The sequence below is a fragment of the Providencia sp. PROV141 genome, assembly GCF_028481645.1.
GTDB classification, from domain to species: Bacteria; Pseudomonadota; Gammaproteobacteria; order Enterobacterales; family Enterobacteriaceae; genus Providencia; species Providencia rettgeri.
The window spans coordinates 1-57,671 of the sequence record NZ_JAMPPR010000034.1 but is presented as its reverse complement, the minus strand read 5'-3'; the positions used below and the strand labels follow the sequence as shown (position 1 = coordinate 57,671).

Annotated in this window: 54 protein-coding genes and 1 pseudogene (1 of these 55 running past the window's edge); 21 read left to right on the top strand and 34 right to left on the bottom strand. The window is 40.1% G+C overall.

What is annotated here, in order from left to right; all coding sequences use genetic code 11:
- The 8 genes from PSF09_RS19235 to PSF09_RS19200 form a co-directional block, all read left to right on the top strand.
- Positions 1 to 497: the end of a c-type cytochrome gene (locus PSF09_RS19235; protein WP_272666478.1), read on the top strand. It extends 739 nt beyond the left edge of the window; only the last 497 of its 1,236 coding nucleotides appear in the window; its start codon lies off the left edge, out of view; the stop codon is at positions 495 to 497.
- Between the two features lie 426 nt (positions 498 to 923).
- Complete coding sequence (locus PSF09_RS19230; RefSeq protein ID WP_272684355.1) at positions 924 to 3,842, top strand: xanthine dehydrogenase family protein molybdopterin-binding subunit; 2,919 nt, start codon at positions 924 to 926, stop codon at positions 3,840 to 3,842.
- Entirely contained in the window at positions 3,839 to 4,405 is a 567-nt protein-coding gene (locus PSF09_RS19225) for a (2Fe-2S)-binding protein (protein ID WP_004260707.1), read from the top strand. The genes PSF09_RS19230 and PSF09_RS19225 overlap by 4 nt, the downstream gene beginning before the upstream one ends.
- Positions 4,406 to 4,416: 11 nt before the next feature.
- Complete coding sequence (locus PSF09_RS19220) at positions 4,417 to 5,736, top strand: cytochrome c (RefSeq protein ID WP_272684354.1); 1,320 nt, start codon at positions 4,417 to 4,419, stop codon at positions 5,734 to 5,736.
- A gap of 381 nt (positions 5,737 to 6,117) precedes the next feature.
- Positions 6,118 to 6,591, top strand: coding sequence for a (2Fe-2S)-binding protein (locus tag PSF09_RS19215; protein WP_272684353.1), 474 nt, complete (start codon positions 6,118 to 6,120; stop codon positions 6,589 to 6,591).
- Entirely contained in the window at positions 6,588 to 8,864 is a 2,277-nt protein-coding gene (locus tag PSF09_RS19210; protein WP_272684352.1) for a xanthine dehydrogenase family protein molybdopterin-binding subunit, read from the top strand. Before PSF09_RS19215 ends, PSF09_RS19210 begins: the two co-directional genes overlap by 4 nt.
- A complete protein-coding gene (locus PSF09_RS19205; protein ID WP_272684351.1) occupies positions 8,857 to 10,155 on the top strand; it encodes a c-type cytochrome in 1,299 nt (432 codons plus the stop codon). The genes PSF09_RS19210 and PSF09_RS19205 overlap by 8 nt, the downstream gene beginning before the upstream one ends.
- A gap of 496 nt (positions 10,156 to 10,651) precedes the next feature.
- Positions 10,652 to 11,269: a Fic/DOC family protein gene (locus tag PSF09_RS19200; protein WP_272684350.1), complete on the top strand. Its 618-nt coding sequence runs from the start codon at positions 10,652 to 10,654 to the stop codon at positions 11,267 to 11,269.
- On the opposite strand, the gene PSF09_RS19195 is transcribed toward PSF09_RS19200, so the two are convergent.
- Entirely contained in the window at positions 11,266 to 11,430 is a 165-nt protein-coding gene (locus tag PSF09_RS19195; RefSeq protein WP_272684349.1) for a hypothetical protein, read from the bottom strand. The genes PSF09_RS19200 and PSF09_RS19195 overlap by 4 nt on opposite strands.
- 92 nt (positions 11,431 to 11,522) lie before the next feature.
- On the opposite strand from PSF09_RS19195, the pseudogene PSF09_RS19190 reads away from it, so the two are divergent.
- Positions 11,523 to 11,627 (top strand): annotated as a pseudogene (locus PSF09_RS19190) (integrase); the annotation flags it as partial.
- Positions 11,628 to 11,668: 41 nt separating this feature from the next.
- Here the strand turns inward: PSF09_RS19190 and PSF09_RS19185 are convergent.
- From PSF09_RS19185 to PSF09_RS19165, 5 genes are all read right to left on the bottom strand, one after another.
- The gene (locus tag PSF09_RS19185) at positions 11,669 to 12,337 is read right to left on the bottom strand and encodes a DUF2290 domain-containing protein (protein WP_272684348.1); all 669 of its coding nucleotides are present in this window, start codon (positions 12,335 to 12,337) and stop codon (positions 11,669 to 11,671) included.
- A 14-nt stretch (positions 12,338 to 12,351) separates the two neighbouring features.
- Positions 12,352 to 14,505, bottom strand: a complete 2,154-nt coding sequence (locus PSF09_RS19180; protein WP_272684347.1) for a DEAD/DEAH box helicase — start codon at positions 14,503 to 14,505, stop codon at positions 12,352 to 12,354.
- A gap of 249 nt (positions 14,506 to 14,754) precedes the next feature.
- Entirely contained in the window at positions 14,755 to 16,266 is a 1,512-nt protein-coding gene (locus tag PSF09_RS19175; RefSeq protein ID WP_272684346.1) for a hypothetical protein, read from the bottom strand.
- Positions 16,267 to 16,637: 371 nt separating this feature from the next.
- Positions 16,638 to 17,744, bottom strand: coding sequence for a hypothetical protein (locus tag PSF09_RS19170; RefSeq protein WP_272684345.1), 1,107 nt, complete (start codon positions 17,742 to 17,744; stop codon positions 16,638 to 16,640).
- Positions 17,745 to 17,812: 68 nt separating this feature from the next.
- Positions 17,813 to 18,025 carry a helix-turn-helix transcriptional regulator gene (locus PSF09_RS19165; RefSeq protein ID WP_272684344.1) on the bottom strand — a complete coding sequence of 71 codons (213 nt, stop codon included), beginning with the start codon at positions 18,023 to 18,025 and terminating at the stop codon, positions 17,813 to 17,815.
- Positions 18,026 to 18,280: 255 nt separating this feature from the next.
- On the opposite strand from PSF09_RS19165, the gene PSF09_RS19160 reads away from it, so the two are divergent.
- On the top strand, positions 18,281 to 18,877 hold the full coding sequence (locus PSF09_RS19160) for a hypothetical protein (protein WP_272684343.1): 597 nt from the start codon (positions 18,281 to 18,283) through the stop codon (positions 18,875 to 18,877).
- Between the two features lie 5 nt (positions 18,878 to 18,882).
- Here PSF09_RS19160 and PSF09_RS19155 read toward each other — a convergent pair whose 3' ends face one another.
- From PSF09_RS19155 to PSF09_RS19135, 5 genes are all read right to left on the bottom strand, one after another.
- Positions 18,883 to 19,404 (bottom strand): hypothetical protein, encoded by a 522-nt coding sequence (locus PSF09_RS19155; protein ID WP_272684342.1) that lies wholly within the window; start codon positions 19,402 to 19,404, stop codon positions 18,883 to 18,885.
- 69 nt (positions 19,405 to 19,473) lie between these two features.
- Positions 19,474 to 19,908 carry a DUF2787 family protein gene (locus PSF09_RS19150; RefSeq protein ID WP_061064080.1) on the bottom strand — a complete coding sequence of 145 codons (435 nt, stop codon included), beginning with the start codon at positions 19,906 to 19,908 and terminating at the stop codon, positions 19,474 to 19,476.
- Positions 19,909 to 20,188: 280 nt separating this feature from the next.
- Entirely contained in the window at positions 20,189 to 20,506 is a 318-nt protein-coding gene (locus tag PSF09_RS19145) for a hypothetical protein (protein ID WP_146063747.1), read from the bottom strand.
- 9 nt (positions 20,507 to 20,515) lie between these two features.
- Entirely contained in the window at positions 20,516 to 20,857 is a 342-nt protein-coding gene (locus PSF09_RS19140; protein ID WP_061064082.1) for a hypothetical protein, read from the bottom strand.
- 107 nt (positions 20,858 to 20,964) lie between these two features.
- Entirely contained in the window at positions 20,965 to 21,240 is a 276-nt protein-coding gene (locus PSF09_RS19135) for a helix-turn-helix domain-containing protein (RefSeq protein ID WP_001967176.1), read from the bottom strand.
- 119 nt (positions 21,241 to 21,359) lie between these two features.
- Between PSF09_RS19135 and PSF09_RS19130 the strand changes: the two genes are divergently transcribed.
- The 5 genes from PSF09_RS19130 to kwaB all read left to right on the top strand — a co-directional run bounded on the left by PSF09_RS19130 (position 21,360) and on the right by kwaB (position 24,937).
- The gene (locus PSF09_RS19130; RefSeq protein WP_272684341.1) at positions 21,360 to 21,794 is read left to right on the top strand and encodes a hypothetical protein; all 435 of its coding nucleotides are present in this window, start codon (positions 21,360 to 21,362) and stop codon (positions 21,792 to 21,794) included.
- Between the two features lie 60 nt (positions 21,795 to 21,854).
- The gene (locus tag PSF09_RS19125) at positions 21,855 to 22,652 is read left to right on the top strand and encodes a DNA translocase FtsK (protein ID WP_272684340.1); all 798 of its coding nucleotides are present in this window, start codon (positions 21,855 to 21,857) and stop codon (positions 22,650 to 22,652) included.
- Between the two features lie 63 nt (positions 22,653 to 22,715).
- Positions 22,716 to 23,126: a hypothetical protein gene (locus PSF09_RS19120; RefSeq protein ID WP_272684339.1), complete on the top strand. Its 411-nt coding sequence runs from the start codon at positions 22,716 to 22,718 to the stop codon at positions 23,124 to 23,126.
- A 279-nt stretch (positions 23,127 to 23,405) separates the two neighbouring features.
- The gene (gene kwaA, locus PSF09_RS19115) at positions 23,406 to 23,993 is read left to right on the top strand and encodes an anti-phage protein KwaA (protein ID WP_336298954.1); all 588 of its coding nucleotides are present in this window, start codon (positions 23,406 to 23,408) and stop codon (positions 23,991 to 23,993) included.
- Positions 23,990 to 24,937, top strand: a complete 948-nt coding sequence (kwaB, locus tag PSF09_RS19110) for an anti-phage protein KwaB (RefSeq protein ID WP_048608184.1) — start codon at positions 23,990 to 23,992, stop codon at positions 24,935 to 24,937. Before kwaA ends, kwaB begins: the two co-directional genes overlap by 4 nt.
- A gap of 323 nt (positions 24,938 to 25,260) precedes the next feature.
- On the opposite strand, the gene PSF09_RS19105 is transcribed toward kwaB, so the two are convergent.
- Positions 25,261 to 26,997, bottom strand: a complete 1,737-nt coding sequence (locus PSF09_RS19105; RefSeq protein WP_272684338.1) for a hypothetical protein — start codon at positions 26,995 to 26,997, stop codon at positions 25,261 to 25,263.
- 209 nt (positions 26,998 to 27,206) lie between these two features.
- Between PSF09_RS19105 and PSF09_RS19100 the strand changes: the two genes are divergently transcribed.
- Positions 27,207 to 27,521, top strand: a complete 315-nt coding sequence (locus PSF09_RS19100; protein ID WP_048608188.1) for a hypothetical protein — start codon at positions 27,207 to 27,209, stop codon at positions 27,519 to 27,521.
- A gap of 69 nt (positions 27,522 to 27,590) precedes the next feature.
- Here PSF09_RS19100 and PSF09_RS19095 read toward each other — a convergent pair whose 3' ends face one another.
- A complete protein-coding gene (locus PSF09_RS19095) occupies positions 27,591 to 28,883 on the bottom strand; it encodes a tyrosine-type recombinase/integrase (protein WP_272684337.1) in 1,293 nt (430 codons plus the stop codon).
- Between the two features lie 230 nt (positions 28,884 to 29,113).
- Here PSF09_RS19095 and mutS point away from each other — a divergent pair, with 230 nt between their 5' ends.
- Together mutS and miaE are read left to right on the top strand one after the other, a co-directional pair.
- Positions 29,114 to 31,681: a DNA mismatch repair protein MutS gene (gene mutS / locus PSF09_RS19090; protein ID WP_272684336.1), complete on the top strand. Its 2,568-nt coding sequence runs from the start codon at positions 29,114 to 29,116 to the stop codon at positions 31,679 to 31,681.
- A 1-nt stretch (position 31,682) separates the two neighbouring features.
- The gene (miaE, locus tag PSF09_RS19085) at positions 31,683 to 32,447 is read left to right on the top strand and encodes a tRNA isopentenyl-2-thiomethyl-A-37 hydroxylase MiaE (protein ID WP_272684335.1); all 765 of its coding nucleotides are present in this window, start codon (positions 31,683 to 31,685) and stop codon (positions 32,445 to 32,447) included.
- Positions 32,448 to 32,526: 79 nt separating this feature from the next.
- Here miaE and rpoS read toward each other — a convergent pair whose 3' ends face one another.
- From rpoS to cysJ, 15 genes are all read right to left on the bottom strand, one after another.
- The gene (gene rpoS, locus PSF09_RS19080) at positions 32,527 to 33,513 is read right to left on the bottom strand and encodes an RNA polymerase sigma factor RpoS (protein WP_102140104.1); all 987 of its coding nucleotides are present in this window, start codon (positions 33,511 to 33,513) and stop codon (positions 32,527 to 32,529) included.
- A 54-nt stretch (positions 33,514 to 33,567) separates the two neighbouring features.
- On the bottom strand, positions 33,568 to 34,638 hold the full coding sequence (nlpD, locus tag PSF09_RS19075) for a murein hydrolase activator NlpD (RefSeq protein WP_272684334.1): 1,071 nt from the start codon (positions 34,636 to 34,638) through the stop codon (positions 33,568 to 33,570).
- Between the two features lie 307 nt (positions 34,639 to 34,945).
- Positions 34,946 to 35,572, bottom strand: a complete 627-nt coding sequence (locus tag PSF09_RS19070; protein WP_004913875.1) for a protein-L-isoaspartate(D-aspartate) O-methyltransferase — start codon at positions 35,570 to 35,572, stop codon at positions 34,946 to 34,948.
- Complete coding sequence (surE, locus tag PSF09_RS19065; RefSeq protein WP_004260729.1) at positions 35,569 to 36,330, bottom strand: 5'/3'-nucleotidase SurE; 762 nt, start codon at positions 36,328 to 36,330, stop codon at positions 35,569 to 35,571. The genes PSF09_RS19070 and surE overlap by 4 nt, the downstream gene beginning before the upstream one ends.
- On the bottom strand, positions 36,308 to 37,366 hold the full coding sequence (gene truD, locus PSF09_RS19060) for a tRNA pseudouridine(13) synthase TruD (protein ID WP_272684333.1): 1,059 nt from the start codon (positions 37,364 to 37,366) through the stop codon (positions 36,308 to 36,310). Before truD ends, surE begins: the two co-directional genes overlap by 23 nt.
- Positions 37,332 to 37,844, bottom strand: coding sequence for a 2-C-methyl-D-erythritol 2,4-cyclodiphosphate synthase (gene ispF / locus PSF09_RS19055; protein ID WP_004260732.1), 513 nt, complete (start codon positions 37,842 to 37,844; stop codon positions 37,332 to 37,334). Before ispF ends, truD begins: the two co-directional genes overlap by 35 nt.
- A 9-nt stretch (positions 37,845 to 37,853) precedes the next feature.
- Positions 37,854 to 38,591: a 2-C-methyl-D-erythritol 4-phosphate cytidylyltransferase gene (gene ispD / locus PSF09_RS19050; protein ID WP_272666470.1), complete on the bottom strand. Its 738-nt coding sequence runs from the start codon at positions 38,589 to 38,591 to the stop codon at positions 37,854 to 37,856.
- Positions 38,592 to 38,658: 67 nt separating this feature from the next.
- A complete protein-coding gene (gene ftsB, locus PSF09_RS19045; RefSeq protein ID WP_004260736.1) occupies positions 38,659 to 38,946 on the bottom strand; it encodes a cell division protein FtsB in 288 nt (95 codons plus the stop codon).
- Between the two features lie 160 nt (positions 38,947 to 39,106).
- On the bottom strand, positions 39,107 to 39,715 hold the full coding sequence (gene cysC / locus PSF09_RS19040; protein WP_272684332.1) for an adenylyl-sulfate kinase: 609 nt from the start codon (positions 39,713 to 39,715) through the stop codon (positions 39,107 to 39,109).
- 5 nt (positions 39,716 to 39,720) lie between these two features.
- Entirely contained in the window at positions 39,721 to 41,163 is a 1,443-nt protein-coding gene (gene cysN, locus PSF09_RS19035; RefSeq protein WP_272666468.1) for a sulfate adenylyltransferase subunit CysN, read from the bottom strand.
- A gap of 36 nt (positions 41,164 to 41,199) precedes the next feature.
- Complete coding sequence (gene cysD / locus PSF09_RS19030; protein ID WP_004913887.1) at positions 41,200 to 42,108, bottom strand: sulfate adenylyltransferase subunit CysD; 909 nt, start codon at positions 42,106 to 42,108, stop codon at positions 41,200 to 41,202.
- Between the two features lie 13 nt (positions 42,109 to 42,121).
- Positions 42,122 to 43,534 (bottom strand): siroheme synthase CysG, encoded by a 1,413-nt coding sequence (gene cysG / locus PSF09_RS19025; protein ID WP_272666467.1) that lies wholly within the window; start codon positions 43,532 to 43,534, stop codon positions 42,122 to 42,124.
- Positions 43,535 to 44,030: 496 nt separating this feature from the next.
- On the bottom strand, positions 44,031 to 44,765 hold the full coding sequence (gene cysH, locus PSF09_RS19020) for a phosphoadenosine phosphosulfate reductase (protein WP_272666466.1): 735 nt from the start codon (positions 44,763 to 44,765) through the stop codon (positions 44,031 to 44,033).
- The gene (cysI, locus tag PSF09_RS19015) at positions 44,762 to 46,495 is read right to left on the bottom strand and encodes an assimilatory sulfite reductase (NADPH) hemoprotein subunit (protein ID WP_272684331.1); all 1,734 of its coding nucleotides are present in this window, start codon (positions 46,493 to 46,495) and stop codon (positions 44,762 to 44,764) included. Before cysI ends, cysH begins: the two co-directional genes overlap by 4 nt.
- On the bottom strand, positions 46,495 to 48,300 hold the full coding sequence (gene cysJ / locus PSF09_RS19010) for an NADPH-dependent assimilatory sulfite reductase flavoprotein subunit (RefSeq protein ID WP_272684330.1): 1,806 nt from the start codon (positions 48,298 to 48,300) through the stop codon (positions 46,495 to 46,497). The genes cysI and cysJ overlap by 1 nt, the downstream gene beginning before the upstream one ends.
- 344 nt (positions 48,301 to 48,644) lie before the next feature.
- Here cysJ and queD point away from each other — a divergent pair, with 344 nt between their 5' ends.
- Entirely contained in the window at positions 48,645 to 49,010 is a 366-nt protein-coding gene (queD, locus tag PSF09_RS19005) for a 6-carboxytetrahydropterin synthase QueD (protein WP_004913900.1), read from the top strand.
- 350 nt (positions 49,011 to 49,360) lie between these two features.
- Positions 49,361 to 49,978 (top strand): YagU family protein, encoded by a 618-nt coding sequence (locus PSF09_RS19000; protein WP_272684329.1) that lies wholly within the window; start codon positions 49,361 to 49,363, stop codon positions 49,976 to 49,978.
- A 64-nt stretch (positions 49,979 to 50,042) separates the two neighbouring features.
- Here PSF09_RS19000 and queE read toward each other — a convergent pair whose 3' ends face one another.
- Positions 50,043 to 50,714 (bottom strand): 7-carboxy-7-deazaguanine synthase QueE, encoded by a 672-nt coding sequence (gene queE / locus PSF09_RS18995; RefSeq protein ID WP_210836777.1) that lies wholly within the window; start codon positions 50,712 to 50,714, stop codon positions 50,043 to 50,045.
- 178 nt (positions 50,715 to 50,892) lie between these two features.
- Between queE and PSF09_RS18990 the strand changes: the two genes are divergently transcribed.
- Positions 50,893 to 52,260 carry an amino acid permease gene (locus tag PSF09_RS18990; protein WP_272666462.1) on the top strand — a complete coding sequence of 456 codons (1,368 nt, stop codon included), beginning with the start codon at positions 50,893 to 50,895 and terminating at the stop codon, positions 52,258 to 52,260.
- A gap of 64 nt (positions 52,261 to 52,324) precedes the next feature.
- On the opposite strand, the gene megL is transcribed toward PSF09_RS18990, so the two are convergent.
- The 5 genes from megL to PSF09_RS18965 all read right to left on the bottom strand — a co-directional run bounded on the left by megL (position 52,325) and on the right by PSF09_RS18965 (position 56,785).
- Complete coding sequence (gene megL, locus PSF09_RS18985) at positions 52,325 to 53,527, bottom strand: methionine gamma-lyase (protein ID WP_272666461.1); 1,203 nt, start codon at positions 53,525 to 53,527, stop codon at positions 52,325 to 52,327.
- A 15-nt stretch (positions 53,528 to 53,542) separates the two neighbouring features.
- On the bottom strand, positions 53,543 to 53,935 hold the full coding sequence (locus tag PSF09_RS18980) for a hypothetical protein (protein WP_272684328.1): 393 nt from the start codon (positions 53,933 to 53,935) through the stop codon (positions 53,543 to 53,545).
- Positions 53,936 to 53,948: 13 nt separating this feature from the next.
- A complete protein-coding gene (locus PSF09_RS18975; RefSeq protein WP_272684327.1) occupies positions 53,949 to 55,136 on the bottom strand; it encodes an NAD(P)/FAD-dependent oxidoreductase in 1,188 nt (395 codons plus the stop codon).
- 215 nt (positions 55,137 to 55,351) lie between these two features.
- Positions 55,352 to 55,933 carry a DUF1287 domain-containing protein gene (locus PSF09_RS18970; protein WP_272684326.1) on the bottom strand — a complete coding sequence of 194 codons (582 nt, stop codon included), beginning with the start codon at positions 55,931 to 55,933 and terminating at the stop codon, positions 55,352 to 55,354.
- A gap of 60 nt (positions 55,934 to 55,993) precedes the next feature.
- Positions 55,994 to 56,785, bottom strand: a complete 792-nt coding sequence (locus PSF09_RS18965; protein ID WP_004913919.1) for an endonuclease/exonuclease/phosphatase family protein — start codon at positions 56,783 to 56,785, stop codon at positions 55,994 to 55,996.
- Positions 56,786 to 57,671: the final 886 nt, after the last annotated feature.

The window sequence follows — 57,671 nt, the reverse complement described above, 5'->3', positions numbered from 1 at the left end:
ATTTACAGCAGTTTTTCATGACTGGGCTCGCTCCGCAAGGTTCCGCCTACAGTGATATGCACCCTGTAATTTATCTGAGTTCACAACATTTAACCCCAGAGGATAATAGCGCTATAGCCACCTATTTAATGGGCGATAATCCACCAGCAACTTCGCCATTAAGAATGGGGGAAGGTAACGCTCAAGGACGCCAAATTTATTTAGAAACCTGCTCAGGTTGCCACTCCTATGATGGCAGCGGTAAACCGAATGTGGCGGTGGCAATGAAAGGAAATTCGACATTGCGTGATGCGGATAGCACTAACCTAATTAATGCGATTTTAGATGGTTTGCCTGAACAACCATTCCCTAATAACCAAAACATGCAAAGTATGCCAGGGTTTGCCAATAAGCTAAATGACCAACAAATTAGCGACTTAGTGAACTTCCTTCGCGTTCAATGGGGAGGACAGCCTGCAGATGTCACCCCGGAGCAGATTAAATCTTTGCGTCAATAATGACGAAAAATGAGCTATCTGGCTTGTTAATATTTAACGAGCCAGATAGTTCTCTAGTTAATATCTATATAATAATATGCTTTATATAATAAAATACATATTGATTTAATTATTCATTAATAAGAACTACTATCATTTAAATAAATTATATTCGAATAAACCTCAGTTATTTTATTCAATACTGTCATATTAAGATGACTCCAACAGTATTATTCACTTTCTTGTCTAAATCCCTTTACTCGTTCTTGATATATCATTACAGATACCCATACTATTTATGTAACTTACTGAGCTATCTGATATTAGTCATCGAATTGTGAGCCAATTTAATCGAAATAAAACAATCTTATAGTGCATGGCTAAAAAGTATTATTTATCTCCATTGTTCATAATAAAAACCCTAAAAATATAATCAGGGAGCACAACATGTCGGGACATATTTCTAGACGCAATTTTATCAAATTAGGCACTATTGCGGGCATTGCAGTGATGGTCGGCAAACTCCCTTTTGCGATAGCAATGGAGCTCGATTCTGACTCTCCATCAACTGATTGGATTGGTCAAAATGGTAAAGCACGTTTTCGCTGGGATGGCGTTGAAAAGGTCACTGGCCGTAAAAATTTTGCTCGTGATTACCGCGCTAAAGACATCCCTGGCTGGCCTAAAAAACAAAGCTATGCCTTTATGTTAAAAGCAACAGAGGCAGATAAAACCTTTGAAGGCATTGATATTTCAATGTTAGGTCCAAATTTACAGCCTGATAAAGTTGTTTTACAAGAAGACCTTATCCGTGATGGCTTGAATATTCCTCAAGACACCAGCATGGGGAAAGGTTTCTATGGCACCAATATTTTAGTGCCTCTAGGGGATACCCCGCCGATTATTGGCCACCCGGTTGCTATCTTGATTTATCATGATTTCGATAAATACAGTGCGGCGCAGCGGATGTTACGCTTTGCGACAAATACCGTAAAATACGGAACGGTGACAGGGCCAAAACCGCCCGCTAACTACGGTGCCGCGCGATATGTGCGTATTGGTGGCGACACCCCGCTTTCGCCTTCTATATTTTCCCCTTATCAAGATTCAGGTATTAAAGGCGGGTTCGATGGCAATACGCCTATTTGGCCACCTTATGACCCCAAACACGCCATTTCTATTCCACCAGTGATCCGTAAAGATCGTGGTGGTGGTTTTATTCAAGCCCTTCATCAGGCAGAAAAAAGCCCTGATAAACAAGAAAAAGCGATGAATTACGCACGGCAAATTGAGCAAGAAATCGCAGCTGCTCGCCAGAATCCCGATAAGTTTGTGATTGAGCGCCATGGTTTTTCACAATCCATTGACCCTTGTGCGATGGAGCCAGATAACTGTAATACTTGGTATGACGCACAAACCAAAACGCTGCATATCTTAACAGCAACGCAATCTCCTGCTGGTGTGGTCAATGCCGCGGCTGAGCTATCTAAACATAACAAACATTTTTCCGTCGAGAACATTGTGCTATTAACTGGTTCGACCGTCGGTTATGGCTCAAAAGACTATTCGGTTTTTCCTTTCTATTCCATGGTCGCCAGTTTCTATGCTGATGGCTTGCCTGTTCGCATAGCAAATGACCGCTATGAACAATTCCAAATGGGGATGAAACGTCACTCCATTGAGATGGATGTCACCATTATTGGTGATAAAAAAACGGGTAAATTTGATGTATTAAAAGGCACTTATAACTGTAATGGTGGAGGTCGTGAGAACCTCTCCGTGGCCGTATCGCACGTTGCGGTACGTGGTGCCCAATCTATTTATTATTTCCCTAAATCTGACCTTACCGCTCTTGCCATGGCCACTCCGGCTGTCGAAGCGGGCTCAATGCGTGGCTTTGGTTCCTTGCAATCAATGGCAGTCACTGAATTGATGGTCGATGAAATCGCTCACAACCTCAATATAGACCCGATTGAACTGCGCCGCCGTAATGCCATTTTAGAAGGCTACCCAAATACACAAGGTGGTGTAATAGCCGGTGACCCACGCAATGTCGAAATGCTAAATCTTGCGGAAAAACACCCGATTTGGGTCGATCGTGAGAAAAACAAAGTCGATTATGAAGCGAAAAACCCCGGTAAGCTATATGGTGTTGGCTTTGCGCAAGTACAGCAAGTTTATGGGTCTAGTGGTGTCCCAACGATTCTTTCTCTTGAGTTTGATATCAATGGCAAGCTAACCATGCGCCATTGTATGCAAGAAATTGGTACTGGTGGTACAACCGCACAGCAAGTGATGGTGTGGCAAGCGCTCAGCAAAGCCCCTGATGTGGTTGAGTTTGGGGTAACTGAATTTGCAGAACTGCCACTCAAAACCAGTTGGGCAGATCAGAAAAAACAAGACGAGCTGTCCAAAACTGATCCCTATTGGACACCTGCGCTGATCCCTGACATGAGTTCATCGAGTGGTGTTTATTATATTGGGTTTGGTACACGCCAAGCTGGCCATTTCTTATTGGAAAATACCCTATGGCCTGCGGCCAAAAGCATTTGGAGCGAAGGCCCTGGTGGCGGTGCTTTCAACGGCTTAAATGTTGAATTCGCAGACATTCGTGTCGGGCCAGATGGTATTGGTGGCGGCGGAATGAAGCCCATTCCTTTTGACATTTTAGCCAAAAGAGCCCATGAGATGGGGCTCATCACCGGGGTTGCTGTTCACGGCTATTCAAGCTGGCAGTGGGCTCGCGCAGAGTTCGATATCCCGACAGTGGGTTTGAAGAATCTCCCTCTCGATGCAATATCCGTTCGTTATGGCGAGGGTGCGCCACAAGAACTGAAAAAACAAATGACCACTGGCGGTTACCATTTTATTAAACGTAAAATTGCCTATTATCCACCAACACAACGCGCAAAAGCAGATCCAACAACGGTCACACCCGCTTCTTGCCTCGTTGAACTCAACGTCAACACCATGACGGGGGAGGTCGATGTCATGCGCCATCATATGATTATGGACCCCGGTACGATGATTGTCCCTGAATTGGTTTCAGGCCAAATTCAAGGGGGTACCGCCATGGGTATTGGCCACGCATTGATGGAAGAATTGCCACTGTATGAAGATGGGCCAGGTAACGGAACATGGAACTTTAATCGCTATGTTCTGCCACGTGCAAAAGATGTTGCGGTTTGGCAGCAAACCATTGATTACTTACCTCCACTATCAGAAACTTCACCACCAAAAGGCATGGCTGAACTGGGGATGATCCCAATCTTACCTGCGACGAGTAACGCATTAACCCATGCGACAGGCAAGCGTTTCTATGAATTCCCTATTACGGTAGATAAAATTAAAAAGGCACTCTCATGAAAATCAACAATGCCGTTCCGATTATTGAGCGCAAGCCACTAACACTGACTATTAACGGCCAAAAAATTGGTCCTATTGATGTCCCTGTTGGGATGCCAATGATTGAGTTTCTACATGAATACCTTGACCTCACCGGCACTCACTTTGGTTGCGGCCAAGGCATTTGCCATGCTTGTACCATTATGGAAATTCAGCCTGATGGTACAACGGTTGAAAGCCGCACTTGTATCTTTGGCGCTCATTATTTCAACAATAAAAATATTGTTACCATCGAAGGGCAAGCCAAACTGGATGAACAAGGCAAAGTCGTTGAATTAACGCCAATTCAACAAGCTTTCATTGAAAACTTTTCATTCCAGTGCGGCTATTGTGCCCCCGGTTTCGTCACGGGTGCGACAGTATTTCTTGATAAACTGAAGAAAAATCCAGTGAAGCGAGACCAACTCGAACATGCGATTGAAGAAGCTCTCAATGAGCATATTTGCCGTTGTACAGGTTATGTACGCTATTATGAAGCTGTGAGGAAAGTCGCTCTCGACACTCCTGGCTGCGTGATCGACTAGGGAGAAATATCATGGCTAAATCCAGCTCTCTACGTAAAAGCATTTATATTATTATCTTATTATTTATCGTATTAATGCTTGCGATCCTATTTGGTGCTTTTCGTACTTCCAGTATCGGCCCTAATTTAGATAAACCGCTGACTTCAGAAGAAGTCGCCAAATTACTACCAAGGGGACAAGAACTAGCAACCGCTGGGGATTGCTTTGGTTGCCACTCATTACCTGAAGGGCCATTGGCTGCGGGTGGGCGTGCTATCGGAACCCCTTTCGGCACCATTTACTCCACAAATATAACGCCTGATAAGCAATTTGGTATCGGTAACTATACCCGTGCTGATTTCCATCGTGCTTTGAAAGACGGTATTGGCAAAGAAAGAGGTAATCTCTACCCTGCCATGCCGTTTGTATTTACCCATATGACGACATCGGATGATATTGATGCCCTGTATGCTTATGTGATGTCACTTCCGCCAATTAATGTGCCAAACAAAGAAAATACTGGTGTATTTGTCCTACCCGTTCGCCCATTTATGAACTTCTGGACTTTGCTCAATTTCCCTAAACAAAATGCGCCCCATGACCCACAACGTTCTGCCGAGTGGAACCGAGGTGCATATATTGTCGAAGGTCTAGCGCACTGCGGTGCTTGTCACTCACCACGTAACTTAATGATGGGCGTCGAGTTTTCACGGTCACTTCAAGGGGGTGAAGAAGCCGGCTTAGCGATCCCTGATATCACGGCCGAAGCGCTTTCCAAACATGGGTACGATACCGCCTCTTTGAGCCAATTTTTACTTACAGGTAATGCCCCGCAAGGCTCTGCATTTGCAGATATGAGCACAGTAACTCATTTTTCGACTAGTCAGATGAAAAAAAGCGATGTTGATGACATGGCGATTTATTTAATGACGGATAAACAAGGAAAAATACTCGGCGCTAAAGCTCCGCCTGCTCCATTGCCAGAGGCAAACGCACCAGAAGTGGGTGATGTCAGTCAAATCATGGAAACTGGCCGCTTAATGTATATGTCTACCTGTGCAGGCTGCCACGGTATCACCGGAGAAGGCGTGCCAAATGGCATTCCAGCGTTAAAGGGTAACGCCATCTTAGCGATGGACAGCCCTGAAACCTTTATCAGTGTAGTGTTAACCGGTATTCCAACCACCACTTTCCCGAATGGGCAACGTATGTATGCGATGCCAAGTTTTGCCGATGATTTAACGCCACAAGAAATGGCAGATTTAATATCGTGGGCGCGCGCCGAATGGGGGGGACAAGGTAAACCTGTCACCGCCGAACAAGTTGAGAAACTGAAAAAAGCGGCGCAGTAATCATTCGTCGCTTCCCTTCAAATAACTTATTTATTGAAGGGAAGCGACATGATTATTTTCATTAATACATTCAAGTGAAATATATCAACGCACCTCGCATTAAATAAGAATTTCAAATTCAAAATACCCGCTTATTTCTATTAAAAGAAAACCAATTTATAAACTGGTTTTCCTCTCACATCACCTGACTCAAACACTCACGCAAATCATGAGTATTTTTCAATATTAACCTTCATTAATAAGTACTTACTAAATACCTAACAAAAATTTCCCTTAGCACATACAGTCACAATTTAAATTAATAACCTATGTTATAGTTAACATACAAATAATAACATCAAATTATCATTTATTGTGATTGGCAATGTGAAAGGAAAATATATGCAACTAAATATCAATGGAAGATGGATTGAATTAAGCAATATTTCTCCATCAACACCACTTCTTTACGTATTACGTAATGATTTAAAGCTCAATGGCCCCAAATATGGCTGCGGTTTAGGCGAGTGTGGCGCTTGTAGTGTACTTATTGATGGTAAAGTCGTTCGCTCGTGCTCAACACCGGTATCAACAGTAGAAAATAGAAAAATTACCACGCTAGAAGGCATTAGTGATACCGAGACACTCCATCCTGTGCAACAAGGATTTATTGATGAGCAAGCAGCACAATGTGGTTATTGTACGAATGGCATGATAATGACATTGGTTGCTCTGTTTAAACGTAACCCTAATGCAAGTGAAGAAGAGATAAAAAAAGAACTCGCTTTTAATTTATGCCGTTGTGGAACTCATGTAGAAATATTAAAAGCCGCTAAAAAAGCTAAAATGATCATCGCACAAGGTGGTAAAGCATGAGTATTTTAGATATCACTCGACGCCGTTTACTGCAAGCTGGTGGGCTCATCGTTGTCAGTAACATGTTGCCTTCTATTTCATTTGCAGCAGAAAAAATACCAAACAAAAATGCGGCTATTCCTCTGAATTATGTCGATAGTTTTATTGCTCTTGCCGCTGATGGTTCGGTAACTGCATTTAATGGTCACGTGGATTTAGGTACAGGAATTCGTACCTCACTTGCACAAATTGTCGCTGATGAAATTGGTGTCTCTTTTGAATCAGTGACGATGATACTCGGAGACCCGCAAAGCACACCAGATCAAGGGCCGACTATCGCCAGTGCGACCATTCAGGTCACGTCTATCCCCTTACGCCATGCTGCTGCTCAAGTTCGCATGCAACTAACATCTCTTGCTGCAAAAGCGTTAAATGTGCCAATAGAAGCCGTTCGAGCAGAGCATGGATATGTTTTTGTCACCACCCAACCTGAACGCCGTTTGAGTTATGCGCAATTGGTAAAAGGACAAGATCTCCATTTTAAATTAGATGAAAACGTAACCTTAAAACCTGTTTCTGAGGCTATTTATGTCGGAAAGCCGATTCAACGCGTAGATATTCGTGCAAAAGTAACAGGTGAGTTGACTTGGGTACATGATATGCGAGTACCTGATATGTTACATGGAAGAGTTATTCGACCCCCTTATGCAGGTGCAGACAGTAGCGCACCACTTGGAAATAGTTTGCTTTCGATTGATGAAAGTTCAATTGCTCACCTAAAAGGCATTGTAAAAATTGTACGCATCAATGACTTTGTTGGTGTCGTTGCAGAACGTGAAGAACAAGCGATAGACGCTATGCGTCAGTTAAAAATTCAGTGGAAAGAATGGCAAGGATTACCCGATTTAACCCTCGATAAGCTTCATGACACTCTTGATGGATTACCCAGCCAAGATAGGGTATTGCGAGATGATGAAGGTGTTGACAGCGCCTTAGCCAATTTACATAAAACCGTAAATGCAGACTATGTTTGGCCATACCATTTACACGCATCAATTGGACCATCTTGCGCTATCGCAGATGTCCGCGACGATAAAGTCGATGTCTGGTCAGGCACACAAAACCCTCATGACCTGCGAAAAGATTTAGCACTACAACTCGATAGAGACCTATATCAAATACATATTCATCGCATGGAAGCATCAGGGTGCTATGGGCGTAACTGTGCTGATGATGTAGCTGCCGATGCCGTTTTACTGTCTCAAGCGACGGGACGCCCCGTGCGAGTGCAATTAATGCGAGAACAAGAAGCGGGCTGGGAGCCAAAAGGCACAGGACAATTGATTAAAATTCGAGGGGGAATTGATCAAAATAATGATGTCAGCGCTTACGAACTCAGCACGCGTTATCCATCAAATAATGCCGCTACCTTATCGTTGATTTTAACTGGGAAAAAAGAAAATAAACCGGATGTTCAACAGATGGGAGACCGCACGGCTATCCCTCAGTATCAATACCCACATATGCGTGTTATTGCTAAAGATACCGCGCCTGTTGTTAGGGCATCTTGGATGCGTGGAGTTTCAGCGCTCCCAAATGTATTTGCCCATGAATCTTGGATTGATGAAGTTGCTTATTTAGCACAGCAAGACCCTATAGCATACCGCTTGAAATATTTAGATGATCCTCGAGCTATCGCTTTAATTAGTGCCGTAAAAAAACAGGCGAATTGGGTTGATGGGCCGATGCATCAAAAACCATCCCCTATAACCGAAGAAATTGTGAGTGGTCGAGGGTTTGCCTGGGCGCGTTATTTCCACAGTAAATTTCCGGGGTTTGGTGCCGCATGGGCAGCTTGGGTTTGTGACTTAACCGTCAATCGTCGAACAGGGCAAGTGCTTATCAAAAAAGTCTATGTCGCCCATGACTGTGGCCAAATGGTTAACCCTGATGGTGTTAAACACCAAGTCCATGGAAACATTATTCAATCCTGTAGCCGAGTATTAAAAGAGTTTGCCACCTTTGATAAATCAGGCACAACCTCCCTTGAATGGGGCGGATACCCTATTCTACGTTTCGATGAGTTACCTGAAATTGACATTCAATTAATGGAATATCCCAATGAACCCCCTATGGGAGCGGGTGAATCGGCATCGGTGCCAAGCGCTGCCGCGGTAGCAAATGCGCTATTTGATGCATTAGGTGTACGTATGCGGGAAGTTCCATTTACCCCTGAACGTATTCTACGAGCAGTAGATATGGCAGCCAAGAACCAAGGAGTGGCTCATGAGTAAGGCAAAAAAACTATTTGGCTACAGTGCGCTTGCTATCGTTATTGTTGCGGTAGGAGGGCTTGCACTGAGTTGGCAATCTGCCATTGAGCCATTACATACTAGTTCGACACAAAGTTTCACTGACGCTCAAATTGCCCGTGGTGAAAAATTAGCGGCACTAGGTGATTGTGCCGTTTGCCATACACGGCCTGGCGGTGAGACAAATACCGGGGGTTTTGCGATGGAAATCCCCTTCGGCACGATTTACACCACAAATATAACACCTGATATAGAAACAGGGATTGGTAGCTGGTCATATGAGGCATTTGAACGGGCTATGCGTTATGGTGTTGATCGTGAAGGGAATTATTTGTACCCTGCTTTCCCTTACACGGCTTTTACTCATACTTCCAATGATGATTTATATGACCTCTATGCATGGTTAATGAGCCAAAAACCCGTTCGTTATCAACCCCCAAAGACATCTTTAAACTTTCCCTTTAATATTCGCCAAGGAATTTGGGCATGGAATCAGCTGTATTTATCCGCCGGGCCAATAGAACCAGACAGTTCACAAACTGATGAATGGAACCGAGGTGCATACCTTACCGAAGGGCTCGGCCATTGCAGCGCTTGCCACTCCCCACGTGATATTTTATTTGGTGAAAAAGGCGGAGATAGCCACTTGATGGGTGGAGATGCTGAAGGATGGAGTGCACCAGCGCTGCGAGGTGACCAAGCCTCACCTGTTGCTTGGAGCCATCAGGATATGGCAGAGTTTTTGCGTACAGGATTCTCAGCTAACCATGGTGTCGCAGCAGGCCCGATGGCACCAGTTATCAGAGAAGGAACCTCTCAACTAACCGAAGAAGATAGACAAGCTATTGCAACCTATTTGACTTCTGACGTTGATCATCCGCAGGTCACATCGCAAGCCGTAACAATCGTACAGCAAACGGAAGATAAAATTGAACCACTCTCTTCTGAAGGGGCAAGGTTGTATTCAGGGGCTTGTATGGCATGCCACGCTCAAACGAAAGGTGCACAAATATCAGGTGTTCGGCCTGCATTAGCCTTAAATACAAATCTTTATGCAGATACCCCTGATAATGCCATTCGCGTTGTATTAAATGGAATCGAGTATGAGGCAACAGAAGGGCTCGGTAGCATGCCTGCTTTTCGTCATAATTTAAGTGATCAGCAAATAGCAATACTCTTAAATTACCTAAGAACAACGTTTACCGACAAGTCACCATGGCCTGATTTGGAACAACAAGTCAGCCAGCTACGTGCGGAAACAGCCGCTAAATAACCCGCTCATCTTTAGCGCAAATAACGGTCATATCTATGTACCGTTATTTGTGTTACTTATTTCTAGATGAAAAAAACACACTCTCTACTCAACAATATTTCAGACAATTAATGACCAAACACGCATTGCCCCTGTGATAATCACGTCATACTATAGAGAATTGCATGGCTAACACGTTTGCCTACTCTCATTTGTTGCGATTTGTGGTATTTTAGTCTCTGAAAATAATCATCAAACACACTCACAGAATTTAGTTAACTCAATACGTTAGAACAGACAATACTATGACTGATAAGCAAAGCTTCGAATCTCACACACCAATGATGCATGGGTGTGTTATCATTGAAATATAACGATATTTATTAATTTTTTAGAAAAACCTATAATTCAACCTATACTTAATTAATCCGTTGATTTATAGGTAGTTATTATTTTTTTGATGTTTTTAGCATTATAACGTACAAAATTTATACCCACACCACAAGAACACGCTTATATGAATAAATACGATGTGTTTAACAGCGAAGGAAAATTTGCTGATGGCTCTGATGAAGAAGTGCTAGTTAACAAGCTAGGGCTTTCAAACGTTGATGATATCAATGATGCTGAGCTTGTCCTGTTAGAAAAACTGTATCAAACCATTTTTGAAGAACAATTTCCAACAGAACAAATCACCGTATCACTTATTCAGCGCTGGCACCACCAATGGCTAGGGAATGTTTACGAGTGGGCAGGCCAATTACGTACAGTGAATATTAGCAAGGGTGGTTTTATGTTTGCCCCTGCGGGTCGTGTTGCAAAGTTACTTGCTCAATTTGAAAAAGAGTTTCTAGCAAAGTACACGCCTTGCACCAATATGAGCCGAGAACAAGCCATAGAAGCTATAGCAACAGTGCATGTGGAATTAATTCTGATACATCCATTTAGGGAAGGAAATGGGCGCTTATCGCGCTTACTCGCTGATGTGATGGCGGTACAAGCTGGCTTCCAGCCGTTAGACTATGAAAGTTGGACTCAACGCCCTGAACAGTATATTGCAGCAATCCACGCAGGGTTAAACCTTAACTATGAACCCATGAAATATTGGGTTAACGAAGCCTTAAAAGAAAGCTAAATCGCCAGTTTCAAGTGTCCAAACTTCTCACGCTTAGCCTTCATCTCTTCTTCAAGACGACGAGACTCCTGCCCTGTTTCAATCGCCGTGGAGGTTGCTACCGATCGAATCAGTTGAGTGCGAGTTGGTCTTATTACTTGAATTAATTCATTCTTTTTCATGGTAGTCTCAGATCAAACAGGTGATAGTGTATTTTATCATCATTGTTTTATATGGCAACATAGATCACACACCGTACAAACAATGTATTACCTATATTCATACATCTGAGCATTTGGATGAAAGACGGTTGATGGAACAGTGGTGGGCTAATTATCTTGCCAGTAATTGCAATAAATATATTGCTCCATATAATTAAAGCTATGATAAATTCATGATCATAGCTTTAATTATTAATCTTTATGGTCTTATTCTAATGTGTATTCTATCCATTTCTTTTTGACTTGCGCAGTGCTCAAATCTAGAGAAACTTAGATTTATATTCTTTGATTGATCTATTAATGCTGTATTATAAAAGGATCTCAGTATGAATTCTAAGAACAGTGAAGGAGTTATTGGAGAGCAAACTGGTATTCTACAGTTCTTATATTGTCCAAGTGTCAAATGACTTTTGGGATGGGTCAGTTCTTTGTATATGTCATCCCTGCAATCATAATCAAACCTTACAGGGACTGGTAGTATTCTAGGGTCTAAGATATCAGTATAAATATTATCTTCCATATAGAGTTCAGGTTCGTTTTGAAAAGATTCAAAATCTGGAGAAGGAAAATATGCTAATTTATGTCGAATAAGTTCATCGGCATGATTAAATTCATAAAGGATTTGGATTAATCCACCATCAATAAATCTGAAATTAAAGAAACCAGATTGATATACAGCATGGTAAAGTTCATTATACTTCATGCTTTTTAAGGCGATTGATAAGTCATCAACCCCCTCGATTCCTATTATTTTAGTGGTTCCCTTATTACTAAGGTAAGGAAACTTTTCTTTATCAGTAATGGCAGAATTAATCACTTTTGTAGTTATTTCTCTAACTTCCCTATAAATATCTCTAGAATTAAGCATTATAAGGCTCCCAATTAAAGTCCCAACGCTTTTCTAAGTTTATCTAAAACGTCTGGGGATATATCTTCTTTATGTATTTCTCCAGATAATAATTCGGCTGCCATTTCGTCCAATTGAGATTGTCGTTTATTAATCCTATTTTTCTCTTGTGCTGTCATGTCACGGTTAACAATACGCAATAACTTTCTTTCTGCTTCAGTTGGATAGTTAAAATCTAATTTATAATCATTATGTTGAACTTGTTGATATTCATAATTAATAATATCCATCATTTCACCATGACCGAAGACGCGTAACCATGCTTTAGTCCTTGTCATTGCCGTGAACATGATGTTTCTCTTTGTACCTAAACCAGAACCAGAAGCACAATACTGAGCATTGATAAAATATACCATCGCAGCCTCATTACCCTTAGCCCGATAAATAGATGTAAACATTACACTATCTTCTTCAAAAAAGTCATCAGGTGAACCAGTCACACCGGCGACAGTAGATTGAATGTTTCTCTCATATAGCATACGCCTAGCATTGGCAACTGCTGTTTTAGTAGTTAAGGGATTGCTATGTATAACCATTATATCATCTGGTTTTAGTTCATCCTCCTTAATGTTTTTTTCGATAGCATCAACTAGTGCAATTATTTGTTCTTCATCATTATTAAATTTGGTAAAAGATATGATGTCATCAATTGGAGAATGGTTTTCAAGAAATTCAGGGCTTGCCTCTCTTTTTCTTTTGAGAGTTACGTGTTTTCCGCCTGTAAGTTCACCAGAAATAACTTCATAGCCAATGTCTTCCCACAGAGGAGCATAGTCAAACATTTGGACTAATTCTCTTTCCCATTTATGACCACCTTTAGTATCAAGACCATCATAAATAGTTCTATATATTCCAAATCCTAACGCATGTGCTGCACTGAGTACTGGTCCTGGATTTCGGTAACATTTATCGAGAATAATATCTCTAAGAGGCTGGCCTTTTTTATTATTTAAGGTCACTAAAGGTGTACCATCTGGGGCTAATCCCCAAATTATATCTGGAGTAGGCATGGAACTTTCAGTAAGTGTTTGCAGCTCGTCATAGGCATATACCAAACGCTTATTATCATCTAATAAGTGATAGCATAGTCTTAAAAAATCGACTGAAAAATCCTGTGCTTCATCAATAAGAATGAGATCATATGCAGGGTTAATATCCTTACATTCGGCTAAGAATTTCTTACAAACATACCCGAAAGCATTAGTAGAAGAATAATTCTTTGCAGTGCCAAAATCAAAATATTCAATATTATTATCTACACATGCATTGTAATAAACACCTTCCATCCTAGAGCTACCCCAAGCATGGATAATCTTTATTCTATCCCAATCAGGAGACTCAGATGTTTGCTCAAAAACGAAACTAGTAATAAGCTTAATGAATTGATTTTTTAATGATCGAGTATTGAAGGTTACGGCAATTTTCCAATTCCTATTCTTCGCATGAAGATAGGCTATTTTACGTGCTAATACAATAGTCTTGCCTGAGCCAGCAAGCCCCCGAATTCTTTGTACTCCATTAACCGTCTCTAAAACTGCTTTACTCTGCTGGCTATCTAGGTTTGTAATAGACTGATCCAGCTTTATTAAAACTGCACCTTTGGAATCAGGCTTAGTGACGTAATCTCTTTTCTTTGCAACTCTTATTTTGGACACTGCTTGTATTACAGATATAGTCTTGTTATATAGCTCGGGATGTTTCCAATCTGTATTTCCTAATAATTCCAGTAAACCTTCTTCGGTCGTAACTATCGGAAAATCACTATCAATAATTTGTTTTTCTCTGTTAACCGCTGGGGCAAAAGTGACAATAGTCATATCTACAAGTAGAGTTCTTCGAGCATTCAACTCTTTATATTGTTTTAATTTTGCTTCAAGCATATTAAAACATTCATCCTGAATAGCATCATAATTGTCTGGTAAATTACTTCCTTCAATTAGATTGAAAGCAACAATCCCATTTTTCTCAGATACTAACAATGCATCAATTTCATAGGCACCATCAACTGTTCCTATAATTGGATAGCCTATATATAAGGAGCCTTCTAATTCATCTTTTTCTGAAAGCCATTCTCTAAGTGTTTGTGATGTAACTGGCTTGTCAGAAGAACCATTTATTATATTTAACATATTTCCTCTCATCAAAAAAAGGATGAAGTTTTTTTACATCATACACTCTCTTATGCCTACCCTCCACTCTGAGCATTCGCAAAACTCCATATACAGTGTAAGTATCCCTGCAAAACGAACCATCAACTTTTAGGGGGTCACTGGCACTCCAACTTCCGTTTCTGGCACAGAACAACCCTCCAGATCAAACATAGTTCTGTGCCAATGTACAAGCTAATACCGATACATCGTTTCCATCGCTGCTATTTACTAACAGCAATGCTTCAGCACAATCTCCAAATACTCGTGCTTCCAATCACCATCAGACAGCTTATGCAAGCTCACAAATCCATCATGTTCTAATGCACAAACACCGCTGTGTGAACTCACATAATCATAGACTGCACGGCTTTCTAGTCCTTGAATCATATGGGCAAGCAACTTTCGCTTCATCTTTTTACTATCTTTAGTCCATTTTTTCCACTCACCGCTATGTAACTTCCTCCACGTTGTGTTAAATGGATGTCCTACCGCATTTGTAACACATAACCCATATCCGTTTTTCTTTCCTGTAGTTAGATACTCGTCAAGAAGCAGGTTTAAACTGTTACAAAGTTCTTTTGTTTCTAATTCCCAATGTTTCAGCATTTCTGATACATAATCGTCGGAATAAAGCTTTTTTAGCTTTTTCACCATATTCCCCTTAGGCGAAAAATTAACTATTCCAGCATTAAATATAGTGCCGTAGCGGATAGTTTTAACGAGCGCATCATCTACCCCTAGCGTATCTTTGATAAAGTCGGTTTCTAATACAGATAGTGAATCGGTGCTAATACCGTATTTCTTGAACTGTTGCTCTAGAATAGCCAATTGACACCCTTTAATATCATAATTGTACCCGTTGGCTAAACATGCCCATTTCATCTTGCTGGGTAAATATTGAAAGCCTGTACCTATTTCAAAAGAACGGCTACCCACTTTGGCGGTTTTATACGCTTGTCGATACTCAACGATTAGCGGCGTTTCACTCATCACCTTGACGCCCACATCCATCAAATGAGAGATAAAATTAAAATAAAAGCTCTTATTCTTCGCAGTAGGATGGTCATTACAATATTCTTGTAGTTTATCAAGGTTGATCGGTAATGCTTCGAGTTGTTGATACACACCGATAACGCGCTGTCTAAAATTGGCATTTTCGATGGCTCGTTTCGATGTTTTATGCTTAGGAGGCTTTACATTATAAGAGCTTTTTAACATCAATTCATACAGTGTTTCGGGTTTCTTACGTTTATCAAAAATATTCGTCAAATAGGTATAGCGATCTGTACGTTTAAGATAATCCTTTCGTTTACCGGGAAATAAAGCTTTAAGGACACTTTTAGATAAAGCAAATTCTCGGCACTTATGGGTTCCATAGCTATGTTGGATAATTTTAATGATTTTAGCTTGTTCTAAACACTCTAAACCGCGTTCTAAGCCTAAATCGCGACTTTGCTTAAAAATCATAGGGAATTTCTCTTTCCCCAGTTCAGCGGAAAATGGCACAGAGTACGTCCACTTTTTATCTCCTTTAAACCTCGCTTTTTTCTTCGTATTTTTGCTAACCGTCGCACTACAGATAATATGCTGTAAGAATAAGGCAATTTCACTGTAATATTGAGGTTTATGACGTTGATCGACGGTATTATCAAAAGGAACGCTCAAAACAATCGCTTTATAGGCTTCAACTGTAGCTTCTGTGACAAGAATGTTATCTTTGGTGATATATGCTGCTGTCATTTCAATTTACCATGTTGTTAATAGTAAATTGAATTACGCAAATGCATTTTTAATGGGGTTACCGCTACCCCCATTTTTTAGTAGATGATTAGAAAAACCGAGAAAGCGTCAAATACCCGTGCCAGCTACTCAAAGCGATCAGTTAAGACCAACAACTCGCGGTCTAGGCGAAAATAGCTAATCCCAATATCCCCATACTATAGCCATATATAGATAGCGTTATTATTCATACACATTATGCTTATGATGCTTGCTAAACTTGCTGTTATGCTGGTAACCAGCATTGATATATATTCATAATATTGTTATATGTTGAGCCGCCACACTATACTGCCGCCGCGACCCAACACCATCACCCTAAATGCGGGTTATTAATACCCGTGTTTGAGAGCCCACTTTTCACGTAAACTCTTCTGCCAAAGAGCTGGAACTCCGAGAATGCCGAGCTTCTCAACCAATAAATGAAAGTCGCACCAAATTTCATCTTTATCGAAAAGATCAAATTGATTGCTTTTCAATCTATTGTCTAGACGTTTAAAGATTTTTTTAACCTCATTTGGGTAGGTTTCCTTCACATAATCGCGTAACTCAGGTAATGTCTTGTTCGACAGTAGCGACTCCCAATCTAAATCCCCTTCTTTGGTGCGCAATGGCTTTTTATAGAACCCAATACGTTCCAACAAATTGTGAAGATTGCGAATATCTCGTAATAATAGCGCTTGACTTCTCGGTTTATAACGAACTTCTAAGCGCAGGAAACGACGGTAATTCTGTATTACGCGCCAATTAGCGGTTATCAGTTGTATGTCGCCATCACTAAGAGAGTCTAAATCATCACAAACATCCAGCTTCTCATAGCACGCGGCATGATACTCTGATTTATTGCTACCAAGCCGTTGCCCTTGAAACTCGTCTTCACTTGAGTAACGTTCGCCACAACATGCCCCCTTAAAACCAATATGATAGTCTGAGAGACGCATATCATATATGTCTAAAGCATAATCAATGCGAGTCACCCATGCGCTTTTCAATATTTTATATAGATACTTACCTAGGCGCTTCTTCTTTCCTAAATAAAGAACTAATTTATTAATATCATCAAAAGAAAAATGTTGAGGACTGAATTCAAATCTAACAGCACCTCTTCCTTGATATTTATCTGTTTTCTTGAAATCGATTTCAGTCGGCATATAATAAATCATAAATGCTTGCTTCGGATTATATTTGTTTTTTATTTTAATTTGATAGCGATACAATTTCTTAATATATTTACTTTTCGTTTTTCGTCTTTTCATTGAATAAATAGGATTACCTTTCATCTTATTTAGCCTATCGAACAATTCATCGGTATCATCAATTTCAAGATCTCCTACAATGCTAATTTTATCTATTCTATGCATCATTTCGTAATGACCTAATTCATGAGGAATAGCGATTGATTTATTCAAATTATCAAGCTTCTCTTTAGAGATAGACATAGCTACCCCCATTACTCACTTGTTCACTATTACTCTGTATATCATCATATAAAGGGGCTAACGCAGGCTTACAGAGCAGCATAGTTATTGCCCCCTTTTCTCACGCACTCGTCGATCCACTCTTGCACTTCGAGCGCTTTCCAACGAACCGAGCGCCCAGATGCAGTCAATGAATATTGCGCAGGAAAATCCCCCGCCTTAATCCAACGGTATAAGGTCGCGCGTGAGACTTGTGTGATTTCTAAAACTTGCTTAATCGTTAAAAAGTGTTCGTGTTGCATGAGACATAACTCCTGTCAGTTTATGGAGTTACTCTCTTTACAACCATAAAAATGATCGATTGTGATAGTCACAAAAGGCCAAAAGGCGGATTAAGTGACGGTCACAGTGATTTTCTGGACTAAACCTGCTAAAATTCTTTAAAATATTAGTGACGGTCACACATAAAAATCACCGTGATGTATGACCGTCACAATTATTGGGTGTTTTTACTAAACTCATGAGAACTACATGACTGTCACAAAATGGAGCATCTAATGTCTGGAAAAATAAGTCAGAGAAAGAAGATAGAACAAGAAAATAAAAAGGAAGATAATTGCAAAAGGGCAAAAACAAGCAGAGAGAATAGACTGAAAAAATTAGGCGCACCATTCACCATTAACATGCATGATAAAAATAAAATAAGATTGAGAGAAATCTGTGTTCATTTTGGTCATGATGACATGATGGAAAGAGAAAAAGCCACAGGACGAATTTTCAGCCAAACAATTATGAATGTTATCGATTATTATTATATTACCGCAGTTATTGAGTCTAAAAATGACAATGCAAAATTATTAATAAATACGTTTAAAACCATTTGGAAAGAATGTGTTTTAAACAAAAACATTTTCATTCTTAAAAACGAATTTGAAACACTTCCTGATAATAAAGAAAAGAAAATAATCGAAGGAGAACTAAAATCAATTGCCAAATCCATGACTAAAACAAAGTGTTTCATTCCTCCCTATATATTCAATAATAATTTTGATGAAAGAAATATTACAACATGGACACCGTTAGATATTTTATATTTGCTAGATACTCAATCGGTCATTAATAAACTTAAAAAGTTAAATACATTGAAAAAATAACCTATTTATAAAGGTGATATTTCAACAAAATAAACAGATTCACTATACAACCGCCGTACTTTGTTACCTCTTAATCCATAGCTGGTGCGGCTCACTTTCTCTTGCTGGTGGCTATCAAAGAAATAGAGATATTCACTGTCCATATGCTCCACCAGCGACCAATGCCACTGATCACCCAGAAGAATAAGCCGACGTGACGTTGTATGAGCGTCTAAGAACACCTGACAGGCAGACAGTATTTTTTGTGTGGTAAGTCCATCTTTGTAACGAAATGGCGTGGTGACGCGTAGAGGGGCTTGTGATGGGTATTTTGAGGTTAGGCGCTTAATCAAGTAATCCATCTCAGGAACATCAATACCTTGGGTTAAACACTTGTACAGTGACCAGTATTCACTGTATTCACGCAAAAGATAATTAAATAACGGGCGGGGTTTTATGCGGTCTCCATAGAACCATGTACCCATATTGACCAGACTGTAAATCCCACAGAGGCAATCTAAATCCCCTTGCTTGGACGGTATCAACATCAACTCAAACCTTCTATTGATTGTACTGTACTTAATGAGATCACCAGCGCTGGTATTATTTTTACTTAATTAGTGGGTTTCCCACTGAATACTGACTTCGTAACATTTCATTTTGTGGTATTGAATAAAATTGCGTTGCCACAGTTCAAACAGTGCTCCACCCTCTTCTTCATCAATATCCCCCATCATAAAATGATAGATATAACCCTGCGACCAACAAATATCGAGTTCCTTTTCAAGCTCAGGATAATAGCTCCCCATGAATGAAAAATCGGTCACATAATCAAACTGCCATTGCTCATGCTGCCGTAACAAGCGTATTTCGACAGGATGGAAACCGCCTGTTTCAGCACTATACAATGGGTCTCGAAAATTCATTGTGACCGCCCGAACAAGGGTTAAATCAATCGCTGAGTTAATCACTGAATTATCCAGTTCATTTAATAATAATTGGCTAAAAGCTTGTGCGATAGGCAAGCGTAGCCCTGACTGATAAATAGTCATATAAAGTTGCCTTTAAATAAAAAAGTGGAAATAAACTGTTAAGCACAACCCAATCATATTTGAGTATAGTGCCATGCTAATATTTTACCATAACCACTAGCAAAGTAAAGTTATTTGTTATTTATAATCAGATAGTTACATGCATTTAGCCATCATTGCTATTTTGATATATCTACCGTGATTTTTATTTATAGCTAGGGAATATTGACGTGGAAAGTGAATGAAAGAATAGAAAAGTCAAAGGGTAAAATGCCAACCTAATAATAGGCTGGCATAGTAATTAACCGTTGAGTAACGTAACAACAAAACTTTTTTTATCATCCGTGAGCTGCACGGAATAAATTACCGTGACAGAGCCTGCTTTTCCCGTTGCTTCGGCAGCACAGAGATAAACGCCTCGTTCTGCATTTTGACGTTGCGTTCGCACATTCTCAAGCTGCTCATACATCGCCCAACCGACATGTTGATTGACCACTTGTAACGCTAATGCTTTTGCACCATCACTATTACAATTAATGGTACTCTCATTACATCCCGTTAAACCAACTATCGCCATTAATATGCTTAATTTCATCCACTGGTTAAGTTTCATTTTCACATTGTCACCTTACAGCAGAAAATTCACGGTTATTCCTGCTAATATATCGAGTGCAATCACAACCAACGCTGCGTAATACCAAGCACGACGATTCGGTATTTTCACGATAAAGTAAAAACAGCAAATATCCCAAATGAGAATCAATGCTTCCACTTTATTCAATGTCACCTTTTTAGTAATAAAAAATTCAACGATATTTAAGAATAAAATCGGTAAAAACCAAAATAGCCAAAAGGTTTTAGCTAATCCAAAGCCACCGTTGAGCAAACGCTGTTTAAATAAAGCTGGGTCATTTAATCCTTTCGCTTCATTTTCTTCTCGAATTTTTTGCAATTTATTTTTGATAGACATGAGTGTTCCTTCAATTAAATGAATTAAGGTTTTTTTCCATGGTGTTGACGCTAGAATGGGTGCAATGCCTTACCGATAGGCAAGGGTAAATATTTAGGCTATTTCAATTACCGTCCATGATTATTAGAGGGTGGCTTATTGATGTAACGACTCGGCCATATTGTTTCAGGAGCCGTGCCAATCACATCCGCAATAATCTGTTCAGCTCTTGGGTACGCTCGCTCTAGCGCATTATTTAACGTCCGAGAAGAAAGCCCATGCTCACGAGATAATTGCGCTAGTGTGACCCCTTTTTTATGCAAAGCCGCCACAATATCCGCACGGTGCCAATCCGCAGCGCTTCCTTTTCGGGGCTTTTTTTGAGATGCTACAGGGTTAGACATAGTAATAACTCCACTGTTTAATTCCTCGTCTATTAAAAACCAATTAAAGGGAATTATCAATAGATATCTTTATGATTTTAACATCTTTCTAGTGCGGTTATTTTATCCTTTTGATATATATGAGATTTATAAAAATCATGACTGATAAAAAACAACTAATTGAAATGGATAATGCGCCCAAGCTCTGGTTTACCAGTGGGGAGCTTGCGGCTATAGGAAAAGAAAAAGCTGACGATCCAACACGTTACCCTGAATATAAAGAGATGGATATCCCTACCACTGCGAAAGGCGTTAGAGTCCGTCTAGAATCAATCACAGCCCTTCATCCCCACTTTCGCAAGAAGAACCCTAATAAGCGCGGCGACCTCTATCATATTGATGCATTTAAGGTGATCCTAAACACGGATGAAAAAGAGCTCATCAAGCAAAACACACTATCTTCTGAAAGTGCAGATCTTAACCTTTTACTTGAAATCTACAAATCACTGTCAGTTGAGAAAAGAAAAGCGTTATTAAAAAATGCACTCACAATGAAACAGGAAGAATTAGATTAGTATCTTTTAATATCTTTTGTTATTTTAATAACTGTATTTTCGCACTGACTCAGAGGCACTATGCAGTTATCTCATCACAACACGCTAGACAGCAGCTATGATCCATTGACAGCTAAAGCCATTGATTACGTCATTCTCATTAACAGAGCGTCACCGAGACGTTTACAGCGCCATTTTCGGATAGGATTTCATCGCGCTGAACGAATCATTAATCAACTTGAGTACCTCGGTGTTATCACCCCGTTAAATCAATACGATTATCGTGAGGTTCTAGGGTATCCGACTCACCACCGCTCTTTCGATGCGTCAGCCTTTGCAGAACATATTGAGACAGCACAAACCCCATTATTCACTGAATTACCACTGGATACTCAATCCCTAGAATACCGTTGCTTGATTCAGGCTATTGTCTGGCAACGTATTGTAGTCTGGGTTGAAGAAATCGAGATCGAGGGCGGTACAACCAATATATTGAAATCTGTTTCGCCGTTTGAATACCTGATTGATACACACAGCGATGACATTTATCAGGACACGCTCCGCAACAACGCCAGTTCTTACCGCTTCCTTGCCACATTACGCCCTGAAACCCCGCTGGATGTGCTACGGCAACATGGACGCATCAGCAATCAGCCCTGTTGGAATCTACCTCGAATAGCACAAGAAGAATGGCAAGGTTTATGGGTACCGAATGAAGCAGGATGGGAAAGCCTAAGTGAGGAAAACATTCATCAAACAAGAGGAATTGGTGAGTGGCCTGACTTACCCCATAAAAGCATGAAACCGTTGATGCATGGGCTACAAGAGGATGGGGGGGACTATTTGCGATACTTGATTTATTGGAAAAGCCAGTTTTAATAGTCATAATCTTCAAGGCATAAATACACCTTATGTAACAACATTAAAATTTAAAGGAATAATATGAAATGTTTATCACTAATCATTGCTACAGCAACCCTTTTTCTATCAACTGCACAGGCAGCAAACTCACCCTTTAAAAATCCTGCAGAATACAAAAGCAAACATGGAATACTGGAAATCACACCAAGTAAAAACGATGCTGCAAAGTTCGATTTCCAGATTAATGCCAATATTGATATGTATGTCTGTGAAGCTGAAGGCACTGCCTATATCACAGAAAGAGACTCATCTTCAGATAGTTGGAATGCCACTGCTTTAGTCCGTACAGATAATGATTTCGGTGAACAATATTGCAAAATGGAGTTTTCTAAAGATAAGACAGGAAAAATAGCAATCAAAACAAATTTTGGTTGCACTGCGCAATGTGGTGTAGGAGCTGAAGGCGCAATGGATGACATATATAGAAAATGATAGCTAAATACCCGCGCGGAAGGAAATAGTACTACACTATAGGTCTGAGAATTTCCCCTCGCTAAGTGGAACTAGGTCTGGCTTACTCTATATGTTGTCCTTACATAACTGCCATATGTCAATAAACAGCAAGTGTAGCGGTATTAGACGCAGCTATTTAGTCTTAAACATTTCAATTGAGCTCGTTTTGCTGTATGTAAAACCAGTAAAAAGTGATAAAATCATTATTGCGTTAAATTATTGAACATTTATAATAAATTTATCGGATAGGAGGTGTTTGTGCAAAAAAACACATACAACAAAATAGGTCTATACATCCTATCTTTATCTATGCTGTTTATTTTTATTATTCTCTTGAGTGCCAAAATTCCATTTTGCTTTACTTCGAATTGTAGTTTTATAGGATTAAAGAGTCTTGCTTTAACAAACATTGTACCTATTGTTTGCTTTATATTTTTTTTAATTGGCATTTATTTCTATAAAAGATTTAAAAATATAACAAAATATAATGGGCTAGATAGCGTTAAAATAACCTCATGTCAAAGTGAAAGCTATGAAAGCTTAACATTCCTAGCAACATATATTGTACCTTTTATGGGATTCAGTTTTGAAGATATGCAAAAAAATATAGCATATCTTTTGCTTGTAATAGTAATAGGCATTATTTTTATTAAAACAGATAAGTATTATGCAAATCCCACCTTAGCTCTTTTTGGCTTCAAACTATACAGAGTTGATATAGTACACCCAGGAAGCGGTGAAACAAAGAACTTGATCGCTATTTCAAATGATACATTAAAAGTGGGCGATAATGTTTATTATAATTTTTTTGATGAATTTGTTTTTATAGCAAGGAAAAAGATATGACTATTCAGCAGTTAAAAGAAAAAACCGCAAAAATAATTGATAATTTCAGTGGAATTAGAGTTGTATTTACTACTACTACCAATGAATTAAAGCTTTCCAGAATTGAAGGTAGTGCATTAGATAGCATAGCTGCTGGATTTTTAGATAAAATCAAAGAAGACATTGTTGATAATGAAGACCTCACATCCCCTTTACTATCTAATTTTGACGATAGAAAAAATGCCTTGTTTAAATTCGATTATGAACAATTTCCCGAAGAATTTGAAAAAATCATTCAGGCAATTGCAATCCCCCCGAACTCACAAGATTACTATAATCCTTTAAATAAATTCACAGATGTAAAAGGAATTATAATTTTAATAAGCGGGGATAATAAATGCTTAGCTCTTTATAAAAATAAAACTAACCTTACAGTATTAAAAAATAGCAGAAAACTTTTCAACCTAGTCCCTGATCCTGATGGATACTTGAAACAACTGCCTAATGAAATATTACGGTTAGATTTCAACTATGACCTATTTTCAATTGATGAAGTTTTTTACATTAAAAACCATAAAACACTTGAAACTCAAATGAAATTTCACAAAGTAATTGAAGCTCAAGCAGTTATTGCTTTAGACTCTCTACGAAATTCATTACTAATTGAAGACATGTCAGGCTTAGAAAAGAGTGCAAAAGAAATTTCATTCGCTAGAAAATTAGCAAAAATATCTAAGCACTCCCCTGTTCTGGGAAAGATAGATGCTCAAACAATTATCAATTATGTATCCCAACATAAATATTTATCATCATTACTACAGATTAATAAAGCGGGAGATAAACTATTAATTAAAACAAAGGTATCACAGAAGCATTTTATTAAGCTCATGAGCGATGATTATTTACAATCAGAATTAACTAAAATAATATATATGAGCATAGCGAAAGACAGATTGGATGAATGAAATTATTTAAGTACAAGTGACAGGTATTATAAGCTCTTCGTAAAAATATTTGTCACTCAGACTACTCATTCGCATGCATAGTTATTTATGCTAAATACACTATATACTAAGCTGTGTCCCGTAACTATTTTTTGTACAATTTAGTACTGTTATAGTGGTGAATACGTCATTTTAAGTTCTGATGATTGTTTAAAAAACATTCTAAACTGAAGCGATTTTTGCATTTTACAAGAGATTTACACAGCTTTCCTAAACATGCAGATAGGTTAAAAGACACACCCTAATACCGATGTCACAATACCGCGTCTTGCTTGATAATCAAATTAACTACGCCACTTAACAATCAACTCCTGAGCAATTTTTTTACCTGCTTTAAATTTACTTTCAGAAATTGGATGAGGATAAAATTGCTCTATCTTTTTAATGGACTGTACATCCGTAACATTGTCACAAGAGAAAGTTTTCTCGTATAAATGACATACCCCCCATATAATACTTTGAATTTTATCAAAATCCCTCACAGTGGTTATGCTTGCAAGATAATTATTCTTTGAGCTTTCATCATACAATTCTAACGCAGACTGAATACTACCATAAATATTATTAGGTGAATTTATTGGATATACTACAGTATGGTCACTAAGGCTATAACTCGCCAATATAAAATCAGAGTCAACTTGAATAATATGATTGATAATCACAGATTTTTCAAACAACTCATTCAGGCCGAGTTGTTTTAGTTGCTCATGTGTTACATATTGAAAATCTTGATTACAAATTTTATATAGCTCCCCTATTGATTGAATGATTTTATCAATATTTGGTATAACATGTTTTTCTGTAAAATATCCCCATAGGTTCTGTTTTATCGGATATGCACGAAGTTCTTTTAATTCTACATAGCATTGAGTTTCCACATTCTTAATGACGTCAATTAATGGAGCTTGAATAGGCTTAGACTCTGAATCGTTAATTACATTAAGAATATAAAATATATGTGATTCTGATAGATTAAATTGCATTGTCACAATATTCTTTATTGACTCGCGAAGTTTATATAACCGCTTGATAAAATCCGCATGTGATAAAATAAAGGTATAATATTTTATATAAAGGGATAGTGATCCACTAAGCAAAACTGAAGGACTAATTTTAACATCTAAATTATTATTACTCCGATGACCAAACTCTTTCCTATTTCCAAACTTCCGCCGTTGAAAAGCAATTTCATCAGGTTTTATTTCAAAGTTTTGGGCAAAAATACCTTTCAAATCATCTAGTTTTTTCTTACCTCCATACATACTTTTTTTATCTCTCAGTCCAATATTTTCTATAGCAGGATAAGTATCTATGATATGTTTAAAATATGCTTCTTGAGATAATTTACGGTTATTCTTAGTATGTGAGTAAGCCTGTGCTAATAGCATCTCTCCCAAACTAGAAATATTTTTAGCTGACCACTTATCAGTAAGAATATCTCGACCAGATTGGTACTTTATATTCTCAAGAGCATTAATAAGTGATTTCCTGAATGTCACTCTATCTCGATTATAATATATGTGAATAGCTCCATCATCTATATTCTTCTCTATTCTTACCCGATGCTGAAAAAAATGATTTCCCTCGCGAAAATGTGTTAATAATGAAAAATTCTCGGTAACTAACTTCACATCCTCTTCAGTGACAGACTTAAATCCTTTAGGCTTACACGCTATTTGCAAAAACGCATTGAGCAAGATATCTGGTTGTAAATGTTCTCGTACTACTTTTGAAAGATAAAATGGTGGCCAAGGGAGTATCAATTTCATTTTCAAATCCTTTGCTGCAAGCGCAATATCGGCCCCATCAGTGAAACAATATATCGACTTAAATAATAATAATTCTACTTGAGGATTCCTTTCAATAAAGTATTGAAATAATAACAGCCGAATGTCTTCATGAATTTTTGGCAGGCAGCTATAGTAGTCATTAATAAATTCGTCTATCAATTCAATATCACTAGGATACAACATCACCCCTGCATTATAGAAAACCCCCGCTTCAAAAATTTTTTTTAACACTAAATCACCTCCCCTCTCGCCTTTTTAAATCCTAATTGCATTGTAACTCCCATTTCTCTAATTCAGATGCAATTTTAATTGCCTACCACAATATAGCCTTCACTTCAAGTCAATAGAGAAAAAATAAGTCGGTTCGAATTATGTTTTCTAACTCAGTAATCTATCTCTACCGAAAACGCCAAATGGCTCAATGATACATTGGAGGCAGTATGCACGATAATAATAGCATAGATAAAAAAAACTCATCAATTATACACCAGAACTGGGAATTTATTCCGGCCTCAGATGGAGTTAATGACGGGAGTGACGATTACAAGAAGGGGCTTTGTGATGGTATAACGATTGGTGTGAGTGTTGGTTATAACGTCGCCCTAAAACGTGTTCAGGAACTCATTCCTGAACACTTAGAACAAACAATAATGGAACTACCTGATATTAAAAAAGCGCTGTCAGAAGGATTAAGATACGGGAGCTCAAGTTGTGGCAGAGCACTTGTTAAACACTATCGTTACAAAAAAATATAGGAGATATCTCAAATAAGCTTATGACGGTGAGTTGATAGGCCCTCTTCTCACCGCCATAATCACTTAAGTTTAACTGATAGATAAAGTTAAATTATCCAAATGATCCGCCCACTTCTGCAACCATACTTTGCATTCACTCTCATAACCATATAAATCATACGTTCCTTCTATACCGCTACGTGAATGCCCAAGTATCGCCTCACCGACTTCATTAGGGCAACCTAATTTAGCCAAACCAGTACGCACGGTACGGCGTAAATCATGAGGTGACCAATCGGGGATATCCAACATCTTGCCTTCTTTACGTAAACGCCATGCGCATTCTGTTAGATATTTTTGTTGAATCGGCAACTTTGTAACTTGAGAGGGAAAAAGATACTTATCGGAATTCATTCGCATTGATTTCAAATAGGTGACTGCTTGATCAGGTAATTGCACGTGTCGTTCAATTCCTGTCTTAGTTTCTCTTAAATGAACAGTGCCTTTTTCAAGATCCACATCATCCCAAGCCATTGCGCACACTTCACCGGTTCGACAGCCCGTCCAAAGAGTTAAACGGAAGACATTTTTCACAACATTGGTATAAGCAGAACTTGGCAACCACGCTAAAAATTTCTTGAGTTCATTATCATCTAGATAACGAGTACCTTTATTACTGGTTAGTTTAAAGTTAGCTTGCTGCAAGCTCGATTTTGCCAATAAAGCTGGATTAGCGAAATTATCTTCGAAATACTCTAGACCGATTGCAAACTCATAGGCTGCCGACAGTTCACGCAATACATTACCTGCTTGAACCTTAGCGCCTCGTCCATCAATTTCACGCACAAGCTCTATCACATTTTTTCGGGTTACTTCATGAGCCATAAGCTCACCTAAAACACGAACAACATCGGCTTCAAGCATGCGACGAACTTCCTTTTGCCCTTTCTTCTTTCTTGAGCCAAAAATAATTTTACCGTCTTTACCTTTACGATCTTCGATATGCTCAACTAAATAAAGCTCAACAAGTTCTTTTACTGTTAACTGTGTTTTTTGCGGCTGGAGTTGTTCTTGTTTTTTATATTGCTTTTCTTCTTTTAGCTCAGTGACAGGGCATCGACCTAATTGACGTAACTGTTTCAACTCTTGTAACTTAACTCTCGCTTCACTTAATGAAGTTTGAGGAAAATTACCGATCTTTAGCTGTACAAGTTTATGTGTAACTGGGCTACTATAACGGTAGAAAAATGTCTTAATGCCTGTTGCGCCACAAAATACACGTAAACCTGTATTTTCACCTGTATCAGACCTATCTTTACTATTAGGTTTCATTGCCTCAATGGCTTTCGTTGATAAGGGTTTTGCTGGCTGCTTTTGGCTCATAAGTGTTACCTTGTTTAGCGCTGACTATAAGATAATTAAAGATTTTTAGTGAAAAGTGTAGGTTGTCAGTTTTGTTATGCCCATTATACCATATCACCACCAAAAACCTACACTTTAACCTACACTTATATATGGGATTCTGTGATATTTTATAAGATATAATGAGATCTTATGAGACAATTAAAAAACATAGAATCAAGTTAATTCAATAAGTTAATATAGATAACCCCATGACTGACAGCCAAAATTTAGAATCCCACACACCAATGATGCAACAGTATCTAAAACTAAAAGCACAACATTCAGACATACTGCTATTTTATCGCATGGGTGACTTCTACGAACTGTTTTTTGATGACGCTAAAAAAGCGTCTCAATTATTGGATATTTCCCTCACTAAGCGGGGGCAATCTGCAGGGCAGCCGATCCCTATGGCCGGTGTTCCCCACCATGCTGCCGAGGGTTACTTAGCCAAATTAGTACAAATGGGGGAATCCGTCGCCATTTGTGAGCAGATTGGCGACCCAGCTACCAGCAAAGGGCCGGTTGAGCGCCAAGTCGTACGTATTGTCACCCCAGGGACTATCACCGATGAAGCGCTATTAAACGAAAGGCAAGACAACCTGTTAGCCGCAGTATGGCAAGACCAGCAAGGTTTTGGCTTCGCAACGTTAGATATTACCTCTGGCCGTTTTATTATTAGTGAAATCGCCGACGAAGAAGCACTGCAAGCTGAACTGCAACGCACCCGCCCTGCTGAGCTTCTGTATCCAGAAGACTTCGCCAGTATGGCATTAATAGAACACAATAAAGGTTTGCGCCGACGCCCATTGTGGGAATATGAACTTGATACGGCAAAACAACAGCTGGGTTTGCAGTTTGGAACGAAAGACTTAATTGGCTTTGGGGTTGAAGATGCCCATAAAGCGCTCAGAGCTGCGGGTTGCTTATTGCAATACGTGAAAGATACACAACGCACGTCACTGCCCCATATTCGCAGTATTGTGATGGAAAAACAAAATGATAATGTCATTTTGGATGCAGCAACTCGTCGCAATTTAGAGATCACCCAAAACCTTGCAGGGGGCACAGAAAACACACTTGCCGCCATTTTAGATAAGTGTGTGACTCCGATGGGTAGCCGTATGCTAAAACGTTGGTTGCATACCCCATTACGTAACATTCAAGTATTAAATAACCGCCAACAAGCTATCAGTGCACTGCAAGAATGCGGCTTTGAATTACAACCATTTTTACGTCAAATCGGCGATTTAGAACGGGTATTAGCGCGCTTAGCGCTGCGCTCCGCTCGCCCACGTGACTTAACCCGTATGCGTTACGCATTCCAGCAATACCAAGATATTCATCAAATACTGAGCCAATCGAGTAGTTCATATTTACAGGCTCTTCAAAATCGTATTGGCCAGTTTGATGAGCTACAAGACTTACTTGAAAAAGCCATTATTGATGCGCCACCTGTGTTGGTACGTGATGGCGGTGTTATCGCCCCAGGTTATAATAGTGAGCTTGATGAATGGCGCGCCCTTGCCGATGGAGCGACTGACTACCTCGATAGACTCGAAATACGTGAAAGAGAAAAACTGGGGATCGATACCCTAAAAGTGGGTTATAACGCTGTTCATGGCTACTATATTCAAGTTAGCCGTGGCCAAAGCCATTTAACACCTATCCATTACGTCCGCCGCCAAACGTTAAAAAATGCGGAACGCTATATCATTCCTGAACTCAAAGAGTATGAAGATAAAGTGTTGACATCAAAAGGAAAAGCGTTAGCTATTGAAAAAGCACTGTATGATGAGTTATTTGATATGCTATTACCTCATCTTGCTGCGCTGCAAACCAGTGCCGAAGCTCTCGCTGAGTTAGATGTCCTAGCCAACCTAGCTGAAAGGGCACAGACTCTAGGTTATGCTTGTCCACAACTCACTGAAAAACCAGGTATTCAAATTACTGAAGGTCGCCACCCTGTGGTTGAACAAGTCCTTAGTGAGCCGTTTATTTCCAACCCGTTATCACTATCACCACAACGTCGTTTATTGATTATTACGGGTCCAAATATGGGCGGTAAAAGTACCTATATGCGTCAAACAGCATTGATTACCCTGTTAGCGTATATCGGTAGTTTTGTCCCTGCAAGCAAAGCGGTGATAGGCCCAATCGACCGTATTTTTACCCGTGTTGGAGCCTCTGACGACCTTGCATCTGGTCGTTCAACATTCATGGTCGAAATGACAGAAACCGCGAATATTCTTCATAATGCAACAGAGAATAGCTTAGTACTAATGGATGAAATTGGTCGCGGAACTTCAACCTATGACGGTCTTTCCCTTGCTTGGGCTTGCGCCGAAAACTTAGTTAATAAAATCAAGGCAATGACCTTATTTGCAACGCATTATTTTGAACTAACAACACTACCTGAAAAACTTGAAGGCGCGGTCAATATTCACCTCGATGCTATTGAGCACGGTGATACCATTGCCTTTATGCATAATGTTCAAGATGGCGCCGCCAGCAAAAGCTATGGCCTTGCTGTCGCTTCTCTTGCGGGTGTACCAAAAGATGTGATTAAACGGGCAAAACAAAAGCTTAAAGAACTCGAAGTTATCTCAAACAATGCCAATGCGAGTCATGTAGATAGCGCCCAGCTTAGTTTTTTAACCACAGAAGATGCAGAACCCTCACCTGTACTCAGCGCATTGGAAGGGATTGACCCAGATAAGCTCACACCCCGCCAAGCTCTAGATTGGATCTATCGGTTAAAGGATATGGATAAGTAGCATGGATGAATACGCACAGTTACTTGCGCCAATCCGCCAGTTTCTACAATGTGAAACGCCTGATTTGTGGGTAGAAAAGGCCAGTTTGCCTGAGAACTTGCCCATTATTTTAAAAGATCATCTGTTATGTGAATTAAAAGCTGCGCAAAGTGCGATGTTTTTAATTCGCAAGTATGCTGTTGATAAAGAAAGTGCAGCAGTGTTACTTGAGTGGTTTAAACCTTATGAATCATTTGCTTATGACAGGGTTGGTGACATCCATACATTAAGAAACAAAAATCAGGTTTCTAAACAAATATTGGCAAAAAAACAGTCACCTTATAGCCAAGATTTAATTGATAAGATGGTCTTGCTGATCAAAGAAGAGCTTCATCATTTTTACCAAGTTTTAGAGATTATGCATGAGCGTAATATTCCATACGATGGTATCACTGCGGGGCGTTACGCTAAAGGGTTGTTAAGTCATATCGACCCACACGATCCAAAAACCTTAGTTGATAAGCTAATTATTGGTGCTTATATCGAAGCACGTTCTTGTGAGCGCTTTGCTAAACTAGCCCCATTTCTTGATGAACCGCTGGCAAATTTTTATATTTCGTTATTACGCTCAGAAGCTCGCCACTATCAAGATTATTTGCACTTAGCACAATTAATTAGCAAACAAGATATTACTGAGCGAATTAATTATTTTGGCACTATTGAAGCAGAATTAATTTCGACACCTGATGATGATTTTAAATTTCATAGTGGGCTCCCCATTAACTAAGTTCATTCTTTATTACTCATAAATAAAAGGCCCCTATAAACCTTAGCTTATAGGGGCCTTTAGCTATCTAATTAACACCTTACATATTAAATAGCGACTCTAGGGTCAACTCTTCACCATGTAAAATATCCTTTAATCGCTTTAAACCTTCAACTTGGATCTGGCGAACACGTTCTCTTGTTAGCCCAATTTCACGACCAACTTCTTCCAGAGTCTCAGCTTCATAGCCTAAAAGCCCAAAACGTCGTGCCAAAACCTCCCTCTGTTTTGGGTTCAATTCATATAACCACTTAACAATATTATCTTTTAAGTCATTATCTTGAATTGTATTTTCTGGACCTGAATCATTATCATCAGACAATACCTCAAGCAAAGATTTCTCTGAGTCCCCTGCAATTGGTGTATCAACAGATGTGATACGTTCATTTAAACGTAACATCCTACTGACATCTTCAACAGGTTTATCTAGCTGCTCAGCGATCTCTTCAGGGCTTGGCTCATGGTCCAACTTTTGGGCTAATTCACGTGCAGTACGAAGGTAAATATTGAGTTCTTTAACGATATGAATAGGAAGGCGAATAGTTCGAGTTTGGTTCATGATAGCGCGTTCGATCGTTTGACGGATCCACCACGTTGCATACGTTGAGAAGCGAAACCCTTTTTCAGGATCAAACTTTTCAACTGCGCGAATCAACCCAAGGTTCCCTTCTTCAATCAAATCGAGTAATGCAAGGCCTCGATTATTATAACGACGTGATATTTTTACAACGAGACGAAGGTTGCTTTCTATCATACGCTGTCGTGATGCAATATCACCACGCAATGCACGTCTTGCATAGAAAACTTCTTCTTCTGCTGTAAGGAGTGGTGAGAACCCAATTTCACTAAGATAAATTTGAGTGGCATCCAGAACACGCTGATTTGTGTTCTGGAGTAAATCCATTTCGTCATCTAGCTCAGTAACCAGATCCTCTTCTTTAAACTGACTCTCGTCAAAAGTGTCATTTAAATTACTTTCATCGAGGTCATTATATAACTCGTTAACTTTCAGCGAACTTTGGCTCATCAGTGACTCCTACCCTAGATAATGCGGACAGAATGTCAAAGCACTCTGCCCAGTTTATCGTTGCGGCAAATAGCGCAACGGGTTTACTGATTTTCCCTTGTAACGAATTTCAAAGTGTAATCTAACTGAACTGGTTCCAGTACTACCCATAGTCGCTATTTTTTGACCTGCAGTGACGTCCTGCTGATCACGCACAAGCAATGTATCATTGTGAGCATAAGCACTTAGGTAGTCATCGTTATGTTTTATAATTATTAGATTTCCGTATCCACGCAAAGCATTACCTGCGTAAACGACTTTTCCTGGCGCAGCAGCGAGCACAGCTTGACCACGAGAACCGGCTATGTCTACCCCTTTGTTCCCGCCTTGAGCGTCAGAGAAACCTTCAATCATTTTCCCTTCAGCTGGCCAACGCCATTTTATTGACGAATTATTTGTGCTACTGACTGCGGTAGAAGCGGTTGTTGTCGAGGTTGTTGTTGTCGTTGAAACTTGCGTTGCAGGTTTCTTATTATTAGGCAACATCTTACCTGAAGTTTGACCACCACTATTTGCAGGATACTCATTAGTTGTTCGAAGATCAACCGCTTGCTGATGACTATTTGATGAATTTGCGGCTAATTGAGTGCTCGAGTTCACATTTGTGTTACCAATATTAATAACCTGTCCTACATTGAGGCTGTATGGTTCTGGAATATTGTTTCGCGATGCTAACTCACGGAAATCATTACCTGTTAAGTATGCAATATAGAATAACGTGTCACCACGCTGAACCGTATAACTATTACCGTTATAGCTGCCTTTTGGAATACTGCCATAGTCACGGTTATAGACAATGCGCCCTTCACCATTGGTTGTTACTGGTGCTGAGCTACGACTTACAGGTTGTGTATTTGAATTATTCGATATATTAGGACGAGACGACGGCATTGCCGTGCTCATACCCGTATTTGGTGACGAGGCCGGTGTCGTCCTTTGCACCGTTTGCTGGCGAGACTGACTATCATTCACACTCGAAATAGGTGCTGCTGTATGATACGGTGTAGAACAACCAGCCAATAGCGCTCCGCTAAATGAAAAGATGACGGCCCATCGAATTCTGCTTATAGGGCTAACAATTTTCATGCTTCTTCTCCCGTGAAGAAAAATCTGACGTGACAATTCAAAACAATGTCAGCAATAGAGTTATCATAAAATATTTCACTTATTAAAGCAGAAATACAAAATAGTGAACAAGTTAAATATATTAAAAATATAATAAATTGAGAGTATGACCTAACGGTTTAAGCTATTCTCTCAAATTCAGTTGGGTAAAGTATCATATTTAGAATGGTTTTACTGCTATTTGAGTTAATGAAACCTTTGCAATGATATTTTATTTAAACCCATTATAAAAATAGTCAGGCTTTTATTAAATACCATTGCAAGTAGATTAAAGAAGATCGCCAGCGATCAATGGGACAAAACGAACTTTTTCGATAACATTTGTATGGTAATCATTACCTCGTCGGGTAATTAGCTTTAGTGCTTGTTCTTTATCACCGACAGGTAGAACCATTCGCCCACCGTCTTTTAATTGCCCTAATAGCAGAGTCGGTATTTCTGTTGGTGCTGCGGTAACAATGATGGCATCAAAGGGCCCTTTTGATTGCCAACCTTCCCAACCATCACCATGACGAGTTGAAACATTGTGTAAATCAAGTTGCTTCAAGCGCCGTTTGGCTGCCCATTGCAAGCTCTTCACCCGCTCAACAGAAAAAACATGCTTAACCAAGTGGGCCAATACTGCGGTTTGATACCCTGAACCTGTCCCTATCTCAAGAACGTGATCATCCGGTGCTAAAGCCAATAGCGCTGTCATTTTAGCAACAATATACGGCTGTGAAATAGTTTGCCCATGACCAATAGGTAATGGGATATTGTCATAGGCTTTATGGGAGAGCGCTTCATCCACAAACCGTTCCCGAGGAACAAGTGAAATGGCATCTAATAGGCGCTCATCGTGAATTCCCTGTTGGCGTAATTGAGCCAAAAGTTCTTTCATGAGCCCTGTTTTCATTTTACTGACACTCCTGATTTTTCGAGCCACTCTTCCACTAATGAGTGTGCTTTATAAGCGGTTAGGTCAACTTGTAATGGCGTAATTGAAACATACCCATTTTGCACAGCCTCAAAATCCGTTCCAGGACTGGCATCACGGATCTCCCCAACTGGCCCTAACCAATACAATGTATTCCCTTTTGGGTCCTCTAGGCTATACACCTCAGAGGCAGCATGACGGCTGCCACAGCGAGTGACTTTGATACCTTTAATTTCTTCGTACGGGATATCTGGTACATTTATATTTAAGATATTCCCTGCACGCAATGGGTTCTTCTGTAAGAGCGCAAGAATATCGCATGTCACTTTAGCCGCACTTTCATAATGCGTTTCCCCATCTAACGATACCGCAATTGAAGGTAAACCTAAGTGACGGCCTTCAGTTGCCGCTGCAACAGTACCTGAATAAATAACATCATCCCCTAAATTAGGGCCGCAGTTGATACCAGATACAACAATATCAGGGCGTGGACGTACCACTTTATTAACCCCAATATAGACGCAATCCGTTGGCGTTCCCTCTTGTACAGCAAGGTCACCATTACTTAGCGTTTGAATTTTAAGTGGTTTATCTAATGTTAATGCATTCGAAGCCCCACTACGATTGCGATCAGGCGCAATCACCTGAACATGATAATATTGGCGTAGCGCTGCCGCAAGAGTTTGAATTCCCGGCGCATTTACCCCATCGTCATTACTCAATAAAATCTTTAGCATCGACATTATCCTGCCCATTTTGATTAATAATTTCTCTCACAACACTGGTCGCAAAACAACCCGAGTTTAAGAAAAAATTCAGTTTTACCGTCGAGTCGTCCAACCATTCCCATTGTAAGTTTTGGGGTTTAGTTATCACCGCTCGTCTAGCTGGAGAAACTCGTTCACGCTGCATTAAAGAGATAAAAGGTTGATAATCAACTAAACACTGAGTTTCAAATGCCAGTGCTTCATCCTGAGTACCCAACTCCCCATCACCCGGTAATGGCGCGGTAATGCTTAATTCGTTGGACTCCAGGCGAGGTTGCAATGTAGCAAACTCATCTTGTGTCGCGACAAACCAACTTCCCCTGCCAGTTAATTGCAATGCGTCTCCCAACATCACGTGTTGAGCGGTATTATTTGCAATACGTTCGCTTGCCACATGGTTAAACATTGCACTACGAGCAGCTGAAAGATAGAAGCTACGCTTGTTGCGTTCACGTACGTTGATTTCTTGGTTTGCCCAACGTAACGCTTGCGTTAAATTTTGTCCATCACGCCCAAAGCGTTGTTCACCAAAGTAATTAGGCACCCCTGATAATGCAACTTTCTGTAAACGCTGTTCAACATCTTTTGCATCCGAAATATCACGCAACGTTATTTCGAACTGGTTTCCTTTCAAGGAACCAATACGTAATTTGCGTTTTTGCCGAGTGACAGCCAGTATTCGGCAGCCTTCGAGTTGCCAAGTCGAAAAAACAGGCGTTTCTTTGCCTGGCATTTGCAGGCAAAACCACTGCTCCGTTACTGCATGCCTATCTTTTAAACCGGCGTAACTGACAGCCCTCGCTGAAATTTTAGCAAATTTTGCTAGTTGCTCAGCAACAAATACTGTATTACAGCCTGTTTTTTCCACACGAACCATAACGTGTTCGCCTTCGCCATCTAGCTCAAAGCCTAAATCTTCTTTGACGATAAAATCTTCAGGGACACTTTTTAACGAGCCAGAAGATAATGGCTTACCATGCAGGTACTGAACATTCATTACTTTCATTACTATTATCTTTTATTAAAAGAACAACCGCAGCACAGGCAATGCCTTCTTTACGCCCCACAAAACCGAGTTGCTCTGTTGTGGTCGCTTTTGCATTAACATCATCCATGTGGCACTCAAGATCTTCGGCAATATTCACACGCATCTGAGCGATATGTGGCAACATTTTTGGCGCCTGAGCCATGATAGTAATATCAATGTTACCAATGCGATACCCTTTGGCACGCACATGGCAAAATGCGTCTCTCAATAAGACTCGGCTATCGGCTCCTTTATATGCAGGGTCAGTATCAGGGAATAATTTACCAATATCCCCCAGTGCAGCAGCGCCGAGAATTGCATCGGTTAACGCGTGTAAGACCACATCACCGTCAGAATGCGCGAGCAAACCTTGTTCATAAGGGATACGCACGCCACCAATGATGATAGGGCCTTCGCCACCAAATTTGTGTACGTCAAAACCGTGTCCGATTCTCATTTTTTTTCCTTAGTTGTTCATTCTTGAAAGATAAAATTCCGCTAAAGTGAGGTCTTCTGGGCGTGTCACTTTTAAATTATCAGCGCGGCCAGCAACTAACACCGGTTGGTGGCCGCAATATTCTAGCGCAGAAGCTTCATCGGTGATCACTGCGTTTTCTTTCAAGGCTTTACTTAGACAGTCCCGTAATAATATTAACGGAAAAAATTGTGGCGTAAGGGCATGCCATAACGCTTCACGTTCAACTGTGTGGTCAATTAATTGGCCAGCTGTTGAACTACGTTTCATGGTATCGCGCACTGGGGCAGCGAGGATCCCACCACAACAATTTTGTTCCGCTGCTAATTGAATAATTTCATTTAAATCTGATTGATGAAGGCAGGGACGCGCGGCATCATGCACTAATACCCAGCAATTTGAAAATTGGGGGTTAGCAATTAAAAAATCCAGCCCCGCTAATACTGAATCAGCACGTTCTTTGCCACCAACAACCGTCGCCACCCGAGGGTGATTAGAAATTTCAAGCTGTTGAAAATAATCATCTTCTGCACTCAACGCAACCACAATTTCTTGCACTTTATCATTTTCTAGTAATGCGCTTATGGTGTGCTCAATGATTGTTTTACCTGCAACCTGCAAGTATTGTTTTGGGCACTCTGCATTCATACGGCTACCTACCCCAGCAGCAGGAATCAGTGCAACAATTTGCGGGAGATTATTTTGTGGGGCATGGTTTGGATTTGTCATTGTTGAATTCTTACATCAGAAATTATCAGGCTAATGGGTATACTATTTTGACATCATATTACTGTGTCTATTTCTGGTTATTACTTTCTTTAACCATTCGATAAAATGACTCTCCAGGTTTGATCATCCCAAGCTCTGTTCGGGCTCGTTCTTCAATCGCATCTTGGCCATCATTTAAGTCGTTGATTTCAGCGAATAGCTGTTCATTACGCATTTTTAAACGCGAATTTACAATTTCCTGAGCGGCGACATCATCTTTGACTTGTACGTAGTCATGTATGCCATTTTTGCCTAACCATAAGGAATACTGTAACCAAGCTAATATCGCAATTAATAGTAGCGTTAATTTACCCATCTTGCCCCCTGAAATGATTTGCTAATCATCCCATAACTCAACGATTGACGCTACTGTGATACTAAAATTGTGATAAAAAGTCAGATTAAGTCGGGTTTGAATACGCAAAATACCGCCTTATTTTACCATCGGATAAAATAAAGGAGGTATTTAAGCTGTATTAATAATCTAGCTGAATGACATGATTGCGCAATAAAAGCGCAATAATTTGGGAAAGAGAATCCGAAATGGGTTGTTGTCCATCCAGATGCAACTCAGGCTGTTGAGGTATTTCATAAGGGGAATCAATCCCCGTGAATTGTTTTATTTTTCCTTCCCGCGCTTGTTGATATAACCCCTTGGGGTCTCGTTGTTCACAGATACTTACGGGTGTATCCACGTACAACTCAAAAAATTGCTCGGGTTCAAACAAGTCACGAACTGTCTGTCTATCCGCTTGGAAAGGCGAAATAAATGCTGTCGCAACAATTAACCCTGCATCGACCATTAACTTCGCCACCTCCCCCACTCGACGAATATTTTCTTGCCTATCGGCCTCATTAAACCCTAAATCACGGCATAAACCATGGCGAATATTATCGCCATCCAATAAATAGGTTTTCATTCCCATGGACGTCAATTGGTGCTCTATTGCCCCTGCTAATGTCGATTTCCCAGAACCGGATAACCCGGTGAACCACAACACAGCACCTTTATGGCCATTATTACTTTCACGTAATTGGCGAGTTACTTGGTGTTGGTGCCAAACAATATGGTTGTCTTTTGTCATCCGTATTATTTCCCACCCAATACATCACGCGCACCCCAATGTGGGAAATGGCGGCGTACTAATTTGTTTAGCTCAATTTCAAACTCACTAAAATCACTGGATTGTTCAAAAACAGGGGCTTGTGTTTCGCGAACTAAACCCGCGCCAACCGTCACATTTGTGAGCCTATCAATAAAAATCATTCCGCCAGTGTCTGCATTGCGTTGGTAGTTTTCCAGTAACAATGGCTCATCAAAGGAAAACTCGACTAAACCAATTCCATTCAACGGCAGCTCTGTCGCTACTTTCTGGGTTAAATTATTGATATCAACTTGGTATTGAATATTTTCCACTTTTGCCCGACTGCGTTTTCCCGCAATTTTAATATCAAGTTGTTGGCCTTGAACTAACGGCTGTTCAGACATCCACACGACATCGACAGAGGCATGCTGCGTCGTTTGTAAGGTTTCATTTTGTGCAACAATTAAGTCGCCACGACTAATATCAATTTCATCCTCAAGCACTAATGTAATCGCTTCCCCCGGTACAGCAAAATCTTGTCCCCCTGAAAAAGTCACAATTTCTTTAATTGCTGAAGTGGCGCCTGATGGCAACACTTTGACCTTTTGACCCACTTCCACGATCCCTGCTGATAATGTCCCGCTGTATCCGCGAAAGTCTAAATTTGGGCGGTTCACATATTGCACAGGGAAACGCAAAGCTTGCTCCGAAGCTTTTTGTTCCACTTGAACATTTTCCAATATCGACAATAGCGTATCACCTTGATACCACTTAAAATTATCGCTAGCATTTACAATATTATCGCCATCTAGGGCTGAGATAGGTACAAACCATACCTTTAAATCCACAGGCAATTCCATTGCAAACTTTTGGTAATCCTGCTTTATTTTTTCAAAAATGGCTTCACTGTAATCCACCAGATCCATTTTATTGACGGCAACAATAAGATGGCGGATCCCAAGCAATGTACTAATAAAACTATGGCGACGCGTTTGTTCCTGTACCCCTTTTCGAGCATCGATCAACAAAATAGAAAGTGAGCAAGTGGATGCCCCTGTCGCCATATTGCGCGTATATTGCTCATGGCCGGGGGTGTCCGCAATAATAAATTTGCGTTTTTCTGTTGAAAAATAACGATAAGCCACATCGATGGTGATCCCCTGCTCGCGCTCAGCGGCAAGGCCATCCACCAGCAAAGCAAGGTCAAGTTTTTCCCCTTGAGTCCCTATCCGCTTACTATCACTTTGCAAAGTTGACAGCTGGTCTTGGTAAATTTGGCGAGTATCATGCAGTAAACGGCCGATTAAAGTACTTTTACCATCATCCACATTCCCGCAGGTTAAAAAGCGTAATAATCCTTTATGTTGCTGCGCCAATAAATAAGGTTCTACACCACCTTGCTGTTCGATTTGATGAGCGATTGATTCATTATAAACGGCTTGTGCCATGATTTTTCTCCTGACTTTGCGTATTAACCTTGCCCACTAAAAATAACCTTGGCGCTTTTTCAACTCCATCGAAGCGGATTGGTCGCTATCAATCAGCCGGCCCTGTCGCTCACTCGTCGTAGAAATCAACATTTCTTCTATAATCTCAGGCAGCGTTTGTGCTTCTGATGGCACAGCTCCCGTCAGTGGCCAACAACCTAATGTTCTAAAACGCACTTTTTGCTGACTAATGACTTCACCTGCTTGTAGGTCAATACGGTTATCATCCACCATTAACAAAGTGCCGTCCCGCTGAATAACTGGCCGTTCTTTTGCAAAATACAGGGGAACAATATCGATGTTTTCCAAATAGATATATTGCCAAATATCGAGTTCTGTCCAATTTGATAGCGGGAAAACACGAATACTTTCCCCTTTATTGACCTGCCCATTATAGTTATGCCACAGCTCAGGCCGCTGGTTTTTAGGGTCCCAACGATGAGATCGATCACGAAAAGAGTAGATCCGCTCTTTTGCGCGTGATTTCTCTTCATCACGACGAGCACCGCCAAATGCAGCATCAAAACCATATTTATCCAAAGCCTGCTTTAAGCCTTCGGTTTTCATAATATCGGTGTGCTTAGCACTGCCATGTACAAACGGGTTGATCCCTAGCTTTTCCCCTTCAGGGTTACGATGAACAAGTAGCTCAAAACCATATTTTTCTGCTGTTGCATCACGAAACTCGTACATTTCACGAAATTTCCATCCCGTATCAACATGTAAAAGAGGAAATGGCAGTTTTCCCGGATAAAATGCCTTGCGTGCTAAATGCAGCATCACAGAGGAGTCTTTACCAATAGAGTACAGCATGACTGGGTTAGCAAATTCGGCGGCAACTTCACGAATGATATGAATACTTTCTGCCTCTAACTGCTGTAAATGAGTCAATTTTTTGTCGTTCACGATAGCCCCTTACTTAAGCCAGTTCCAATACGGCACTGCGCCATCTGATGTCTTCGGTTTGAGAACCAAACCACGCGAGTTGTTGGTGTAATGCAGCCACTTCACCAACCACTATCAAAGCAGGAGCGGGTGCCTGCTGTGCTAATACTTCAAGCTCGTTTAATTTGCCAGTCACTACTTTTTGTTCACGCCTAGTGCCACAGCCGATAACAGCAACAGGGGTATTTTCAGCACGGCCGAATTGAATCAACTGTTCGCTGATTTTCGCAGCCTTTACGGTGCCCATATAGATAGCTAACGTTTGGTTCCCTCGAGCAAGCGCTTGCCAATCAAGTTCCATTCCATTCTCACGGCAATGACCCGTAATAAACGTAATGCTCTGTGAATGCTCACGGTGAGTCAGCGGTACCCCCGCGTAAGCGGCTGCACCAATCGCCGCGGTCACACCTGGAACCACTTGAAATGGGATCCCCGCTTGTACCGCTACTTGTAGCTCTTCTCCCCCTCGTCCAAACACAAATGGATCGCCACCTTTAAGGCGCACCACTTTTTTACCTTGTTGAGCAAATTTCACGATCAAAGCATTGGTTTCTTCTTGGGAAACACTGTGATTTCCTGCGCGTTTCCCAACACAAATTTTGTCAGCATCGCGACGAACCAGTTCGAGTATTTCTTCACTCACCAGATGGTCATACAAAACCACCTCTGCACTTTGTAAAACTCGCAACCCTTTTAACGTGAGTAGCCCCGCATCCCCCGGACCGGCACCGACTAAGATTAATTCGCCATGGTTATCCGGCTCATACAATTGACGTTCCAATTGTTGTTCCGCTTCACTGAATTGCCCTTTTTCGACTAGCGAAGCAAAACGTCCACTGAAGCTTTTTTCCCAGAAGCGCTTTCTTTCACGCATACTCGTTAGTGTTTCTTTGACTTTATGACGCCAGCGGCCGGCTATTTCCGCCATTTTTCCCAAGGAGGTTGGTAGCATCGTTTCCAATTTTTCTCTAAGTAAACGAGCCAAAACAGGTGCTGTTCCTCCCGAAGAGATCGCCACTATCACCGGAGAACGATCAATAATAGAAGGTACAATAAATGAACATAACGGTTGGTCATCAACCACGTTAACGAATATTTTCCGTTCATTAGCGTCATAGAAAACGGTTTCATTCAGTAATGCATCATCTGTTGCTGCGATAACTAAAAAAGCATCATCTAAATGAATAGATCGGTAATCTTCAGCTAACCAAACAAATTTATTTTGTTGGTGCTCCGCTTGTAACTGTGTACATAACGTCGGTGAGATGATCACTAAGTCAGCTTGTGCTTTTATTAGCAATTCTGCTTTTCGAGCTGCGACCACACCGCCGCCAATTAACACGACCTTTCGTGCGCGGACATCGACAAATAACGGTAAATAATCCATCTTGCTCACCCATCGTTATATAAACTGATTATAAGAAATATAAAATTGACTATATGGTTTCAAACAACAGGTTTGAAATGACAAAAAGCTCTTTCTTGTAACTGAAAGGAATAAGCCAAATAACCATCACAAACCCGATGAAAAATCGATAAATACAAATAAAAAATAGAACTTAGATTAAATTTAACAAGTTAACTAATTACTGATTTAATTTAATGATTAGCTTGGAATACTTTTTTAAATACAAAAGTATTCCTTTGTAATTAAACAAATATTTTATTAATTCAGTGATTATTTATTTATATTCAAGACCCTAAATAATTCGAGTTGCACGTAGCCAACAACGCTGCGGCTTGAATTATAACTAAATTAATACTCTAAATAATTCGAGTTACATGTAGGCGACAAGCGAAGATAGCCGATGAGCATACATAAGTATGTGATTCGGCTAGCTGAGCGCAGTCAACACCCATGTAACTTGAAGTATGACGAGTATTTAGTTTTCATGCAGCCCGCACTCACGCTTTAATCCAAAAAAACGCGTATCTTCTTCATTCATTCCCTCTTCCCATTTGCGAGTTGTATGGGTATCACCAACCGATAAATACCCTTGCTCCCACAGAGGATGATAGGGTAAATCATATTTTGTTAAATATTCATAAACTTGCTTATTATTCCAATCAATCACTGGTAAAACTTTAAAAATGCCTTTTCCGATACCTAGTACAGACAAATTTGCACGGCTTGCTGATTGTTCTCGCCGTAAACCTGAAAACCAAGTTTGTGCCTGTAATTCATGTAACGCACGCTCCATTGGCTCAACTTTATTCAATTGGTTATAACGCTCAATACCATCAAGCCCTTGCGTCCAAAGTTGACCATACAGCGCTTCTTGCCAAGCGGGCGACTGCTTTGCTCGGTATACCTGTAAATTTAAATTCAACTTATCTGTTAACGCCTCAATAAATTGATAGGTCTCTGGGAACAAATAGCCGGTATCCGTTAAAATAACTGGGATATTAGGCACAATTTGCGTCACCATATGCAACGTCAGTGCCGCTTGGATACCGAAGCTGGAAGACAATACAAACTCTGTGGGTAAGTATTCAACCGCCCACTCAACACGCTGTAATGCATTCATAACTTCTAGTTGGGAATTAAACTCAGCGAGATAAGCGACTTGCTGGGGCTTATCGAGTGCGGTGAGCGTTGCTAGCTCAAGTCGGCTCATACTGCCTCCTTAACCTCATAAAAATCGACGGCTGAATTCAATACTGGTTTTACGACATTGGTGCGAATAAGGAAATCGCCAAACCCTTCGTCAGGCAAGCGTGCCTTTGCCCAGTCACCGATTAACTCATCTAAAATGGTTAGAATTTCCGCACTGCTAATGTTTTCACGATACATACGTGGAATACGAGTACCAATGCGATTTCCACCTAAGTGTAAGTTATATCTATCAACAGCTTTGCCGACCAGCCCAACTTCTGCCAACATCGCTCGCCCACAGCCATTCGGGCAACCCGTTATCCGCAGAACGATATGTTCATTGGCCACTTGATGAGAGGCCATGATTCTTTCCACCTGACTAATAAATTCAGGTAAAAAGCGTTCTGCTTCCGCCATCGCGAGCGGGCAAGTTGGAAATGATACACAAGCCATGGAATTTTCACGTTGCGCCGTTATGTCATCACTCATTAACCCATGAGATCTGGCAATCGCTTCAATTGCCGCTTTTTCACTTTCAGGTACACCCGCTACAATTAAGTTTTGGTTTGCCGTTAAACGAAAATCACCTTGATGAATACGCGCAATTTCAGCCACTCCGGTTTTTAATGGCTTGTTATCTAAATCAATTAATCGACCATTTTCAATAAACAATGTTAAGTGCCAACGGTTATCAATCCCTTTGAGCCAGCCAATTTTGTCACCACGTTCAGTGAATTGATAAGGCCGAATGGGCTCAAAAGTCACACCAGAGCGCCTTTCGACTTCTGCTTTGAAGGTATCGACCCCCACACGCTCAAGGGTATATTTGGTTTTTGCATTTTTACGTTCAGTTCGATTCCCCCAATCCCGTTGAGTGGTGACTATCGCTTCCGCAATCGCTAACGTTTTGTCTAATGGAATAAACCCAAACTCACTGGCTAGGCGAGGAAATGTTGCAGTATCCCCATGAGTCATAGCTAAACCACCACCCACCAGCACGTTAAAACCGATTAACTCACCATTTTGGGCAATTGCGATAAAGTTCATATCATTTGCATGCAAGTCCACATCATTTAGTGGTGGGATCACGACTGAGGTTTTAAATTTTCTTGGCAAATAAGTTTGCCCTAAAATTGGCTCTTCATCCGTTGTTACTATCTTTTCTTTATCTAACCAAATTTCCGCGTAAGCACTAGTTCGCGGTAATAAATGTTCAGATATTTTCTTTGCCCATTCATAGGCTTGTTGGTGCAATTCAGACTGCACTGGGTTAGACGTACATAACACGTTACGGTTAACGTCGTTCGCCGTTGCAAGAGCATCTAAACCAACATGACTTAGCATTTGATGGGCAGGCTTTACATCCCCTTTGAGGATGCCATGGAACTGAAATGTTTGCCGATTTGTAATACGCACACTGCCATACAGCGTGTGCTCCGTGGCAAACTTATCAATATCAAGCCATTGCTTGGGCGTAATTATGCCGCCCGGCAAACGACAACGCAGCATCATTGCATGGCGAGGTTCAAGCTTTTGTTCCGCCCGCTCGGCACGAATATCACGGTCATCTTGTTGATACATCCCGTGAAAACGAATCAACAGGAAATTATCGCCTTCAAATCCCCCTGTTAACCCATTTTTTAAGTCATCCTTAATGGTTCCACGCAAGTAATTACTGTCTTGCTTCATGCGTTCACTGTCGGCGAGTTTACCTTCGACAATTAAGGGCTTTTGTTGTTGTTCATTGCTCATTAATAAACATCCCTCTGATAACGGCGCATTACGCGCAGCTCACTTAAAAATTCATCAGCTTCTTCACTATCCATGTTCCCGTATTGACTGACGATATCTAATAATGCCTGTTCGACATCTTTGGCCATGCGGTTTGCATCACCACAGACATAGATGTGCGCACCTTCTTGTAACCATTGCCATACTTCTTCACCTTGTTCGCGAAGTTTATCTTGTACATAGATTTTTTCTTGCTGGTCGCGGGACCATGCTAATGAAATATGGGTTAATAAACCGTCTTTGACATAGCGCTGCCATTCCACTTGATAGAGAAAGTCATCAACAAAATGTGGGTTACCAAAGAATAACCAGTTTTTCCCTGTCGCACCGTCATTGTCACGCTGCTGTAAGAAAGCGCGAAATGGTGCAATCCCCGTTCCAGGGCCAATCATGATCACAGGCGTATTAGGGTCTTGTGGTAGACGGAAATTATCATTGTGCTCAATGAATACGCGAAGTTCATCATCCTCATTTAAGCGATCAGCTAAGAAACCGGAAGCACCACCAGTGCGCGCCTTACCATCAATCTCATAGCGGACAACACCAACCGTTGCATGAACTTCATTTTCTACCTCAGATTGGGAAGAGGAAATTGAGTATAAACGAGGGGTTAGCGGGCGCAGTAGGTCAATAAATTCTTGAGCCGTCGGCTGAGATGCCGCTTGGCGTACCATATCCACAATGGGCGTATTTTGTGCGTAGTGTAAAATAGCGGTTTTATCGCTAATCAATGACAACAACGCATCATCTTTTGACAGCTGAGCATATTTTTCAACAATCACTGGGGTATTTTGTGTTAGTTCTAATTGATAAATCAGCGCATCACGTAATGAATGGCGCTGTGAACCAATAAAGACTTCTTCGTCACCTTTCAGCCACAATAAAGCCACCAGCTCATCAACTAAAGCAGGGTCATTATCGAACCAAACACCTAGCGCATCACCTGGTTGATAACGTAAACCAGAGTCACCGAGATCAATTTCAATATGGCGAACATCTTTTTGCGAGTCTCGACTGGTGATCTTTTGGTTACTCAGAAGCGACGCTGTTAATGGCGCCGTTTTACTATAAGGTGATGAATGAATTTCATTCACACTTCCTGTTTGAGTCGCCAATAATTGGCTATCACTTTGAGCAGGAACGCGAGCTTTTAAAATTTGTGTCAGGTTTTCAACCCACTCACTCGCAATCGCTTGATACTCAACATCTGCATCAATTCGCTCGATTAATGATACTGCCCCTAATGATGCAAGTCGTGAATCGAAATCTTTACCCGCTTGGCAAAATTTTTCGTAAGAGGAATCCCCCAGCGCGAAAACCGCGTAGCTGGTTTGTGATAAATTAGGCGCTTTTTTAGAATGAAGGTATTTATACAGTGCAACCGCTTCTTCAGCGGGCTCCCCTTCCCCCTGCGTTGACGCTACAATAACCAACACTTTTTCTTGGTTAATTTGCTTGAATTTATAATCCCCAGCATTCACTAAATTCACGCTAATTTTTTCACCAACCAAGCGCTCTCTGAGCTGCTCTGATAGGCGACGAGCATTTCCAGTCTGTGATGCTGAGATAATTGTGATAGTGTCTTGCGTAACTACAGGTGCACTGACCGGTGCATCAACTTGCGTATTTTGATTTACCACTCCCCACAAATAACCAGAAAGCCATGCGAGTTGATGAGATGAGAAATCATCAACGGCCGTCTGTAAACGTGTTAATTGCTCAACAGATATTGGCAGCGCCGCTAATGGCGGCTGTTTTTTTGTCATTATCTTGTAACCCCAGCGTTATTCATCTTTGATTTAAAAAAACGATGCCATGTCATTACCCCAGAAAAGACCGACAACCTAACACCTGCTCATTCACCCGAATAATTAGGGTAATAAAGCAAAAAATACCGCAGTACCTGAAACATATAGGGTATGCCGTTAGGTTATAACAACCCTAGATAATGGGATAAGAAACGATAGCCATAATTAATAACTAAAAAGCCTAAAGCAATTAACTGATGGATCATATTGATAAAAGCGGTTAACGCTATTTTAGTAATTAAAGATATTTTCACCTAAAAATGCAGTACAATACGCTGTTTATTCACAACAAGGAGCCACATATGAGTACAACAATCTATAAAGATTTCACTTTCGAAGCCGCCCACAAACTTCCTCATGTACCAGAGGGTCATAAGTGTGGCCGACTCCATGGCCATTCTTTCATGGTGCGTTTAGAAATCACCGGTGAAGTCGACTCACATAGTGGTTGGATTATTGATTTTTCCGATGTAAAAGCCGCTTTTAAGCCTATTTGGGAACGCTTAGACCATCACTATTTAAATGATATAGAAGGGTTAGAAAACCCAACGAGTGAGGTATTAGCCCAGTGGATTTGGCAGCAAACTAAGCCTTTACTACCATTATTAAGTGCGGTTACCGTAAAAGAAACCTGCAATGCAGGCTGTGTCTATCGCGGGGAAGCTTAAAAGTTAATGCGCTAAAAAAGTCATATAACAGTAGGGATACACGCTCCTCAGACCGCTGACTTAGCGGCAAGCCCAATAGATTTTTAAATGAGGGGCTAAATCCCTATATCCTCACTTTCGACTCATCACCCATATCAACGCCTAACGCTGCATAGCCCCCTGACTGCCTTTAATAGGCTAAATTTTAAAGATCCGTATGTTATGAGGGTAAGGTTAAAGCAAGAAATAAATCAGTGACTGACATTTCCCTCTTTAACATTAAGGATATAAAAACATTAATTTGACATAGTGCATCAAATTATAACCTGATCTATTATTTATTATTATTTACTTTTAATAAGGTAGGGAAAATGAATCTATTTCAACAAACACCTAAGTCCAGAAGGCGCTATGGACTAGCAGCATTTATCGGTTTAATTGCAGGTATTGTCTCTTCGTTTGTCAAATGGGGCGCTGAAGTTCCATTACCGCCAAGAAGTCCAACGGATATGTTTAATGCAGCTTGTTCACCTGAAACACTGATTCGTGCAGCGGAACAAATTGACTGCTCACGTAATTTTCTTAATCCACCTTATATTTTCTTAAGAGATTGGTTAGGGATCGCTGACCCCAACGCTGCAGTTTACACTTTTGCTGGGCACGTTTTTAATTCAGTGGGTGTTACTCACATCATATTTTCTATCGTGTTTGCTGTCGGGTATTGTATTGTTGCTGAAATATTCCCTAAAATTAAGCTATGGCAAGGGTTGTTAGCGGGTGCACTGGCGCAATTATTTGTCCATATGATTTCATTCCCTCTAATGGGGCTCACCCCTCCACTTTTCGACCTGCCATGGTATGAGAATGTATCAGAAATATTTGGTCATTTAATTTGGTTTTGGTCTATTGAAATTATTCGTCGTGACTTACGTAACCGTATTACTCACGAGCCAGATCCTGAAGTACCATTAAACCAACCATTTAGATAATTTAAAGCCCCCCAATAAGCGTTTTCCAACTATTGGGGGTTACTGCTACGTTATCGCTATTTTTTTATTGAATATCCAAATACTTATGTGTTTGAATCGATAAACGCCAGTTACGTTGAATGCAGGTTTCGATACACAATTTCGTTGCCGCCGCCTTTTGGCTAATTGGCTGCAATGCTACTACAGGAGAGGCTTCGACAGTACGTAATGCTAAAATTTTCTCAAGTGCCTCAATATCTTTTTCGCGAGCAACAGGGTGTTTAATTTCATTAGCGCGATTTACTGCTTGCCTGATCACCTGTAACCCTCCTTTCATACCGACTTTTGGTGATACGGTAACCCATGTTTTTTCTGTGCATTGAATAGGGTATGTGCCGCTAGTTTCAATTTGGCATTGATATCCATGCTGTTCTAATATCGCAGTCAATGGTTGTAAATCATAAATACAAGGCTCACCGCCGGTAATAACAATATGCTGTGCGCTGAAGTGTTTTTCTTTCATTAATTGAATCAATGCCTCACCGCTTGCCATAGCCCATAAATCTGAATCAATCGTTTTAAGTGCGATATCCCCTAGGGTCGATTCTTTATCTTGTTCTTTTTCCCATGTTTGTTTGGTATCACACCAGCTACATCCAACTGGGCAGCCCTGCAAACGAATAAACACAGCTGGAACACCAGTAAAAACCCCCTCTCCCTGAATGGTTTGGAAGATTTCATTAATTGGGTATTTCATATCACTCCTAAAATAGTTAACTAAGCACACATTATATTGCAGATATCTATCTCACGAACAAGGAAGTTTGTGATAATGTAGCCACCTTAGGGTTCAATAAAGTACGTCCGACTGAATAAACAATACCGAAAGCATATTCGGAACAACATATCGAACGAAGAAAAAGACAGGAAAAGACATGCAAAGTAGTGAACAAAATCAACTCAGAAAGGGGCTGAGTGTTCGGCACATTCGCTTTATGGCTTTAGGGTCAGCGATTGGTACCGGCTTATTTTATGGTTCTGCTTCCGCCATTCAAGCGGCAGGCCCTGCAGTTTTACTCGCTTATATGGTCGGTGGTGCCGCTGTATTTATGGTCATGCGAGCCTTAGGCGAGATGGCTGTGCATCACCCAGTACCCGGTTCATTCTCTCACTACGCTAGCCATTACATGGGCCCCCTCGCTGGTTTTTTAACTGGCTGGAACTACGTATTTGAAATGTTAGTTGTGTGCTTAGCTGATATTACCGCTTTCGGGATGTACATGGGGTTCTGGTTTCCACATGTTGACCAATGGGTATGGGTATTAAGTATCGTGCTATTTATTGGTGCGCTCAATTTATGCCATGTTAAAATTTTCGGTGAAATGGAATTTTGGCTGTCTATCGTGAAAGTCTCCGCAATCATCGCAATGATTGTTGGTGGTACCTTCTTAATGTTCTACGGTTTCGGCCAAGAAACTGACCATGCGGTGGGTATCCAAAATCTCTGGGAACACGGTGGCTTTATGCCAAACGGTATTGAAGGCGTTATTGCGTCCTTAGCCATTGTAATGTTCGCCTTCGGGGGTATCGAAGTAATCGGTATTACCGCCAGTGAAGCGCAAAATCCAGAAAAAACCATTCCTAAAGCAATCAATGCAGTACCTATTCGTATTTTATTATTCTATGGGTTAACACTTTTTATTCTGATGTGCATCTATCCGTGGAACCAAATCGGTCAAAATGGCAGCCCGTTCGTCCAAATTTTTGATAGCCTAGGTATTCAATCAGCGGCAAATATCTTAAATATCGTGGTGATCACAGCAGCAGTCTCAGCTATCAATAGTGATATTTTTGGTGCTGGTCGTATGATGTATGGTATGGCACAAGACAAGCAGGCACCAAAAGTCTTTACCAAGTTAACGAAAAGTGGGGTACCTTGGGTCACTGTGCTGGTGATGTCCGTTGTAATGTTACTCGGCGTGTATTTGAACTACCTACTTCCAGAAAAAATCTTTGTGATTATTGCATCAATCGCAACCTTTGCTACAGTTTGGGTCTGGTTAATGATCTTACTTTCTCATGTTGCAATGCGTCGCCAAATGAGCACTGAAGAAGTTAAAAAACTCAAATTCCCAGTCCCATTTTGGCCGATTGGCCCTGCGCTGACTATTGCATTTATGGTCTTTGTTATCGCATTACTAGGCTTCTTTAAAGACACCCAAGTTGCCCTTCTCGTTGGGTTTGCATGGGTGGCAATATTGAGTGTCACCTTCTTTATCATGCGTAAATTTCAAAAATCTTAATCAACAAAAGCATTTATAAAATAAATTTAAGCCCTATATTTATATGATATAGGGCTTTTTGTTATCAAACGAGTGCTTGCTTAATATCGGCAATCAAATCATCAACGTTTTCTAACCCGACTGATAAACGAATAAGTCCATCACTAATGCCGTACTGCTCTCGCTCCTCAGCGGTGTAAGTAGAATGGGTCATACTTGCAGGGTGTTGAGCCAATGACTCACAATCACCGAGGCTAACCGCACATGAAAATAACTGCAGGTGATTCAAAAACTGCTTACCCGCCTCAAGGCCCCCTTTAAGTTCAAAAGCAATCATCCCTCCAGGTAACTTCATCTGCTTTTGAGCTAATGCGTATTGTGGAAAACTCAGTAAACCTGGATACATTACCTGAGAAACTTCAGATAACGAGGCCAAGTATTCTGCAACTTTCTGTGCATTCTCAACCACCCTTTCCATTCTGATTGGCAATGTTTTCATTCCTCGCAATATAAGATTTGCATCATGAGGGGATAAACAAGCACCAGTCATGTCCTTTAGTCCAACTAATCTGATTTGCTTAGCCAAATCCTCCGTTGTGACAACCGCTCCAGCCATCACATCACCATGCCCATTCATATATTTAGTCAATGAATGAATGACAATATCTGCCCCAAGCTCAAGCGGTTTTTGAATGTAAGGAGTACAATAGGTATTGTCTACTGCCACTAATATTTGTTGGTTATTTGCAAGGTTATATTGCTTAACGATATGGCTCACGGCATTAATATCAACCAAACGCATATTTGGGTTTGCAGGTGACTCGAAAAATATCATCTTTGTTTGTTCAGTGAGTTCCTGTGCCACATTATTAGGGTTACTCATATCAATGTGACGGACTTTAACCCCAAATCGAGCTAATCCATGATGAAAGAATGAGTATGTACAGCCATAAACCGTCATATCAACTAACAGCTCATCTCCAGGATTAAGTAATGTCCAAAGAGTCGATGTTATTGCCCCCATCCCTGAAGAAAATACAATTGCTGCATCTCCCTCTTCTAAATCAGCCAATCGCTTTTCCAGCAAATTCAATGTTGGATTATTTATTCGAGTATAAATGTAACCATTCAATTCGCCGCTAAAACAGGCGGCACCTTCTTCGACATTATTAAATACATAAGTTGAAGTTTGATAAATGGGAGAAGAAAGTGATCCTAAATTTTCGGCTGCATCATAGTAATTGTGTATCACACGCGTATCAAAAGAATATTGTCTATCTAATATCATACCACCTCCGAAATATTACCCCTCTTGGGGTGAAGATAATCGAGAACCCATTATTTGCAAGGTTCGTAAAACGGTACTAATTCCACGTAATGTGTTTGGATCTTTTAATAAAACATACACCGAACGAAAATTTGGATTTTTACTATTATATCTCTCTTCCATTTTTGCCATATTATAAGCAGCGCCTAACTCCCAGACTGGCGCTAAAGTGTCTTCAAATGAATTTGCCAGTTTCTCTACAGTGCTATTATCGGTAATATCAATGAGGTCAGAAATTAAAGAAAGTAAATCAACAATATTATCTAAACGATTCAACTGTAATAAAGGGGCTAATTTTTCGGCGAAATGATCACCCGAATCAGAATTAAGAAGTTCAATTAGTTTACTTTGATTTTCATTATTCGACATTTTTATTTCCTCCTTAAACTAAACCACGAATAGCAGCCCAATAAATACCTCTATTAAAGCCATTTCTTAGTAATCCTCCTAATTTAGTTGGAGGCGTAGGAATAACGTCGTGTTTATAATCGTATTGCAAAGGCATCCCTGCCGTTAATCCCATTTGGGCAACAGCTTGAACTCGCCCATCATAAATAGCTGCAGGATAGCCATAAATTAATTCTCCGCAAATATTATCAGCTATAATTGCAGCTTGATTATGGCAACTTCCACCTGCTTTACTGATCGGTAAATCAACAGTATCACCTATAACATAAACACCATCTACACCATAAACTTGCATAGTTTCGTGATCAGTTGGCAGCCATCCTTCACCATTATTATGTTCACTCAGCCCGGTATTAATAACTGCCTCAACCGCAGTAATAGGAGGAGTACTAATCAGTAAATCAAAATTTTGCTCATCCCCTTCTTTCGAATAAGCTATCTTCTTATCTGGATCAACTTTATCTAAAGTAAACCCTCTTTGTGCTTTAATATTTTTAGCGGTGAATACTTCAGGAATAACTTCACAAACAGGTTGTTGCATGAATAAACAGTTGCGCAATAATTGTGAAACTGTTGGATAGGTATAAACAATTTCAATATTATCCCTAACCCGGCGTTTACGTAAAAACTCATCAATCATTAAAGTTGTTTCCATCGGTGCGATACCACACTGATGGGGTACATTAGGTGTTTCAGGGAATGATACCGTAATAAAAATTCGACCTTTTTCAATCTTAGCCAATTGATCAGCTAGCTTTCTCGATGCATCATAAGCATAAAAATGGTTACCAATATCCTTTAAACCTTCAATGCGCTCAGGTTTAGGCACGCAACCTGTCGCAATAACAAGAAAATCATAATTATATTTTTTTCCATCCTTCGAGTTTAGCGCTTTATTTTTAAAATCAAAGTACTCAATTTTATCAATAGCTAACTCTATTTCAGGCCTTAACAACTCTCTTTCTGGGCGACTTAATTCATCTTTAAAGAAGAGATTAAAGGCAACATACATAAATGCAGGTTTATAGTAATGTATTGGATTATCAGTAATTAATGTTATTTTTATTTTTTTGGAAAAAATTTCTTTACTCAACTTTCTGGCAAGTGTATTCGCTAGCATCGTTCCACCAGTTCCACCGCCAACAATAATTATATTTTTCATTACATTAACCACCGTATATATAATTAATTAAGTTTTATACGCTATACCGTTCAGTTATAAATATAGCCCATAGAAAATTAATTCCAATACAATAATTAGGGTATAGTTTAAAAAACAACAAATAAAACTAATCACTTATATTTATATAACCTGACGAATAAGTTAATTATGAAAATTATAATTATGGAAATTATATTACATAATTATAATTTCATTTAATAAGAATAATGTCCAACAATATCCCAACGAAATAGAACATCTTCCATAATTTGCCCATATCCGATATTGTGCATAATTAAATAATTATGTGTATTGGGTGATTTTATCGAAGTTACAATGCCAATATGAGGCCTACCATTATCTAAACGCCATGAGACAATATCGCCAGGTACATAATCACTGGCACTCTTTGAAATAGGCTTATTTTTCCCTTTACGTGAAAAAAAGACCTCTAAATTAGGCACGCGACGATGGTCAATATTTGTATCTGGTTTACGTAACCCCCACATACGTTGGCTGGGATATTGGCGAAAATTTGCTTTCATGTCTTCATGAACTAATTTTTGTAAATCAATACCAATTTTCCGGTAGCTTCGTATAACAACATCAGAACAAACGCCATACTGCTCAGGCACATCACCATTTGGATAAGAGATTCGTCGATAAGATGAGTCATAAATAACTAAACGAGGTAACTGTTCCGCATGTTTAGCTAACAATAAGCTCGATCCATTTGCTATTTGTGCAAAAAAGAAGAGTGTGTACAAAAACGATATTTTCAACCTGATATTCCCCATAAAAATAGTTCATCAAATCTACAATTAAATACCAGAGAAAATAAGGGGAGATAATCTTAATTACTTAGAAAGCGTAAATTTGGTCATAATAGGGTTATGATCAGAAGCATCTGTTGGTAGTACAATGCTGTTTTTAACTTTCAATCCACGATAAAATACGTAATCTAAAGGGCGACCAAAGGCCTTAGTACGGTAATCATCATTAAATGCAATTTCTTTTAAACCAACACTACGAATAAACCGTTTTAATGCATTCACTCGTTGCCTGCTCCATGCATTAAAATCACCCGCGAGGATCACCGGGCCAACATGTTTAGCAATATGAATTCCCAGCTTACTTAATTGCCGAGTATAAACATCCACACCAAAGCTGAAGTTAATTGCATGCACATTAGCTACCATCAAGTGTTTTCCATTTGGTAACGGATAAACCGTAATCAGTGCAGATTTAGCTAGCCGTAAAAGTGGCTCTTTTTCTCTTAAAGGACAGCAATATATCGGATGTGAAGCTGCGAGGGTCATTACTCCAGCAGGGTGAGGCGAGAAAGGTAATGCAGGTACTTGGTCAGCAATTAATTTATGTGATGCTGCAAAAGATATTAGCTCAGGTGACATTTGAGCCTCTTGCAGCAAGATTAGTTTTCTATCTTTCACTAATTCGTTAAGGGTGTGTTTCCAATTTGGACGTTGCTGTTTGTAAATATTCCATGTAACCACATCAAGAGTTTCCCCCGCTGCAAACAGTGGTAAACCAATTGGAAGTGATTCACCTAACATATGAACAGGCATCGGCTGAATACGTTTAGCGGGCTCACCTGCAATATACCGAACAGAATAGGTTCTTTTCGCCAAATTTGAGTCCCTATATCACAGAAAAATAATGAAAATCTTACACTTTTTGATTAGTTACTACAGGTAGTATATCAAATTTGAGGTGTTATGGCTTATCAAATTTAACACAACCACTAACTTAACCATGAGGCCTTTAAGCTTTACACTAAAACTTAAAATGGATAATACTGAATTGGTGGCTATTCATACTACTTACTTTTTTATTCTCACTCTATAAATAATATGTGAGTTGTTACTCACTACTTTGTATCTCTCATTAACATTCGCCCTCTAAATGCATTGAAGATACAATTTAATTTTTCCCAACTACAACTACACTTCTTATTTCTCCATCGCTTTATATCTAAGTTCTTTATCACCCCACACTCTTTTGCTAATTAAATAGAGGTGAGCTGTTACTCACTACTTTGACTCAAGCCATTCCATTCATCGCGGTGATAGGTAAACCACCACCACTATATTCATTGGGTTTTACTAAAACTCTACTCTCCACCAAAAAGCTTGTGAGCTGTTACTTACTACTTTGCTTCCAGTAATCCTATTCATGACGGTAATAGGTCAGTTTCCCATTCATAGTACTCATTTGATTTCCTTAAAAACCCCTACAACTCCTCTACAATATGTGAGCTGTTACTTACTACTTTAGGTCAAGCAATTACATTCATCGTCGTGATTACTGAACGTAAATACCCTGCCTCTATTTGATCTTATTTAAAAATTCTACGCCTCAACAAGAGATAAGTAAGCTGTTACTTACTCCTTTGGTTTCAACAGTTCTATTCAGTATGGTTAGCGGTGAACGAAAAAAGGGAAGGAATGGCGTAAGGAATAAAGGAATAAAGGAATAAAGGAATAAAGGAATAAAGGAATAAAGGAATAAAGGAAT

What these genes read in the sequence shown, in the direction of transcription:
- PSF09_RS19140 (WP_061064082.1), bottom strand. Translation starts at nt 20,857, where the DNA reads ATGTCTATCAAAAATAAATTGCAAAAAATTCGAGAAGAAAATGAAGCG.
- PSF09_RS19070 (WP_004913875.1), bottom strand. Translation starts at nt 35,572, where the DNA reads ATGAAAACAGGGCTCATGAAAGAACTTTTGGCTCAATTACGCCAACAG.
- cysN (WP_272666468.1), bottom strand. Translation starts at nt 41,163, where the DNA reads ATGGCACAAGCCGTTTATAATGAATCAATCGCTCATCAAATCGAACAG.
- megL (WP_272666461.1), bottom strand. Translation starts at nt 53,527, where the DNA reads ATGATATTAGATAGACAATATTCTTTTGATACGCGTGTGATACACAAT.
- queD (WP_004913900.1), top strand. Translation starts at nt 48,645, where the DNA reads ATGAGTACAACAATCTATAAAGATTTCACTTTCGAAGCCGCCCACAAA.
- cysH (WP_272666466.1), bottom strand. Translation starts at nt 44,765, where the DNA reads ATGAGCCGACTTGAGCTAGCAACGCTCACCGCACTCGATAAGCCCCAG.
- PSF09_RS19165 (WP_272684344.1), bottom strand. Translation starts at nt 18,025, where the DNA reads ATGCAACACGAACACTTTTTAACGATTAAGCAAGTTTTAGAAATCACA.
- PSF09_RS19135 (WP_001967176.1), bottom strand. Translation starts at nt 21,240, where the DNA reads ATGTCTAACCCTGTAGCATCTCAAAAAAAGCCCCGAAAAGGAAGCGCT.
- PSF09_RS18980 (WP_272684328.1), bottom strand. Translation starts at nt 53,935, where the DNA reads ATGTCGAATAATGAAAATCAAAGTAAACTAATTGAACTTCTTAATTCT.
- PSF09_RS19160 (WP_272684343.1), top strand. Translation starts at nt 18,281, where the DNA reads ATGTCTGGAAAAATAAGTCAGAGAAAGAAGATAGAACAAGAAAATAAA.
- cysC (WP_272684332.1), bottom strand. Translation starts at nt 39,715, where the DNA reads ATGACAAAAGACAACCATATTGTTTGGCACCAACACCAAGTAACTCGC.
- cysG (WP_272666467.1), bottom strand. Translation starts at nt 43,534, where the DNA reads ATGGATTATTTACCGTTATTTGTCGATGTCCGCGCACGAAAGGTCGTG.
- PSF09_RS19215 (WP_272684353.1), top strand. Translation starts at nt 6,118, where the DNA reads ATGCAACTAAATATCAATGGAAGATGGATTGAATTAAGCAATATTTCT.
- PSF09_RS19170 (WP_272684345.1), bottom strand. Translation starts at nt 17,744, where the DNA reads ATGTCTATCTCTAAAGAGAAGCTTGATAATTTGAATAAATCAATCGCT.
- PSF09_RS19220 (WP_272684354.1), top strand. Translation starts at nt 4,417, where the DNA reads ATGGCTAAATCCAGCTCTCTACGTAAAAGCATTTATATTATTATCTTA.
- PSF09_RS19100 (WP_048608188.1), top strand. Translation starts at nt 27,207, where the DNA reads ATGCACGATAATAATAGCATAGATAAAAAAAACTCATCAATTATACAC.
- PSF09_RS19120 (WP_272684339.1), top strand. Translation starts at nt 22,716, where the DNA reads ATGAAATGTTTATCACTAATCATTGCTACAGCAACCCTTTTTCTATCA.
- PSF09_RS19150 (WP_061064080.1), bottom strand. Translation starts at nt 19,908, where the DNA reads ATGACTATTTATCAGTCAGGGCTACGCTTGCCTATCGCACAAGCTTTT.
- PSF09_RS19130 (WP_272684341.1), top strand. Translation starts at nt 21,360, where the DNA reads ATGAGATTTATAAAAATCATGACTGATAAAAAACAACTAATTGAAATG.
- PSF09_RS19205 (WP_272684351.1), top strand. Translation starts at nt 8,857, where the DNA reads ATGAGTAAGGCAAAAAAACTATTTGGCTACAGTGCGCTTGCTATCGTT.
- ispD (WP_272666470.1), bottom strand. Translation starts at nt 38,591, where the DNA reads ATGACAAATCCAAACCATGCCCCACAAAATAATCTCCCGCAAATTGTT.
- PSF09_RS18990 (WP_272666462.1), top strand. Translation starts at nt 50,893, where the DNA reads ATGCAAAGTAGTGAACAAAATCAACTCAGAAAGGGGCTGAGTGTTCGG.
- nlpD (WP_272684334.1), bottom strand. Translation starts at nt 34,638, where the DNA reads ATGAAAATTGTTAGCCCTATAAGCAGAATTCGATGGGCCGTCATCTTT.
- PSF09_RS19000 (WP_272684329.1), top strand. Translation starts at nt 49,361, where the DNA reads ATGAATCTATTTCAACAAACACCTAAGTCCAGAAGGCGCTATGGACTA.
- PSF09_RS19185 (WP_272684348.1), bottom strand. Translation starts at nt 12,337, where the DNA reads ATGCTTAATTCTAGAGATATTTATAGGGAAGTTAGAGAAATAACTACA.
- ftsB (WP_004260736.1), bottom strand. Translation starts at nt 38,946, where the DNA reads ATGGGTAAATTAACGCTACTATTAATTGCGATATTAGCTTGGTTACAG.
- PSF09_RS19095 (WP_272684337.1), bottom strand. Translation starts at nt 28,883, where the DNA reads ATGAGCCAAAAGCAGCCAGCAAAACCCTTATCAACGAAAGCCATTGAG.
- PSF09_RS19230 (WP_272684355.1), top strand. Translation starts at nt 924, where the DNA reads ATGTCGGGACATATTTCTAGACGCAATTTTATCAAATTAGGCACTATT.
- truD (WP_272684333.1), bottom strand. Translation starts at nt 37,366, where the DNA reads ATGAAAGTAATGAATGTTCAGTACCTGCATGGTAAGCCATTATCTTCT.
- PSF09_RS19200 (WP_272684350.1), top strand. Translation starts at nt 10,652, where the DNA reads ATGAATAAATACGATGTGTTTAACAGCGAAGGAAAATTTGCTGATGGC.
- PSF09_RS19180 (WP_272684347.1), bottom strand. Translation starts at nt 14,505, where the DNA reads ATGTTAAATATAATAAATGGTTCTTCTGACAAGCCAGTTACATCACAA.
- PSF09_RS19225 (WP_004260707.1), top strand. Translation starts at nt 3,839, where the DNA reads ATGAAAATCAACAATGCCGTTCCGATTATTGAGCGCAAGCCACTAACA.
- PSF09_RS19125 (WP_272684340.1), top strand. Translation starts at nt 21,855, where the DNA reads ATGCAGTTATCTCATCACAACACGCTAGACAGCAGCTATGATCCATTG.
- kwaB (WP_048608184.1), top strand. Translation starts at nt 23,990, where the DNA reads ATGACTATTCAGCAGTTAAAAGAAAAAACCGCAAAAATAATTGATAAT.
- surE (WP_004260729.1), bottom strand. Translation starts at nt 36,330, where the DNA reads ATGCTAAAGATTTTATTGAGTAATGACGATGGGGTAAATGCGCCGGGA.
- PSF09_RS18975 (WP_272684327.1), bottom strand. Translation starts at nt 55,136, where the DNA reads ATGAAAAATATAATTATTGTTGGCGGTGGAACTGGTGGAACGATGCTA.
- PSF09_RS18970 (WP_272684326.1), bottom strand. Translation starts at nt 55,933, where the DNA reads ATGGGGAATATCAGGTTGAAAATATCGTTTTTGTACACACTCTTCTTT.
- PSF09_RS19155 (WP_272684342.1), bottom strand. Translation starts at nt 19,404, where the DNA reads ATGTTGATACCGTCCAAGCAAGGGGATTTAGATTGCCTCTGTGGGATT.
- PSF09_RS19195 (WP_272684349.1), bottom strand. Translation starts at nt 11,430, where the DNA reads ATGAAAAAGAATGAATTAATTCAAGTAATAAGACCAACTCGCACTCAA.
- PSF09_RS19175 (WP_272684346.1), bottom strand. Translation starts at nt 16,266, where the DNA reads ATGACAGCAGCATATATCACCAAAGATAACATTCTTGTCACAGAAGCT.
- mutS (WP_272684336.1), top strand. Translation starts at nt 29,114, where the DNA reads ATGACTGACAGCCAAAATTTAGAATCCCACACACCAATGATGCAACAG.
- PSF09_RS19210 (WP_272684352.1), top strand. Translation starts at nt 6,588, where the DNA reads ATGAGTATTTTAGATATCACTCGACGCCGTTTACTGCAAGCTGGTGGG.
- cysI (WP_272684331.1), bottom strand. Translation starts at nt 46,495, where the DNA reads ATGAGCAATGAACAACAACAAAAGCCCTTAATTGTCGAAGGTAAACTC.
- miaE (WP_272684335.1), top strand. Translation starts at nt 31,683, where the DNA reads ATGGATGAATACGCACAGTTACTTGCGCCAATCCGCCAGTTTCTACAA.
- cysJ (WP_272684330.1), bottom strand. Translation starts at nt 48,300, where the DNA reads ATGACAAAAAAACAGCCGCCATTAGCGGCGCTGCCAATATCTGTTGAG.
- queE (WP_210836777.1), bottom strand. Translation starts at nt 50,714, where the DNA reads ATGAAATACCCAATTAATGAAATCTTCCAAACCATTCAGGGAGAGGGG.
- rpoS (WP_102140104.1), bottom strand. Translation starts at nt 33,513, where the DNA reads ATGAGCCAAAGTTCGCTGAAAGTTAACGAGTTATATAATGACCTCGAT.
- ispF (WP_004260732.1), bottom strand. Translation starts at nt 37,844, where the DNA reads ATGAGAATCGGACACGGTTTTGACGTACACAAATTTGGTGGCGAAGGC.